This is a genomic window from Ensifer sp. B1-9 (assembly GCF_050474445.1).
Lineage (GTDB): Bacteria > Pseudomonadota > Alphaproteobacteria > Rhizobiales > Rhizobiaceae > Ensifer.
In genome coordinates, this window is sequence record NZ_JBCHVG010000022.1 from 1 (window position 1) to 56,524 (window position 56,524).

Consider the following 56,524-nt stretch of genomic DNA (forward strand, 5'->3'; position numbering starts at 1 on the left):
GGCTAACTTGCGGCCGCTTCTCTATCGTTAAATCCACGGTTCTCACACTGTCTATATTGACGTCCATATAGACAGAACATCCAGTTCGCCTCACTTCTCAGCAAGGCGGCCCACCTCGGATGCGTACACTTGCTTTGACCGGGTGAGGTTTTTGGAGGGAAGCAGATCGTCACCCGGTGAGTGCTTGACATGGCGTTCGGCATTAGTGCAGTGGGTTGGAACGATACAACTGAGATGATGGCGACCATGAAACAAATGGTCGAATTCTGCGGACCCATGAATAAGCGGCGTTTAGGTCCCAAACTCTCCAAATGGCAATTGATCGGGATTGCGATCATTTGTGCCCTTGGGCTTGGGCAAATCCTGGGCAGCATTGTCTGGTATGTAGCTCATAAATGACGGTCCCGCACGCCGCGGCGAATGTTGCCGGGATGCCTTCATTGCTTGAACATCAGCGTGGAAGCTGTTGAGACCGTTGTTCGCGCTCGTCCTTGTGCAATTCGCCAAAGGACGGAGGCTCTTTCTGGCGCTCCGTTGAGGCAACCCCACTCGAGCTAGACGTCTTTCCCTCTCCGGGGTCATGCTGCCCTAGCAGCTTGGCCATAAGCATGGGGAGGGCAATCGCGAACACGAGGATTGCTACGAACGGCACAAAGTTCAGGATATGGCGGGTGATAGTTGCGGGAGGCCTGACCGCCAGTTCTGGAGAAACGCCGGAGGCCGCGCATATCCGGGTAAGAAGTTCGAACATCTTTGTCCTCCATCATCGACGATCCCAATGCAAGGGAGCCCGCAAACGTTAGGCGAGATCGACGATAAGGCGAACGGAGGGTCGGACGAACTGAAGCCATTCAGCACGGCCATGCATCACCCGCACACATGCAAAAATCTGACATGGGCGGAACACGCGCTCTGACTGCCGGCGTTAAAGATAATGGAAGCCCAAGGGCCCCAACGAAAGGCCCCAAGCAAGAACAGTGAAGCCAAAGCCTATTATCGTCCCAATGCGCCGCGCGATGGGAAATTGCTCACCATCTTCCATTCGTTCTCTCTCTCTCTCTCTCTCTCTCTCTCTCCCGTTGATCGAATATCCCACTCTACTTCTTTTTCCGATAAATGACGTTACTTTTTCGGGGACAACCGCTCTTGAAACGGTTGGAATGCCTGGATGCTGGACGCTTGGACATAATGGAACATTGTCGGCGCTGAACATGAAGACGGATTTCCGGGTGGCAAGGAGTGAGATTGCTCGTGCCGACCGGCTGCGGTAGCCCTGCGCCGCCGAGCGCATTTTCAACGCGCCGCCCTGAGCATTTGCGATAAGCACCCACCGTCACTGGACCACAGATGAACGAGGGCACGAGCCACTATTCAGGCAAGAATCCGCCGGAAGAAGATCGAGGACAGCGGAAACTTGCCCAAATTTGCGTGCGGCAGCGAGGAGTTTCCGGGGAATCGAAGGTAATGTGGTTGGCCCGGATCTTGCTACAGTCGAGAGGGACGCAAACGGAGAGGTTGCGTCCCCGAATACAAAGGGAGGAATTTGAATGAAAAATCTCATGACGCGCGCAGTCATTGCGGCCATCACAACCATTTCCATCGCCCTGCCAATGTCGTCCGCGAGGGCTGACGAGTTCGTCAACGTTTTGACGGGTGGCACGTCGGGTGTCTATTATCCGCTTGGGGTCGCACTATCGAAAATCTATGGCGACAAGATCGAGGGGGTTCGCACCCAGGTCCAGGCGACCAAGGCTTCGGTAGAGAACCTGAACCTGTTGCAGCAGGGGCGTGGCGAGATTGCCTTTGCGCTTGGCGATTCCGTCAAGCTTGCCTGGGAGGGCAACGCCGAGGCGGGCTTCAAGGCGCCTCTCGACAAGTTGCGCGGTATCGCTGCGATCTATCCCAACTACATCCAGATCATGGCGTCCAAGGAATCCGGTATCGCAACGCTCGCCGATTTCAAGGGCAAGAGCCTTTCCGTGGGCGCCCCGAAATCCGGAACGGAACTCAACGCTCGTGCCATCCTGGCAGCCGCCGGCATGAGTTATGAGGATCTTGGGAAGACGGAGTATTTGCCGTTTGCCGAGTCCGTCGAATTGATGAAGAATCGCCAGCTCGACGCGACACTCCAATCGGCAGGCCTCGGTGTCTCGTCCTTCAAGGACCTCGCGACATCGCTCGACGTGCAGATGGTGTCGGTGCCTGAGGCGATCGCCGCCAAGCTCGGAGCGCCCTACATCGCCGCAACGGTTCCGGCAGGGACCTATCAGGGACAGGAAAGGGACGTTCCGACCGTCGCGGTCGTCAACTTCCTCGTGACCCATTCCGAGGTTTCCGACGAAACTGCCTATCAAATGACCAAACAGCTTTTTGAGAACCTGCCGGCCATGGCGGCCGCTCACAAAGCGGCCGAGAAGATCAAACTCGAGGACGCAGTGAAGGGCATGCCGATCCCTCTGCATCCGGGTGCGGAGCGCTACTACAAGGAAAAGGGTCTGCTCTGAAGAGTTGAGGCCGTCCATGCGACGATGGGGGGCGCCGCATGGACATCCTTTTCCAGCGCATACCTCGGGAGGAACTAATGCGCCACAACGATGTACCGATCGGTAGCACGACCGTCGATCTCAACCAGCACGATGCGCTCGCAGGCGGCTTTCCCGCGACCGTTGAGGGGCGCCTGCTCTTTGCGATCGCATTCCTGTTTGCCATCTTTCAGATCGCCACGGCAGCTCACCTTATCGACCCGCCGAGCCAACTCGTGCGCGCAATTCATGTCGGTTTCGTTACCGTGCTGATTTTCCCGCTGCTGGCAGCGATGGCCGGCACGGGCAAGGCTGCGCGCGCAGCTGCCTGGGGTTTGTCGGCGGTGGGAATGGCCGTTGCTTTCTATCAATGCTACGAATATGCGGATCTTCTGGTTCGGGCCGGTGATCCGTTGCCGATCGACATCGTTTTCGGCGTGCTCGGCATTGGAGTCGTCTTTGCCGCCGCCTGGGCCCTGATGGGCCCGGCGCTGCCCGTCATTTCCGGGTTGTTTCTTGCCTACTGCCTGTTCGGGGAATATCTGCCCTCGCCGCTCAATCATCGAGGCTACGATTTCTCGCAGGTCATCGACCACATGGCCTATGGCACCGAGGGAATCTACGGAATCCCGACCCTGGTCTCCTCGAGCTACATCTTCCTTTTCATCCTGTTCGGCGCCTTTCTGGAAAAGGCGGGTATGATTCAGCTCTTCAACGACGTCTCGCTTAGCCTTGTCGGGGCCCGGCGGGGCGGGCCGGCGAAGGTGTCGATTATCTCCTCGGGGCTCATGGGGACGATTTCCGGCTCAGGGGTAGCCAATGTGGTCACGACCGGACAATTCACGATCCCCTTGATGAAGCGCTTTGGCTATCGCCCCGCTTTTGCCGGCGGCGTAGAGGCGACCGCATCGATGGGCGGCCAGATCATGCCCCCGGTCATGGGCGCCGTAGCCTTCATCATGGCCGAAACGCTTGGCGTGGAGTATCACGAAATCGTCAAGGCAGCGCTCATCCCGGCGATCCTTTATTTCGCGTCCGCGTTCTGGATGGTGCATCTGGAGGCTGGCAAACAGGGACTGCTCGGACTTCCAAAAGCCGAGCTTCCCTCGGCCCGCGCGGCAATCGCCCAAGGCTGGTACCTGATCTTGCCGCTTGCCGCACTCGTTTGGCTACTGTTTTCCGGCTATACGCCGCTGTTTGCCGGCACGGTCGGCCTTGGCTTCACGCTATTGTTGATCCTCGGCAGTTCCATCGCGCTCGGGATCAATTCGACAATCATCCGCGCCATTTTTTGGATCGGCCTCGGTCTTGTCGCCGCCGCTTTTTTCCAATTCGGCATCAAGGTCATCATGGTTGCGCTGGCCGCACTTGTGATTGCCAACGCCATTGATAAAGGCGGGCGGCAAACACTTCTTGTTTGCCGTGACGCGCTTGCGGAGGGTGCAAAAACAGCGCTGCCGGTGGCGATCGCTTGCGCACTCGTCGGCGTTATCATCGGCACAATGACGCTGACGGGTGCGGCCAACACCTTCGGTCAGTTCATCGTGTCTGTTGGCGGCAAGAGCCTCTTTCTATCTCTGCTGCTAACGATGGTCACCTGCCTCGTGCTTGGCATGGGTATCCCGACAATCCCGAACTATATTATCACCTCGTCGATTGCGGGCCCCGCGCTTCTGGAACTCGGCGTGCCGCTGATCGTCAGCCACATGTTCGTGTTCTACTTCGGTATTCTCGCCGATCTGACGCCGCCGGTGGCGCTCGCCTGCTTCGCCGCCGCGCCGATTGCCCGCGAAAGCGGCCTCAAGATTTCGTTCGAGGCCATAAAGGTTGCCGCCGCAGGGTTTGTCATCCCCTTTATGGCCGTCTATTCGCCGGCCCTCATGCTTCAGGACGGCGGCCCGCTTGCCGCGACCCTTGGTTATCCGGCGGCCGTTGCCTACATTGTCTTCAAGACCGGGTTTGCCATCGGGCTTTGGGGGGCTGCCGTGATCGGCTTTGCTGCAGTTCGTCTTTCACCCTTCGAGCGTGCGCTTGCCACCGCTGCTTCCTTCAGCATGCTCGCAGCCCTGCCGGCCACCGACGAGGTAGGCTTCGCGCTCGGGGCGCTTTTCGCACTTCTGAATTGGCGAAAGGCAAAGAGGGCTGCGAGAAGCCCAGCGGCGACCACGACGAGAGCGGCATGAGCGCCTTGCTTTGCATAACCGGCGGCAAGGCCATCACCATTGCAGCCGGCCTCTTCACGCTGGGTTGGACCCATTCCGTGGAAAGGACCGGCTGGCAGGAAAGCTGGGCGATTACCGCGGACGGACTGGTTCTGCAGGAGGCGCGCGCGAAAGGATCAGGCGCTGGGATGGAGCCCGGCGAGGGCGCGCGACTAGAGGATGGATGGTGGGTGTGGCAGCCGCATCTGCCGCCACAGTCCGAACTGGTGCTCGCCGCATCGGGCGCCACCCTTTCCGGCTGGACGCTGTGCGATATTGGAACTTGCACGGAACTTGGCCGGCGCAGCGGCGAGCCAATCGTGCTCCGCCCCTGTAGCCAATGATGAAGCGCCAGCTGCAAACCCATCCGGATCGACAAAACGACATCCGCAGCGGATCGGATGACGACCCGAAGGTACTCCCCTGTTTTCGCGCTGCGGAAGTGACGATAGAGTCAGCGAGCAAAAGGAATCGAAGGCGAATTGATCCGAGAATGACGCGCACCATCGGCCGAATGACGATAGCCATGCTCGTCCTGACGTGCATTGTGCCATTCGTTGCTTACTATCTCGCCAACGGCGTGGCGCTCAATACGTTGGAAAACCAGCTTCAGCGCAGCCTCGTTTTGACCAAACGGGCCATTGCAACGGAAATCGAGCGCTTTCGTTATCTTCCTGTCGTCGTCGGCGAAGACGCGCGCGTGCGTGCGCTCGCCCAAGGTGAGCGTAGCGCGTTGGCGCTTGCGGCCGCTAATAACTACCTGGAAACGATCGTTCGGCAGGCGGGACCGGCTGAACTCTATATTCTCGACGAGAACGGCACCACGTTGGCTGCGAGCAATCACGCGACGCCGGAGAGCTTCGTCGGCCACGACTATAGTTTCCGCCCATATTTTAGAGAAGCGATGCGGGCGGGAGACGGCCGTTTCTACGCTATCGGCGTGACGACTAAGAGGCCGGGCTACTTTCTCGCCTCGCGCATTGATGTCGCCGAGCAACCGCCGATCGTCGTCGTGGTCAAGGCCGATCTCTCCCCGCTCGAACTTGCCTGGGAAGCCGCGGGCGTTCAAACGGCGATCGCGGACCGGTTTGGCGTCGTCTTTCTTTCCGGCAATCCACAGTGGAAGTACCGACCATTGGTGCCGCTTGGCGAGGCGGCCGCAACGAGACTGGCCCAGGAACGCACATACAATGGTGCCGATCTCGCGAGAGCGAACCCCATCCTGGCGACCGGCAGCGACTTGCCCCCGGGCGGACCCGAAGAGCCGGCGTTTCGCATCAGTGACGTGGACGGTCAATTGCTTGCTCGCTTCTCGACGGTTGAACCCGACGGCTGGCGGGTGCTGGCGGCAACCAGCATGGAAGATACGGCAAAGCTTGCCGGCTTCTGGGCGCTTGCAACGCTGATTGGCTGCCTCTTGACGACGGGCGCTCTCTATTTCCTGCACCATCGCGCCCAGATCATCCGCATGCGGCTGCGTCAGGGAGAAACACTCGAGCGGATGGTGGCGGAACGCACAGAGGATCTGGCCTGCGAGATCGAAATGCGCCGGAAAACCGAAGAGGAACTGCGCCGAATGCAGGAGGGGATCATCCATTCGGAAAAGATGGCTGCGCTCGGCCGTATGTCGACGGCCATCGTGCATGAGGTAAGCCAGCCGCTCGCGGCACTCGACGCCACGCTCGCGACCGCCGGCGTCTTGGCGGACAAGGACGAGGTTACTGCCGTCGCCACACGAATCGTCGATGCGCGCGCGCTCGTCAAACGCATGCAACGCACGATCAAGCACCTAAAGACTTTTGCGCGCAAAGATGCCTCCGAACTGGAGGGGGTTGCAATCGATACCGTCATACACAACGTCGTGGATCTTGCCGCACCGCGGGCAAAGGTCCTTGGATTGGTCCCTGCCATCGAGGCAACCGCTCCTTCGCCGGTAGTCACCGCCGTCGCGCTCAAATTGGAACAGGCGATGCTGAACCTCTTGCTCAACGCGCTAGATGCCGTCGAGGCGCGTTCCGATCCATCGATCGTCATCCGGCGCACTCAGGACGACAAGCGCGTCGAGGTGGCGATCATCGACAACGGAACGGGAATAGCCTCCGAGTATCGCGAGCGCATCCTCGAGCCCTTCTTCACAACCAAACTGACAGGCGAAGGCCTAGGGCTTGGACTGTCGATTGCTACCACGATTGTTAGGGAATGCGGCGGGGAAATCCGCTTCGAAGCGGTTAATGGCGGTGGAACCTGCGCGACGATTTCCGTGCCCCTTGGTCACGCGAGATGCAATGATCTGGAAGCCGCGCAATGAGCCGAGGGCGCGTATTCCTGGTTGATGACGACCGCGATCTTCTCAAAGCCGCGGCGGACTGGCTTACTATCAGTGGCTTTTCCGTCGACACTTTCCATCGGCCGGAGGAAGCCTTTCAGCTCCTCGCGCGACAGGAGCCGGATGTGGTGGTGACAGACGTTCGGATGCCAGGCATCGACGGTATGACATTGCTGAACTCGATTGTCCGTCAGAGAAGCGATGTCCCGGTCGTTCTTATCACCGCACACGGCGACGTGAGCCTGGCAGTGCAAGCTATGAAACAGGGGGCGGAGGACTTCCTAGAGAAGCCCTATGATGCAGAACGCCTTCTCTCGGTTCTCGATAAGGCCGTCGAAAAACGGCGGCTGAAGGAAGAGATCGGACGCCTGCAGGGACTTGTGGGCGAGCGGCGGGAGATCGGCGGCATCGTTGGTGACAGCGCGGCGATTCGCGCATTGCGCGAGCGCGTCGCCATGCTCGCAGATGTCGACATCGACGTATTGATCGTTGGAGAAACCGGTACGGGCAAGGAACTCGTTGCGCGAGCTCTGCATCAACAGAGCCGACGGTCTGTCGGTCCCTTTGTCGCGATCAATTGCGCCGCCTTGCCCGAGAGCATATTTGAAAGCGAGATCTTCGGACACGCGAAAGGCGCCTTCACAGGGGCAATCACGGAGCGGGAAGGCAAATTCGAGCATGCCGGCGGTGGAACTCTCTTTCTCGACGAAATCGAATCGATGCCATCGGGATTGCAGGCTAAGATCCTGCGAGTGCTACAGGAACGAGCGGTGGAACGGCTCGGAGAAAATCGGCTGCGACCGGTCGACGTGCGCGTGGTGGCCGCCGCCAAAAGCGATCTTTCGGCCGACATCGCCGAGGGGCGCTTTCGTGAGGATCTCTTCTATCGGCTGGCTACCGCCGACGTCTATATTCCTGCCCTTCGGGAACGTCGGGATGATATCGGCCTGCTGTTCGTGCATTTCGTGAACTTAGCCGCCCGTCGATACGGCCGGGCCGAGCGATCTGTCTCGACCGAAATCACCAGCGTGCTCCAGCAGAGGGACTGGCGCGGTAACGTTCGTGAGCTCAAGGCGCTTGCTGAACGCTTTGCCCTTGGCCTCGATGAACCTGTGTCGTCTGCCGAAGCCAATCCGCCAGTGCTGTCGTTGCCGCAGCGGATGGCGGCCTATGAAGTCCGACTGATTTCCGAAGCGTTCAATCTGAGCGCCGGTAACGCCGCACGGGCTGCGTCAAGGCTTGGCATTCCGCTACGCACATTCAACGAAAAAATGAGCCGCCTCGGTATCAGTGGGCTTCGAAAGAGACGCCTGGACAACCTCGAACACTAACAGTCCAGCAAAGACGGTGGCCAGGTTCGCCGCGCATGGAATGGATAAGGACGTTGACAACCTAGGACAATTGACCTAATCGTTGCACTAGGACAGTTGACCTAATTCGATTTGAGGAAAGAATTGATGGCCGCAGATCTCTTCAGCGCCTTTCAGCTTAACGACTTGACGCTTTCCAGCCGCATGGTCATGGCGCCGATGACGCGCAACCGTGCCGATCGCAGCGGCAACGTGACGCCGATGATGATTACGCACTACCAGCAGCGTGCCACTGCGGGACTGATCATCTCGGAGTCTACCCCTGTTTCTGCACAAGCTGTCGGCTATCCCCACACTCCTGGCCTTTTCGCCGATACGCATATGACCAACTGGCTCCGACTGACCAACGCGGTGCACTCCTCCGGGGGCCGCATTTTCGTGCAATTGCAACATTGCGGCCGGATTTCCCATCCGAGCCTCCAGCCGGGAGACGCCGTCCCAGTCGCGCCATCGCCGGTTCGTCCATCCGGCAAGGCAGTCACATACACCGGGATGCAGGATTTTGTGACGCCGCGCGAACTTACGGTCGAGGAAATTCCAGGCCTCGTCGCTCAGTTTCGACATGCCGCGGAGTTGGCAAAGCGTGCGGGATTCGATGGAATCGAGATTCACGGAGCGAATGGATACCTGATCGACCAGTTCCTGCGCGACGGCAGCAACCGGCGAGGTGACGCCTACGGCGGCAGTGTCGGCAATCGCATGCGACTGCTGAATGAGATCCTCGACGCCGTCAGTGAGGTTTGGCCTGCAGGAAGGATTGGTGTGCGTCTGACACCGGAAAATAGCTTCAACGCCATGGCGGATTCCGACCCGCAAGCTCATTTCGAGTACATCATCCGGGAGCTTGGCACGCGAGGCCTTGCGTATGTCCACGTGCTTCAGGGGGACATGTCGAAAAAACCGTCCGCGGTTGACTACCGTGCTCTGCGGTCGTGTTTCTCTGGCACATACATCGCGAACAACGGCTATGACTTGGACCTTGCCAAACAGGCAATCGTAAGTGGCGATGCCGATCTCGTGGCATTCGGCCTGCCCTTCGTCGCCAATCCCGACCTCGTCCGGCGCTATCGACAGGGATTGCCGCTAAATACGGCTGATCCGGCGACTTTCTATGGTGGGGACGACGCCGGATATACTGATTATCCGTTCTTCACGGGCGAAGAGGCCTCCGCTGCCTAAGGCATCCGAAGACCAACAGGAGGCACTACGATGGCAAATCGAGCGACACGCGAGGAGATTGTCGGCGTAGCGGACGATCTGTTCTACCGCAGGGGATTTGAGCACACATCCTTTGCAGACATCGCCGAGCTCGTGAAGATATCACGAGGCAACTTCTATCACCATTTCAAGACGAAGGACGACATTCTCGAAGCGGTAATCCAGAAACGCCTTGCTGATCGCGATGCGATGCTGAAGCGATGGGAGATGGAGGCCAAGACACCGATCGAGCGGATCGCCAGCTTTATCGATATCCTGACCGTGAATGGGGAGAAGATCAAACGGTATGGATGCCCGATCGGAACCTTAACAAGCGAGTTGGCGAAGCTGAACCACGCGGCGCAGCCTGACGCGGGCAGATTGTTCACGCTATTCCGGACATGGCTTCGCCGTCAGTTCGTCGCACTCGGCCGAGAAGCGGATGCGGATGTGCTTGCCATGCATCTTCTCTCCCGAAGCCAGGGCGCAGCGACCCTATTCAATGCCTTTAAGGATCAAAACTTCGTTCAGCGCGAGGTCGATCAGATGAAGGACTGGTTGAAGGATATCGCGGCCAAGGCTTCAACTTGACCGAGGATAAACCGCCTCGAACAAAACCGCTCGATGCGTCGTAGCGCAGCGAGGCCTCTCTCATTCCACCATAGATCAAAAAGCAGGACAGTCCATGTTTATCGTATTTCTCAGATTTTCGGACAACAGATCGCAGGCCGCCCAATTCCTTGAAGATCACAATGCCTGGATCAAAAGAGGCTTCGACAGTGAGACTTTTCTTCTTGCAGGCAGCCTCCAGCCGAACGCGGGCGGGACGATTCTCGCCCACAATATTGATCGGAAAAGCCTTGAGGCGTTGGTTCAGGAGGACCCTTTCGTGACAGAGCGCGTCGTCAGCGCCGACATCCACGAAGTCACGCCGGGCCGCGTTGATGAAAGGCTCATTTTTCTCAAGGATAATTGAGCGATACGCTGACACTGACTTGGAGTCGTAACGCTGGAGAAGCATGGCTGCGGACCCGCATCTTAACGGGGGCCAAGCCCCGTCTGGGTGCCAAATCGCCGGACGCCGTCCGACGACACAGGAACTTTCCCCGTTAATTAATCGCGACACGTGTTCAAGGTCCGTATCTGACTATCTGCAACGAACAAGCGAAAAACTGATCTTAACCTGGGTTACTGTTGTCTTCGAACGATATCCAGGTTACCAGAACCCATCCACAAGGACCCGGTGAAACTCCGGGTGGCTCTTCTGGCCGCCGATCCGCCAGACAACACAGCAACGCAACTTCTGTACCCACAGGACCGAGCCCCCTCGGCCCGTTGCATTCAACTGTGAAATTTTCCCCATGCGCGCTTTTTCAAACTACCGTCATGAGTGGTTCTCCAACATCCGTGGCGACATTCTCTCCGGCATCGTCGTCGCCCTCGCCCTCATTCCGGAAGCGATCGGCTTCTCGGTGATCGCCGGGGTCGACCCCAAGGTCGGGCTCTACGCCTCCTTTGCCATCGCCTGCGTCGCCGCCATCACCGGCGGCCGTCCGGGCATGATTTCGGCGGCGACCGCCGCAACCGCAGTCGTGATGGTCACGCTCGTCAAGGAACACGGGCTCCAGTATCTCTTTGCCGCCACGATCCTGATGGGCATCATCCAGATCGCAGCCGGCTTCCTGAAGCTCGGCCGGGTGATGCGCTTCGTATCGCGCTCGGTCATCACCGGCTTCGTCAATGCGCTAGCGATCCTCATCTTCATGGCACAGCTGCCGGAGCTGATCGGCGTCCCGGTCGAGACCTATGTCATGATCGCCGGCGGGCTGGCGATCATCTATCTCTTCCCATACGTCACCCGGGCGGTGCCCTCGCCGCTGGTCTCCATCGCCGTGCTCACCCTCATCGCCTGGTGGACGGGCATGGACCTGCGCACGGTCGGCGACCTCGGCGAGCTTCCCTCGTCGCTGCCCTTCTTCATGCTGCCGCAGGTGCCGCTCACCTTTGAAACCCTTCAGATCATTCTGCCCTATTCGGTGACACTCGCGGCCGTCGGCCTGCTGGAATCGCTGCTGACCGCCCAGATCGTCGACGACATGACGGACACGCCGAGCAACAAGAGCCAGGAATGCATTGGTCAGGGTGCCGGAAACATCGCTTCCGCTCTGATCGGCGGCATGGGCGGCTGCGCCATGATCGGCCAGTCCGTCATCAACGTGACGTCAGGCGGCCGCGGCCGGCTGTCGACCTTCGTGGCCGGAGCGTTCCTGTTGTTCCTGATCGTCGTTCTCAACGATCTCGTGCGCATCATTCCGATGGCGGCCCTGGTCGCAGTCATGATCATGGTCTCGATCGGCACCTTCTCCTGGCGCTCGATCCTCGATCTCGGGCGCAATCCACTACCCTCCTCCGTCGTCATGCTGGCAACGGTCGCAACGGTCGTCGCGACGCACGATCTCGCCAAGGGCGTCATCACAGGCGTGCTTCTCTCCGGCATCTTCTTCGCCGGCAAGGTCGCAAAACTCTTCAGCGTGACCAAGAGCGGGGAAACCGCCGGCACCACGACCTACGGCGTGAAGGGACAAGTCTTCTTCGCCTCGGCCGAAAGCTTCGTGCAGGCATTCGACTTCGCGGACGTGGCCCAGAAGGTGGTGATCGATCTGAATGCGGCCCATCTCTGGGACATCACCGCCGTCGGCGCGCTCGACAAGGTCGTGATCAAGTTCCGCCGCCTCGGCGTCGAGGTCGAGGTGCTGGGCTTCAACGAGGCGAGCGCCGACATGGTCGATCGCTTTGCGTTGCACGACAAGGAGGAGCGGCGCGCCGCCAGCGCTGCGCTGCATTGATCAAGGAGCGGGGCTTAATTTTGCCACCCCGCTGACCCGGCATGTCAACGCTTTTTTCCTCATCGTACGAAGACGTTTCAATCTCGATGGAACGCTCGCACTCGGCGCAGAACTCGTCGTGGTAGCGGGAACCAATAGGCGTCTCAGCGATTGAAGTAGATCTGACACAGCCGCGGGGAGCGTTCGAGAGTTGTCGGCGAACGGGCATCTCACGCCGGCTCAAATCAAACTAGCAGCTAAACAAGAAACTCGACTCGTCGAAACGACAGGACGTACCCATTGGGCAAGCGTTTGCTCTTCACCCCTCAATGCGAGCTTCACCGCAATTAGCAATACTGAACCCCTTACCCGCGGATAGGTCAGCCGCGTGCCGCGTGACTGTCAGGTCACCACCAAGATCAAAACGCGAAGCCGGAGAAGATGCCCTGACTCTGGTTCACAAGATACTAGATGTTGAGTTACGCAATTTTCGAAGACAGGGCGCCTTTCTACAACCTGCTTGCCCGCTAACAGAAGGAAGCGGACGGTGACTGCCCTGTTGCCTCGGTGCAGCGCGTGCAATGTCATGCCGATTGAACTCGCCCCTTGCGGCGGTGGCGTTGGGACCTGCTCGGGCTCTAATACGATGCCGTAATGCTCACCACACCGCTTTCGATGAGATCATGCGCGTCCCATTTGGAGCTTGTCGGGGCGCCGTGGCCTGACCAATGGACCAATGAACGGGATGGTCGTTTCGGTAAGTGGCAGGAGGCAAATTTTGAACTCAAATGTTGCCGCGGCATTTGATCCGTCACCGCCGATGGGTACTATGCTGACGCTACAAACCGAAAACAGGAAGTTGATTCGCATGGCCAATGAACACGATCACCTATTGGACGCGGCAGTGGCTCTTGATGCGGGAATTGGCAGGAGATCTGCGAGAATTGGCGAAGCGGGCGAACTGCCGGAGGATGTGACGGAAGTTCCACACGAACGCGATGTCACGGCAAGCCGTGGTGGCGGAACCGAAGCAGATGGCGACAGGTGAACGGGTCGATACTGACCTCATCATACGCTTCGTGTTCGACACGAACGAGCAGCGCGGGTTTCACATCGTGCGCCTGGAACTCGCGGCATGGATATAGGAAGCGATTGTGCTGCGCCCTCGACTTCGGTCATCACCGATTGGCGGCTTGATTCAAAACCCAAACCAAACCCTGTTGCGGCAGGCACTCTGGAAGCTAATTTTAGCGGCTCGAATGCTGCATCAATGACATCTGCCGCGTAAAAGCGGTCACCGGAACGTTGATCAAGAGGAACCTCACGCCCCACTTGCTAGACAGACCAGCCGCCATCGGCGTCTATCCCACATCGAACCTTACAACGGCCAGAAGATTGGAATGACGAGCGTCGCCGTCGCCCACATGAGCACATTGAGCGGAAGACCGATTTTTATGAAATCCGTAAAGCGATAGCCGCCGGCATTGTACACGAAGGTGTTGGTCTGATAGCCGATGGGCGAGGCGAAGCTGGCGCTGGCTGCGAACATCACAGCCACAACGAATGGTCTCGGATCGACGCCGAGCGCGTTCGCAAGCCCCGCCGCTATCGGAGTGAGCAGGATGGCGGCAGCATTGTTGCTCATCACCTCGGTGAGAAGTGACGTGATCAGGTAGACCGCTGAAAGAACGGCGAGTGGTCCCATGGAACTAACGAGGCTTGCAAATGCTTCAATGATGAGGCGCGCAGCGCCGGTCCTGTCCATGGCGATACCGAGCGCCAGCATGCCAAAAATCAGGAACAGGATGTTCCACCTGATGGATGTGTATGCTTCCTCCGCCTCAAGACACCCCAACGCAATCACCGCTACCGCTGCCATCAGGGCCAAGGCGACGATGGGGAGCACCTCGAATGCGGCCAGCCCGATCACCAGAAGGACGACGCCGATCGCTATTGGGGCTTTATTGCGCCTCAAGGGTTTCTCGCTCGGTTGTACCAGGTTGATCAGTTCTCGATAGTTGAACATTCGGCGCATGCTCTCAGCCGGACCTTCAAGCAGGATCGTATCGCCCATCCGCAAGCGGACGTCACTGAAATTGCCGCCGATGCTCTCGCCTTGGCGATGTATAGCCAGCATGTAAGCCCCATACAGGCGCCTCGGGGCGAGATCCGCCGCATGTCGGCCGATGAACCGGGATTGCGGCCCTACTATACCTTCCATCACAACAGTCTCACGGGTCCCGATCGGTTCGACCGCGTGCGTCTCGCCGGTGCCAAACGCAACGGCGCTGGCCTCACGGAGGGCCAGCATGTCTCCAACTTTGCTGCGGACTACGACCCGGTCACCGGCCCTCAATGCCAGATTGTCCAGGCTCCACCGATGGGAAACGTCGTCACGCAAAACGTCGACAACCCTGAAACCGCGCTCCTCGGTAAAACCGGCGTTCTTGAGCGTCTTGCCGATGAGAGTGGAGTCCACAGGGATCAGCACCTCTGCCAGGAACTTGCGATCTTCCGATTTGGGCAGCAAGGCGGCCAGGCTATCGCGATCGGGCAGAAGCCATCGTCCGGCAATCGCCAAATAGGCCGTGCCGACGGCGGCCATGATTGCGCCGGCAGCCGTTATCTCGAACATGGCGAAGGGTGCGATCCCTTGCCGCTGCGCGACGCCGTCCACCAGAATGTTGGTCGACGTGCCGATAAGCGTCGTCGTCCCGCCAAAGATGCTGGCAAAAGACAGCGGTATCAGAAATTTGGAGGCGGGCTGCTTCAATGTGGCAGCAAGACTGATCACTACCGGTGTAAGGATGACAACCACCGGCGTATTGTTGATGAATGCCGACATCACGATCACGCCGACCATCATCGTGACCAGCGCAACCAGCGGTGACCATTTCGCCGCACGGGAAACCACTCGACCGATCCCGTCAATGACACCAGTGCGTTCCAGGGCTGCGCTAAGGACGAACATCGCGCCGACTGTCACCGGGGCGCTGTTGCTGAACACGCTCAAAACATCGTCCGTATGGAGGATCCCGAATGCGACCAAAAGAGCTACAGCGCTCATGGCAACCACGTCAGGGGAAATCAGTTCCCGGATGAAGCCGAAGAAGACGACGACCACGAGGACCAGAACGATGGCAATTTGTATCGAATTCCAATCCATATGCGCTTTCTCAAAGGGGAGGTTTGTGGGAGGGACGTAGCCCTATGCTTAGCTTACGTATGCTGCTACCGGGCCGAGAAAAAAGCGCGGATGTGAGACTTACTTTACCGTTTCATACGGGCATTGACGAGGCTGTTGGCGGCGCTTTCAGCCGGCGAACTGGATATCGGCTGATCGGACCAGTATCGCCGACAGTCGTTGACGATCGAAGCAGCGTTCTGCCCCGTTCAGCCTGGCGATCGTGATCGTACATTCCACCGCCATCGTCGCCTCCTTCATTGAGGCAACCAAGATGGCCATCCGGCACTAACAGTTCGTGCGTACCCCAGAAAAGTTACCAGTCTCCCTAACAACAGACCATTCGCGCCCTACATCAGAGAGTGCGCATATGATCTCCGACCTCTCAGCGGCTTCATCAATTGGTGGAGCCATTTTGGCCTCTTCATTTCCTCCGGCGAGGCCATTCCTTTTGATGCTTCCGAGCCCTTTTCTTTGTGCTCCCCCTAGCAAGGAAAGATTTGCACCCTAAATAAGGAGATGCGCATGTATGTCCCCGCCCTCCGGTGGCTGAATGCGAGCAGGCTTCATCATTAATGGAGCCATTTTGGCCTCGTCGCTTCCCCCACGGCGAGGCCTTTGACTTACAAGAGTCTATTGCGTCAAGCCTGTCAGAGGCCGATCATTCTCAGACACGAACGTGACATCGGACTTAAGTCTTATGCTCCCGCGAAAAGGCCCCATTCCGTTGTCCTTCCGAAATTTTTCGATCACGTCCCGGCAGGTGGTGTAGGTGGCGGGAGGTAGCAAAGCCGAACGCACGCGCGCTTCTCGTTGCGCTGTAGCGGGTGATCGGGTTTGCGGGCGGCCATCAGTGTTTTCCGCCGAGGTCGGGTTGTTCAAGACCAGCCTGATGGAAAGATCACCAATGACCGACGAGATGATGAACCTGCGCTCGCTTGTTGAGAAGAGTGCGGACGCGGATTTGCTGCGGGAGATGATCGGCTTTGCCGCCGAGAAGCTGATGGAGCTGGAGGTCGGGGCGAAGACAGGCGCGGCCTATGGGGAGAAGAACGCTTTTCGGCTTGCCCAACGCAACGGCTACGCGAGCGTGGCAAGCAAGTCGCGCGGCTATCTCACCGGCGCACACGCGTACCATACGGCTCACCTGTGGGAGATAGGAACTGACGCAGTTCCAGACGGATCAAGCCGCCCAGCGAGATCGGAAGTGCCAAGACTGTAACCGTCGTAGCTCGGTGCATGATAGTAGGTCAGCCGATATCCAGTTCACCGGCTGAAAGTGCCGCCAACAGCCTCGTCAATGCCCGTATGAATAAGAAGCGCAAATGCGATGGACGCCGATCGGCACTCATCGGGTTCTTCAAACCCGAGCCAACGTGGCGGACGGCCGTCTCAAACAGGCAAAGCTCGACCTCGCAGCCTAACCCCTAGCTTTTCCCGCTCCCTTCATCGTTTTACTCTGGCACTTGAGGTGAAGCTTCATCAGCCTGATATCATGGAGGTAATCCTGCTCCGGCCAAAACTCACAATCCGGATCGATGTGGTATTGGTTGCGAGTAAAGCACTCGAACAGATTGATGCCGTCCCAGCTGCTGCTCAAGGCTTTTCGCTATATGATGGAACGGCGAACCGGGCCCGTCCTTGTCCCTCATTTTATGAAGGCACAAATGGATGTGTTGCAACATGTCAGTCCGCACGTAGCTGTTCAAAAGCCTGAGCGAGTGGGCCGGTATCTTACTGCAAAGCCCATCTTGTCCTCCAGTGGCAGGTCCGACAAATCATGTCGGCGGAATTCTTCCGGCATCGGCCTAGCCTTCAAAAAGTATGGCGGCATAATCGATTGCACCATGCAAAACATGGACAATGATCACTTGTTCTGCTTCCACACGGTAGAAAATCAGATAGTTGCCATGCACTTGGCGGCGAATGCCGTAGCCTTCATATCGAGGCACCAAAGGGAAAGCCCGCGGGGAGGTTGCGAGAGACAGGCATTTCTGTTCCAGCTCATCAACAAACGACAAGGCTCGGGATGGATTTTCCTTCGCGATGTAGTCACCGATCTGCTGCAAATCCAACTTGGCTTCAGTCGTGAAGCAGACTTTCATTTGGCCGAGCCCGGCAACATGGCCTTGTAGCGCGCCCGCAGTTCGCTGAAGACTTCTTCAGAAGGATGTGTACGACCAGCATCAGCATCGGCAACTCCGCGCATGATGGAAGCATCGAGCGCAGCAAGGCGCGTCTCGCGGTCTTGAACGAGCCGCACGCCTTCACGCAGAACCTCACTCTTCGAACCATATCGGCCCGTTTCAACGAGTTGCTGGATGTAGCTTTCAAGCTGCTTACCAAGATCAGCACTGATCATGTGAATTTCTCCATCGGTCACGATGCCATCGTAGCTCGCTTATCAACTATTATCAAGTACAGGCAACCTCCTCCACGCGGCGAACAAATGTGACGCCGGTGAATGTCACAAAATGATGGACTTTGGGCCAATGTGACTGCCCAGGAACGGAACCACCCAAATGTGGATTGTGTATCCGTTAATATGCCGGCCTTTTTATGCGCGGCGATCAGGATGAGGTGCGCCAGGACAAGCTGGCGCGTTCCAGCCGGTGAAAGTCCGGCTCGGGTAAGGGGTAGCTCCCGCCCGATAGTAAGTGTTGCGGCGTGGGCGGTGACGACCACGGCGAAGCGTACACAGCAATCATGCGGGGTATGGGAGTGAGCCACGATAATGATCAGATCGCAGGGGCCGAGACTTTCTCATCCGTCGAAGGCAACATGGGCGGAGCCGATACGCGAGGCGCCGTCGCCCTGCCGGGGTCTAGGGCCATGCCACGCATGAAAGGAACGCGTCGGAACCTGGGAGTCTCCTGTCTGGCCGGGTGGCGTCAGCCACGCCGGTCCGCATCGGAAAGGCGAGGAGCCGTAGCCGATGATGGACGGACAGAAGTCAGACTCCGGCATAGTAGCTGGCGCGCCATCGCGCGCCCGGCGGCTCGTTCATTTGCCCGAAGACGAGTGCCGTGCGCGCCAGTACGCCCGACTCCTTGAGTTCTAGCAACAGTTCATGCCCTTCGCGCGAGCGCTCGCCGACGCCCGCGAACACGGAAATCCCAGCGTGCTTCTCGACTGTCGTGCGGATCAACTCCATGATGAGCACGGTCTTGCCGACACCGGCGCCTCCGAACATCGCCGCCTTGGCGCCTTGGACAAGCGGGGCGAGAAGGTCGATGACCTTGATGCCCGTCTGAAAGATTTCCTAGGCTGCGCCGAGACGGTCCAGCCCCCGGGCTGTGGCATGAATGGACCGATAAGCCGTCCCTGCTGGCAGAACTGGACCACGGTCGGCGGGGTTCCCGACGGCGTCGAGCAGTCGCCCGAGCACCACCTCACCCGCGGGCACGCTGATCGGCGCGCCCATGGCGCGTCCGACTACACCGCGACTAAACCCGCGGTGTCATCCAGCGCGACCGCACGGATTGTCGTGGAATCGAGATGCTGTTGGACCTCGGCTACGAGCGGCTTGCCTTCCTGGCGCACGATGGCGATGCCCTCATTGATCGCGGGCAGCACGCCATCCGCAAATCGAATGTCGACGACCGAACCATGGATCGCCGTCAGGTATCCCGAGAGTGCCACGTCATGGGAGGGGTCTGCCATCACGCACCCGCTCCTCCGTGGGTGCAATCCAGTCCTTCGCGGCAGCCAGTTCGGAGACTTTGAATAACCTGACTGCGCTGGGGAAGAACGGGGAGAACATGGTGACCGCCGCCCGCAGCCAGGTGCTATCCGTAACAACCGCAACGTGCGTGAATTGACGCCAGTGCTTGAAGCCGAACGTGGCATCATCCCATAGGGCTTCGAGTTCATAGCCGCCGAAATCAGTACCGGCGACATAGAGCATCTTGATCGGCCCCTGGACCATCTTCGCCTCGGCGGCTGGGATCAGGACTTTGTGATAATCCTCGTGTGTCACCTTGCCTGTCGCTTCGACGCCCAGCACGTCCGGCGGCAAGCCTTTGATCAGCTTCAGCATGACAAGCCTCCAGCCTAGAGTGGGGACCACATCTCACCGATTCCCGAAGCCGCTATAGTCTCACGCCAGCCCTTGGCGACATTGATGCGGGTCAAACGCCTGCACTTACGGTCAGGAGGCCGGCCTCGTTCAGGTGCCGCTGCCATACGCCTTGCGATGGCGACCAGCAAAAACCGTTCGCCTCGAGCAGGCGGCGGGTGCCCCTCCGCCGCCCAATAGCGAGGCGTTAGATCGATCGATATGCACCCTGCGCGATCTCGCCCAGCGCCTCAACAAATACCGCGAAGTCATTCAATCGCGCAGCCAGCTCGTCCAACTCGATATTCGCGCGCCGGTCAGAAAAGTGGGTGAGGGCGTCGAGCTGGTGTTCGATCGCCTTCGCCGCGATACTCGCGGCGAAGGTTCCGACCGCGATGACAAGCGCCCGGTTATCGACAATGGCGACACTTATGGCCGTGGTCAAGGGTGATGGATGAACTTTTCCGCCCCATGTCCTTTGTCACAGGTTTGTCCTTCGTTGATTGGAGACAGCACGTGGACGGGATGGGCCTTCAGACGACGGTTGATCCAGCTCTTATCCGCGGATTGGTTACCGCACTTCCGTAATTCGTCTTGGGCTATCCCTGTTTAGTTGTAGGGCGTTGGGGACGATGGAACGCCAGCCACATAGTACCAAACGGGAATTCCCCACCGTGGCCACATCCCGTCGCCGTGCTGCCCGGTTTTTTCCGCCGGGGGATCCGACGCGGACAGAGCCCTCAATCCGGCGGCGCCCGCGCCGGTGTGGGTTTTACTTTACCGTTTCAAACCGAAAATCGCCATATCGCCGCTGGGTTTAGACCCTAAACGTCGGACGATTTTCCGCTAACGATTTCAGCGCGTCACTTTTTGCAAGGCCATTGCAATACCGAACATCAACAGCAACTTAGGCACTTGCGAGCAGCGATCGTCGATAAGCGTTCGTTCTGGAACTTGGGCGTGCCAGCGCGGCTCAAACCACCGCGCCAGCGCGACCGCTCCGGGTCAATCTCACCAAGGTATCCGGGCTTTGAAGGGCCCCTCGCCCGTACCTCGCTGAAACCGCAAGATAAAAATCGAGAGGCGAAATTTCAGCTTAGCGCTGCAATTTAAATCCTTAAATAAAAGCCACACACCAAATCTGCCCCGGTTACGCCTTGTACAGCATCTTTGCCGTCTTCAGTGATCATTAACCATATGAATTAGCGCTTCAAATTTCACAAACGGAAACCAATTTACTACTTACTTCCGTCAGCCGGACGTGAGTTTTCGCAGCTATCACTGTCGATAGGTATCAAGTATCGATAGTGATGTGGTCTACTGGTTGACCAACTCGTAAATGGGCCCTATCTTCGAGCAGAACGTCAAATTCGCCATCGTCGACCATCTGCCCATTTGCCGACGAGAGACCGATTTCAACGGAGTTCCCCATGAGCGTCACCGTCAAGGTCGCCGAGGCCAAAGCCCATCTCTCCGAACTGCTGGTGCGCGTCGAAGCCGGCGAGGAGGTGATCATTTCCCGCGGCAACGATCCGGTCGCCCGGCTTTCGCGGATCAACAAGGACAACGAGCTCACGGCGCTGATCGCCGAGGTGCGTGCGGCCAGGATGCGGGCAAAACCGGTCAGCAACGACGAGATCCTCGACTGGAAACGCGAGGGACAAAAGTTTTGACCATCTTTGTTCTCGACGCATCGACCGCTGCTGCCTGGCTGTTACCGGAGGAATACAGCGAGGCGGCCGAGCGGCTCATCGCCAGCATCTCCAGCCATTGCCCGGTACCCAACCTGTTCTGGCACGAGACGCGCAGCATTTTGATCAGCGCTGAGCGGCGACAGCGGATTGCCCCCGGCCAGGCGCTGAACGCGATGGCCCGGCTCCGCCGGCTTCCTCTTGAGGACACGGGCGCCGGTCAAGACGGTTCGGTGCTCGAACTCGCAAGCGCGCATGGCCTGAGCGCCTACGACGCCGCCTATCTCGACGTCGCAGTCCGTCAATCCCTGCCGCTCGCCACCCTTGACCGCAAGCTCGCCGGCGCGGCCCGCGCCGAGAGGATTCAGGTGCTGGGGCCGTTTGAGAATGAGCATTGACCTTACAGCGTCGCAAGCAGAGCGGCGCGCCGAAGAACTCGACGCGCTCGACGCCATCCTGCCTTTCGATCGACGCGATCAGCTCGCCACTCTTCTGACCGACGAAGACGTCGCGACGCTCAAGCATCTCGCCAGCGAAGGCATGGGCGACAATACGCTGCGCGCACTCGCTTCCGACCTCGGCTACCTCGAGGCTTGGTGCCAGCTGGCCACGGAAAACCCCCTCCCCTGGCCGGCGCCAGAAAGCCTGCTGCTCAAATTTGTCGCCCATCACCTGTGGGACCCGATCAGACGCGCCGAGGATCCCAGCCATGGCATGCCGGCGGAGGTGGAAGAGGGCCTGCGCGCCCGCGATCTGCTGAAGGTCAACGGACCGCACGCGCCAGACACGGTACGGCGCCGGCTGACGAGCTGGTCAATCCTGACCCGTTGGCGCGGCCTCACCGGCTGCTTTGATGGGCCGTCGCTGAAAGCCGCGCTGCGTCTCGCCGTCCGCGCCAGCGCCCGACCGCGACAGCGCAAGAGCAAAAAAGCGGTCACAGCCGACGTTCTGGCGCAATTGCTGCTGGCCTGCGCCGGCGAAAGCCTGGTGAACGTGCGCGATCGCGCACTGCTGTTGATCGCCTTCGCCTCCGGCGGTCGCCGCCGCTCGGAAGTGGCGGCATTGCGGGTCGAGGATCTCACCGAGGAAGAGCCGGTGCGTGTTGATCCCACCGACAAGAACTCCCCTCCCCTCCCCTGCCTGTCGATCCGACTCGGCCGCACGAAGACGACGACGAGCAATGACCACGAGCAAGTGTTCCTGATCGGTCGGCCGGTGATGGCGTTGCGACGCTGGCTTGAGGAAGCCAATATCCAGTATGGCCCGGTGTTTCGACGCATTGACCAATGGAGGAATATTGATCGCCGGGCTTTGACGCCGCAGTCGGTCAATCTGATCCTGAAGAGCCGCTGCAACCAGGCGGGGCTCGATCCGGCTTTGTTTTCAGCGCATGGCTTAAGATCGGGCTACCTGACTGAGGCCGCAAACCGCGGGATTCCGTTGCCCGAGGCGATGCAGCAGTCACGGCACAAATCGGTTACCCAGGCGGCGAGCTACTACAACAACGCGGAACGCAAACACGGAAGGGCAGCACGGTTGATCATTTAATGCCATTTAATGCCCGTTTGAGCAGGTATTAATCCAGTGAGCGCATAGGTTCGACCGAGGACGGCGGGCCCCCAGGGTCGTTTGATTTCAGCCGAACGAGAACCTTGAGATCGCCTCTTCGCCGGAAGACTTGCCAGACTTGAGCAATTAATGATCAACAGCGCACTATTCAATTGGTCGAGCGGTAAAACAGAACCCGGCCAGTCGGCATCAGTTGCAGTAGGTAATCGAAGTCGCTGACGTTGGCGGTAAGAACGGTAAGGCCCAGTTTTTGGGCCTGGAGAAACAAGACGCAGTCGTGAAGAGCTCGTAGCCGAGCGTCGCGGTGGTAGCCCTGCAGCCGACACAACTTGCCGGACAGCAAAGCGGCCCGGCCCAGAACGTCCGCATCAGGCGTGAACACGCGATGGGCCGGCATCGCCTTAACCGTGGCTCTGATTTGTTGAATAGCTGTCTTCGTTCCTTTGTGTGCCCGGTCGAGCACGCCGACGGTTTGCATCAACTCCTGGATGGCGATTGTAGAGTGATTGCTGGGGCGAATATCAAGCAAGTCCGCCACAAGCTCTGGGGCTCGCCCTTGCAGTCCATCGATGTAGACGCAAGTATCAAGTAGCAGTTCCAGCCCGGCTTCAGCGGGCTCGTCGAGGAAGGGCAGCTCTTTGTCGCTGCGCCTTGAAAGGGGCCGCCCGGGATCGAGCCTTCCCCAGCGAACCGCGGCGTCGAAATCAAAATCCGACAAGTCAGAAGCCGAGTTTCAGATCAGGGTCGACCGTTCCGCGGGTCTTGCGAAAAGCCGATCCAAAATCGTCGTCCAGGGCGAAGCGTCGAAGAGCGCGGTGAGCTCACCAATGAACGGCGTGCGTGGAATGCGGCCAACGAGCAGCTGTCAGTAGAGTAATCGCGTTCGTATCGTTCCAGGAATTTCGCGTAGGGACTGAAGAATCTCTTCGGCATTTGCGGAAATTCCTTCGGCCTCGATCACAACATAGCCCGTGTCGCTATGCGTCTGAAGGAACTCAGCCATGATGTTTAGCCCGCGCGACGAGAAGATCTCGTTGAGTTGGATGAGCATGCCGGGGCGGTTTTCATGCACGTGAATGAAACGCGTGCCGTTCGGGCGTTCGGGCAGCTGTACCTGCGGAAAGTTGACGGCGCCCATCGTTGAGCCGATGTCGGAATACTCGACCAGCTTCCTTGAAACCTCCCCGCCGATGCGCTCTTGGGCTTCCTCAGTGGAGCCGCCGATATGCGGGGTCAGAATGACGTTGTTCAAGCCTTGCAACGGCGTCTCAAAACGCTCGTTGTTCGATGCCGGCTCCTTGGGGAAGACGTCGACGGCCGCACCCGCTAGATGCCCGTCTTTCAGGACTTTCGCAAGCGCATCGAGGTCGACCACCGTGCCGCGAGAATTATTGATGAACATGGCGCCCTTCTTCATGCGGCGCAATTCGGTCTCGGTGATCATGTTATGAGTCGATGGTGTTTCGGGAACGTGCATTGTCACATAGTCAGAAATTTCGAGAAGGTCGCCGAGCGAAGCCATCGACTCCGAATTGCCCCGGCGCAGCCGATCGGAAAGATCGAAGTAGCGCACGACCATGCCCATGCTTTCGGCAAGCGAGCTGAGCTGCGATCCGATATTGCCGTAGCCGACAATGCCGAGCGTTTTGCCGCGGACCTCCCGGCTGCCGACAGCGGACTTCTCCCACCCACCTTGATGCGCCGAAGCCGAGCGCGGAAAGATCTGCCTTGTCAGCATGATAATCTCGCCGATCACAAGCTCGGCCACCGATCGCGTATTTGAGTAAGGTGCATTGAACACCGGAATGCCGCGCCGCCGCGCCGCATCCAGATCGACTTGGTTCGTACCCACGGAAAAACAGCCAACGGCGATCAGTTTCTTGGCGGATTCGAAGATCTCGTCCGTCAGCTGCGTGCGGGAACGAATGCCGATGATATGAGCGTCGGCGATGTGGCGCCTAAGATCGTTGTCGTCGAGCGCCTTCGGCAAATGAATGAGGTTGGTGTAGCCGGACGACGAAAAGTAGTCCACCGCGGTCTGGCTAATGCCTTCCAGTAGAAGCACGGAAATTCGGTCGCGTGGGAGAGAAAGTTGGCGGCTCATAAATGTTGCTCCGATTTCCGAAAGACCGATGTGGCTTCGGCGCCTATGAAGGTTTAAGCGGCCAGACAGGCTAATATCAACGCCTTGGTACCGCGAACAGATCTCAACGTACCGCAGTTTTCCATACTCTCTACCCAAAGGTTGGCAACAAAGGATGACCTAGGATTCGCCAGCTCGCCACTGGCACTCCCCTCCCTTGGTTCGCGCCCGAGCCTGCTGCTCAAATTCGTCGGCTACCAACTCTGGGATCCGGTGAAGCGCGCCGAGGATCCGACCCCACGGCATGCCGGCGGAGGTGGAAGAGCGCCTGGTGGACGTGCGCGATCGGGGTCTGCTTCTGGTCGCATTCGCCTCCGGCGGCATCGACGGTCCGAATTGGCAGCACTGCACATCGAGGACCTCACCGACGAAGAGCCCGTCCGTCCCGATCCTGCCGATCAAGACTCCCCTCTCCTCCCCTGCCTCTCCATCCGCCTGGGCCGAACGAAGACGACCGCCAGCGACGACGACGAACATGCGCTCCTGATCGGCCGGCCGGTATCGCTGCTGAAACGCTGGCTCGGTGAAGCCAATATCCAGGACGGCGCGGTGTTTCGGCGCATTGGTCAATGGGGAAACATCGATCGGCGCCCGCTGACGCCGCAATCGGTCAACCTGATCCTGAAAGGCCGCGCAAGCAAGCCGGTCTCGATCCGGCATTGTTTTTCGGCACATGGCTTGCGGTCGGGCTACCTGACCGAAGCTGCCAACCGCGGCATCCCCCTCCTTGAGGCCATGCAGCAGTCTCGCTGCACAAATCGATCGGGCAGGCGGCGAGCTACTACAACAACGCGGAGCGCAAACAGGGACGAGCGGCAAGGCTCATCGTCTAGCAGGGTTGAACGCGGACGAATTCAACAAAGGACAGGTCAGTCCGGATCATGCGGCGAACACAGTCGCGAACATCACCACCGCAGCGGAAAATACGGCTAGGCTTACGGCTTCACAAATGAGCTTCATGGTGGTCTTTCGAGTGTCCAGTTAGAATTTTGACGCGTAGTCGGGGCTTAGTGTGCCGGATCAAACGATCGGCTGACGTGCTCGGGCTTCGCTCCGCAGTTGTTTAACTGTTGCAAACAGCATGACAAAAAACATCAGAGCCGAAAACAGAACCACTTCTAGATCCAATTCATTTGAACGTTTAGAACTGACACTCAATTAGCATTCGTCTTTAGCGGGAACTGTTTCCCAGGAAACAAGTCGGGTTCGGAATATGTTCCCCCTCGTTCGCGGCTACGCCGGGCTTCGCGAACCTATGACGACACGCTGCGATCAGCGGAAGTGGATCGCATGCTGGTGGCTGATTTGATGAAGGACGCCAGCGTGCGGCGAACATGGAACATATTTGTCGCCGCTGGCGTGCTTTGCGGTGTCGCTCATCAAGCGGGGCGTTGGGCGTCGGAGCTACCGATTGTGCAGCTACAGCTGCGTCACTTCAGGGGGAAACACCTCGGCCTCGGTCAGAAAGTCTGACCTTACGCCGTGTGCAGCAAACACGGCCGGCGCGAGCCCGCCTCTCATCCCAAGCACGGCGAACTCCAACAGCCACAACAACACGGAGCGAAAGGCTGGACGATCAGCTTGTCTGTACGTCTCAGCGACTACGCGCCGAAGAACGAATCGGCTCGCTTCTCGAACGACTGCCATTCTTCCGGTTCTACTTTCGCGTCCGATCTGACGCGTTGGTCGGCGGCGGACGCTGTCTTCCACCAGGCTTCAGCACGTTGCATCAACGACACCATCTCTGCCTTCAAACGATGCGAGCGCTCCAAGTCAGCGGCGTGCTCGGCGTTTTCGCGGAGATCGTAGAACACGTCGATCGCCTCGCTGCGCGCCTGTCGTGCCGCTTCCAATTGCCCTTTCAAGCTCTCCAGCTCAGCTTTCGCCGTAAAATACTGTTTCATAATCGCGATAAGCTCGCGGTCACTGACGCTCTTTTCCACGATCCGTCCTCCTCCCAATTCCGCGGGCAAAGCCTAGCCTATCGGAAACCTTATCGTTTCTCGATGCAAAAGGCATAACCTCCGCTCTAGTAACGTCGTCAGGTTGAGGTAGTGTAACGGCACGATCCGTGAGCGGGGGCGCATCAAGTGCAGGTTCGGTCATTAGCGTCGCATTTCGTGCCGGTGCTTTATGCGCTTTTGCTTGTCTTGCTGTCATCGGCGATCACGCCGGCGCAGCAAGCCGATGTGGTGCTGGCGGTCGGCACAATCACCGATGACAACTATCCCGGCCGAGAGTTTGCCGGCAATGGTCTGGCAGAAGCTATCCTGCACCACACCGTCACCATGCTGGGCGACGGCGGGGAAGCTGAATGGTGCGCGGGCAAGGTCGTCGAATGGCGGCGGATCGACGAGGTGATCAAGGAACAGAAGTTTCAGCAGTCGAAATATGCTGACCCGACCACGGCGATAAAGAAGCTGGGCACCGAGGCCCCGGACTATCTGATTGGCGGCCGCATCACATTCGGCGCCGGGAAAGCCAACTGGACCATAGAAACAAGAACCAACCCCGGCGGCGACCTTGTTGACAGCTTCTCCGGCTTCTCGGACGACGATGCGTTTCTCGACGAGGCTGCCCGGATTGCCGAACACGTGCTTGACAAGCTTTGCCCCGGTCCGTGGACGGTCACGGGCGGCGGCGCCCGGATCAAGGTGAGCGGAACCGTGGCGAAGTTGAGCGAGCCGTTCGAGGTCGTCGGCAAGTTCCCCGGTGGCACTGCGGATTTCGTCTACACGCCAACGTCGCGCTCCGGCGGGACTGTGAAATATGTGCTTGCGGGCGGCGGTTTTTCAGGCGCCGGCAGCGGCACCTATACCATCGGTCCGTCGGGCGACGGCTCTACGCTGACGATCAAGCAAACCACGAAGGGCTGCATCAACCGCGTACCGGGTTCGTGCAAGACCAACAGCGAGATGCTGACCCTGACCCCGGTTTCGCGCTGATGGTCCGCTGTGGGCGAGGCGCCTTTCAACAGGCCCCCGGATATCGACTGTCTTTCGTTCGATATCCCGACCGTAAGCAGCCTCAGCCTTCGCGAGCGCGTAATCTGGATGTTGCCGTACTCCATTGTGAGGCAACCGAGATCGATCGCAGACAAGGTTTCACCAAGAGCCTAGCCGCAAGACATTGGCGTGACCCGAAAACTCCGAACTCTTGCTAGACCCCATCTGGTCAGCATCTCCACGCTGCGTTCCCGATAGAAACGCGGAGGACAGGCCGCAAACCGCGGCATTCCACTGCCCGAGGCCATGTAGCAGTCGCTGCACAAATCGGTCAGCCAGGCTGCGCGTTACTATGACTATGCGAAGCGAAAACAGGAGCGAGCGGCGCGCTTGCTTGTTTAAGAGCCGCCGAACCCGGCGGCGCTACAGTCAAACGCCGAACAGACTCTTATCGCAGCAGACGGTTGGTGAAGGCTAACGCCGATCGCCGAATACTCGGGATGAGCAGGATTGATGAGAATATTGTTGTCGAGCCTTGCGACGGCGCCTGGCATAATCAGAACCGCACTCCGCTTTTGTAAGCGCCATTCCTCGCCAAACTGCTTGCAGACGACTGCCTGCATGGTGTCCCAGCCCGCATCGCGGTAGGGCTGACCGAAGCCGTCAATCGCGGCATTCCCTCCCGAGGCCATGCAGTGGTCACGGCATAAGCTCAGAAACCCATCAGTCTGGCAGCTCCCGAACTGGGGGGCTCTGGCGAACATCCCGTCGCAGAGCTGTGGGAGCCCAACATCGAAAACTTATGCTAGATATCAAACGAGAACCACTTGCTTTTCACGGAGGTTCCTAATGCCCTCCAATCTCATCAGGCGGGCCGACTACGATCCGCAGACGCGAACACTTTCAGTCTGGCTAGTAACGACACAGAACCGATACGACTATGAAAACGTGCCGCCAGAGACATACGAGGCTTTCCAACGCGCCTTCTCTAAAGGCCGGTTCTTCAACCGTCATATTCGCGATCGTTTTCGCTATCACGTGACGCCGCTCGGATAAGCAGTCCAATCGGCTCAATCCGCGCAAGAGCAAAACCGAGAACAAAAGAACGAACGAGCAGCCCGGATAATCGGCTAACAACGCCGTTTCCGATGAGAGGGCATAGCGCTGGCTTCCCACCGCGACGCACCTCAAATGGCGAAGAACTCCATTGCCCGGCAATTCTAGACAAGATCGCGCCGGTATATGCGAGGCTGTCGCACCATTGCGAGGCGCCGAGGTTTCATGAAGCGCTGACTTGCGCAAGCGAGGCGAGGAGTTAGGTCGCGGCCGCTGCTCGATCCAGTTCAGTCAGCCGCTCCGCGCAGATCGTTTCCACAAGTCGATGGAGATGCTCTGTCCGTTCGAGAAGCCAGGCGAGCGCTTCTTCGGTGACCTCGAAGTGCTTTGAATAGCGTGCCTTCACATAAGCTTCGTTGAGAATATTGTACCAGGCGGTAAAACGATGCTGGTCGCGCGGCCAGGCTTCGACGAGCCGCTGATCCCGATCCTCGGCGAGACCGCGGAGAAATTTGAGGTTGTGCGACGGTGGGCTGTAGTTGGTAAGGGTGAGGAGCAGACAGGAATAAGCCGTTTCTATCGATTGATGCAACTCAAAGGCCGAATGCCTCAACTGATTCTTCCCAACGAGATATTGGGCTGTGTCCAGAAAGCTAAGCGCTGACGGAAACTTGTCGTCGAAATGCTCCTTCGCCACCCTGAGCGCATCGCCGGGCGAGAGCCGTTTCGGCTCGGCCAGTGATCGGTCGTCGAGCTCGTAGAGCACGATGCCCTCGCGCAGGATATCGACGAAGAAATACTGTCCGTCCGCAAGGAAGTTGTTCACCTCCCGGGCGCCATGGACGATCAGTCCAACCGGCGTCGAGACCCCCTTGTCCCACATCAACCGGTCGGTCGCCTTGTCCCAATATTCCGGTTCTGCGAGCTTCTTCGAATTGACGATGACGAGGATATCGTAATCGGAGCGATAGCCCTTCATCGTATGCGGTTCGTCAACAAAGGTGCCGCGGGCGTAGGAGCCGAACAGGATGATCTTCAAAATCCGCCCGCGCTTCTTGAAGTCGGCCGAGCCACCCTCGAGCGCATCGGCAAACTCCTCGTGGATGATCTCCACGACGCGGGCAAGCTCGCGCTGCTTCTTCTCGGGAAGGTGTTCGAGGCTCGTTTTCATACTCAACCGATAGGATAAAGACGACTCCTCGTCTACTACTGGAATCATGAGTGAGCCGGCGCCTCTGACGCACGTCCAAGATCCTGCGTCGCTTGCTTCCGGCGAGCTCGGGATCCGATCCGACCGTTCGCACTCAGGCTCTGGGAATGGAGCTCATTACTCTCCGAACCCAGAAATCAGCGTGTCGGCTCCGCGCAAGATGATGGTAACCACTGGGCCTAGGACGCCCAGCGGATCGACAGTCGAATAAGTCGCCACTTAAGTCCCGCTAAGACCTGCGGTAGCGAGCAAATTCGACTGGATGCGGCATTGAGGTCACCAGAGCGCGCTGCCCGCAGGTTATCGTCTGGATGTAGAGACTAAGGGGCGTCTCCGCCTGGTCGGCGTGAAGCTGACAAAACTCGGCGCGGATCCCCGCTTGAATTGAAATGAGCCTTGAATGGGTGGAAATCCACCCGTGCGATCGGCCGCATGTTTCCAAATCCACCCAAATCAAAGCCAGCGCCCGACAAATGCGTTCCCTCGCCCGGCTAAACCGTTGTCTGTGCTAGGATTGCGTTTGCAAATGGGGCACCCAGAACCGGCGCGGGAGGAAACCTTGCCGGCTGGCCGATATTTCATCCGGGAGGAAGAGATGAAGACCCTGAATGCCCTGCTCGGCGCTGTTGCCGCCCTTTCGCTTTTCGCCGTTTCCGCCAACGCGCAGACCTACCCCGAACGTTCGATCACCATGGTCGTGCCTTTCTCTGCCGGCGGCCCGACGGATACCGTCGCGCGTCTCGTCGCCGAATCCATGTCCAAGGATCTCGGTCAGCAGATCATCGTCGAGAACGTCGGCGGCGCGGGCGGCACCCTTGGCGCCGGGCGCGTCGCCCAGGCCGATCCGGATGGTTACACGGTGCTGCTGCACCATATCGGCATGGCGACCAGCGCCACGCTCTACCGCAAGCTCGCCTACGACACGCTGAATTCCTTTGAGTACGTCGGCCTCGTCACCGAAGTGCCGATGACCATCGTCGCGCGCAAGGATCTCGAGCCGACCGACCTCAAGGGTCTCGTCGACTACGTCAAGGCGAACAAGGATACGGTGACGGTCGCCAATGCCGGTATCGGCGCTGCCTCGCATCTTTGCGGCATGATGTTCATGAGCGCCATCGAGACACAGCTCACCACCGTGCCTTACAAGGGTACGGGCCCGGCAATGACCGATCTTCTCGGCGGCCAGGTCGACATCATGTGCGACCAGACAACCAACACCACCAAGCAGATCCAAGGCGGCACGATCAAAGCCTATGCGGTCACCTCGCCGCAGCGCCTCAAGGTCTTCCCCGATCTGCCGACGACGACGGAAGCCGGCCTGCCGAACCTTCAGGTGGGGATCTGGCACGGCATCTACGCCCCGAAGGGCACGCCAGCCGAAGTGACCGAACGCCTGTCGAAGTCGCTGCAGGTCGCGCTCAAGGATCCGAACGTTGTCGCTCGTTTCGGCGAACTCGGCACAGAACCCTCGTCGGACGCTGATGCGACACCGGCCGCGCTGAAGGCGAAGCTTGAGAGCGAAATCGCCCGCTGGAAGCCGGTGATCGAAGCAGCCGGCCAATACGCCGACTGATCCACCGCTCGTCTCGCCGCGCTCCGGCTCGCCCGGAAGCGCGGCGCTTCTGACATTGGGACGCCGCGACGGTGCCCGGAAAGGGTTAAACGCCGTCAACCGCCGTTGACAGCTGTCAACCTTCCGCCGCCCAATACGCGAACCCGGCATTAGGCCGGCAATGCCAATGCGGGAGGCCGTAAGGAAAGCCTCGGCCGGCTGCCCCGCTAGTACAAATGGGGACACGATGAAATCACTCTCCTTCGATACCACCAATGCGCTCTGCGGCGGGATATTAACGGCGGTCGGGCTGTTCTTCGCCTGGCAGGCCTTCAACCTCGAGCTTGGCACCGCCTTCCGCATGGGTCCCGGCTACTTCCCGCTCATGCTCGCGATCATTCTGACGCTGCTCGGCATCGTGATCCTCGTGCAGTCAACCCGCGTCCAAGGCGAACCCATCGGCCCGATCGCGCTGCGCGGCATGGCCTTCATTCTGCCGGCCCCCATCTTCTTCGGCCTGACGGTCCGGGGCCTTGGCTTCGTGCCGGCGCTGTTCTTCACGGCGTTGATCGCCTGCTTCGCTTCAGGGCGGATGAAGCCACTCATGGCACTGGCGCTTTCGCTGGCACTGACGGCCTTCTCCGTGGCGGTGTTCAGCTATGGCCTCGGCCTGCCCTTCCAGCGCTTCGGCCCCTGGGTTCAGTTCTAGGAGACGCGCAATGGAACTCTTCAGCAATCTTGCGCTCGGCTTCGTAACCGCCGCCTCTCCTGCCAATCTGCTCTTCTGCCTGATCGGCGTTTTGCTCGGCACCTTGATTGGCGTACTTCCCGGTATCGGGGCCACGGCGACCATCGCCATGCTGCTGCCGATCACCTTCCAGCTCGAACCGGTCTCGTCGCTGATCATGCTCGCCGGCATCTACTACGGCGCCCAATATGGCGGCTCGACCACGGCGATCCTCATCAACATGCCTGGCGAATCCTCCTCGGCGGTCACGGCTATCGACGGCTACCAGATGGCCCGCAAGGGGCGCGCCGGCGCAGCGCTTGCAATTGCCGCTCTCGGTTCGTTCTTCGCCGGCACTGTCTCGACCTTCCTCGTTGCGGTCTTCGCACCGCCTTTGACCGAGATCGCGCTGCAATTCGGCGCCGCCGAGTATTTCTCACTGATGATCGTCGGCCTCGTCTCTTCGATCGCGCTTGCCCACGGGTCGATCGTCAAGGCCTTGGCAATGGTGGCACTTGGCCTGCTGCTCGGGCTGGTCGGTACCGACATCTATTCCGGCACGCCGCGCTTCACCCTCGGTATCCGCGAATATGCCGATGGCCTGAATTTCGTGGCGCTTGCCGTCGGCGTCTTCGGCATCGCCGAGATCCTGCGCAACCTGGAGAATGAACGTACCCGGGAAGTGCTGATGGCCAAGGTCACGGACCTGATGCCGACGCGAGATGATTTCAAGCGCATGTTTGCACCAGTCGTGCGTGGCACGATCATTGGCTCGGCGCTCGGGATTCTACCCGGCGGCGGTGCGATCCTTGCGGCCTTCGCCTCCTATACGGTGGAAAAGCGCGTCTCGGACCGACCCGAAGAATTCGGGCATGGGGCGATTGCCGGTGTCGCCGGTCCGGAAAGTGCCAACAATGCTGGCGCACAGACCTCGTTCATCCCGCTCCTGACCCTCGGTATTCCCGCCAACCCCGTCATGGCGCTAATGATCGGCGCGATGATCATCCAGGGTATCGTACCCGGCCCGAACGTCGCCACCGAGCAGCCCGCACTCTTCTGGGGCATCATCGCCTCGATGTGGATCGGCAATCTGATGCTGGTGGTCCTGAACCTGCCGTTGATCGGGCTTTGGGTGAAGCTGCTCAAGATTCCCTATTATGTCCTGTTCCCGATTATCATGGCGTTCTGCTCGATCGGGGTCTACAGCGTCAACTCCAACGTCTACGACCTCTATGCTGTCGCCTTCTTCGGCCTGGTCGGCTACCTGCTGTTGAAGCTACGTTGCGAGCCGGCGCCGCTGTTGCTCGGCTTCGTGCTTGGACCGTTGCTGGAGGAGAACCTTCGCCGCGCCATGATCCTGTCGCGCGGTGATCCCACGACCTTCGTGACCCGCCCGATCAGCGCCATCCTGCTCCTGATCGCTGCACTCGTGCTTGTCGTCGTGTTCCTTCCGAGCGTAAAGGCCAAGCGCCAGGAGGTTTTTGTCGAGGAGGACTGATCTCTGCCGTCCATTTTTGCGGAATTAACAATATTAATCAATGACTTAACGTGCCGTGCGCCCACTCGATCGCGCGGCACTTCGCTGCCATGCGGCATTCTGCCCCTGCGCGGTTTGCCACATTGAGCTTTGTCAATCCCCTCGCCTATTTCTGTCTCATCGAAGATGACGCGAGGACGAGCCTGAGCGATGACGTGTCGCACGAAATCAAGATGGGACAGAGCCTTGCGCATCCTGTGCGCCATGGCCCTTTTCCTGCTCGGTTTCGCTCATCTTCGCCCGGCCCTCGCCGCTTCGCTGCCTGCGGCCGAATATGCGCGCTATGCCCTTCCTGATGGCTCATTACCGGATTTTTGCCAAGCCGGCAGTAATGAGAACGGGAAGGAAAAGCCGGCCCCCGAACATGTCTGCAGCGCCTGCCGGTTCTTTTGGGCCTTATTGGCGCCGCCAGGCGACTGTGTCGGGGAGCGCCTGCAAGGAAGCCTCTCGTCCGCCGTTGCGGTGACGGCCGCGCCCCCAGCGATCCAGGTGCATTTTCCAAACTCCAGCCCGCGTGGACCACCCGGAGCCGTTACCCGGCTTTGAAACTGCGTTGACAGCTGTCAACGCTCTCCTCCTTCGACGTCGGATGTCAGCGAGGCGCCGTGCCTCCTTGCATCCGCAATGCGGACATCTCCCATGCCAGAAACCCAATCCGCCGCAGCTTCTGCTGCGGCTCCTCCCCTCGCGTCCTTCGCGAGACCGGCGCGTTTGCCTCCCCGCAGCCGTGTGGTCGATGAACATTTCACACTGCTTTTCGAGGGTGGCCGCAACCGCTCGCTCTTTCGCGTGCTCGACGGTTGCATCGTGCTCTCTCAACTGCTCGACGACGGGCGCAGACAGATCACCGACGTGCTCGGCCCGGGTCGGCTCTTCGGCTTTACCATCGATGGACGCAACATTGCCACGGCCGAGACTCTAAGCATTGCGCGCATCGAAGCCCTGGGAGATGCCGAACTTCTCGCGAACAGTTCGGCGATCGACAGTGAGTTGAAGATGACACTGCACCGACTGCAGGCGCATGCCACCCTGCTTGGTCGCAAGACCGCAAGCGAGAAGGTGGCAAGTGCATTGGTCGAACTGTCGCGCATCTTCAGTCACAGCGGTCGCCACGGCTATCCTGCCCGACTGGGCTTTCACCTGCACCTCACTCGGGCAGATCTTGCCGACTGGCTCGGCCTCACGGTCGAGACCGTCAGTCGCTGTCTCAATCGCTTCAAGCGGGAAGGGCTGATTGATTTCAGCCATCCGAAAACCATGCGCTTGCTCGATCCCGAACGCCTCGAAGCCGCCGCCGGTTTTACGCGCCAGCGGCTAGGAGAAAGTGGACGTCCCCGGACCTGAACCCCTCTCAACAGTCCACGCCCACCCGGACTGCCCCCATGAAAGGAAGAAGAATGATTGCAAGACTGGTTTACAACGTGCCGATATTTGGCTGGATGCTGAAGGAAGCGGTGCAGGGTTCGCAGACGGCAAAAGTGCTGTTTCTGATCAACTGCGCACTGATTTGGCTGCTCGCGATCTTCGCCTTCGGCTACCCGGCGATTATCATTCCAGCGCTGGCTCTCGTGCCCGCGGTCTTCGTCGTGTTGATCCTGATCACCATGGGCTGACATCAAGGCAATCTCACCTTAGCGTTCCGCCTTGGCGACGCGAGCGCCGCCCTGAAACTAAAGCACCCCCCAGCCGCGGTAGCGTCCGCGGCCGGTCATTTCACGGACGCCGAGTTCCCGTATGAGGTTCAACGCACCACGAGGCGTCACTCCAGCATGTTGAGCGACGAGCGCAGCAGAAACGATCGGACGGGACAGGAGGAGCTCGATCAACGCGGGCAGGCTACTGTTGGAACGGCGATCGCGGATACGCATCTCCATCTGGGTCTTAGCGAGCGACAGTCGGTCGAGCTCTTTCAGGCCCAGATCTGCGGTTGCAGTCATTACTTCGAGGAATGCGCTCCACCGTGTCACCGGATCCTGCGCGCGCCGCCGCTCATGGCGAACCGCTTTCTGTCCGGTGTTGAAGGTGAGAAGATGCGAGGTAACCTTGCCGCGCGATCTCAGATAAGCGCTAACGAGCAACGAGCCCAACCAGTGTTGACGACGCAGCGGCTCGATCCGTTCCCAGGCGTCGAAAAGAAGCGCGGCGCCGAGAGTGGCCGGTAGCTGATCCGCGGTCGTAACGGCATGGCGCCATTCGTTAATACGTGCATCTTCGTCCCATTCCTCGTCAAAGAGCAGGCCTAGCTGCCCGACAGGCTCCTGTGTGGTCACACGGGCCGCTCGTTCGGCTATTTCAAGGGTGTCCTTGTCGTGCGCCTCGAGCAGCTGCTGCGAACGGGCAATAGCCGCATCGATGGCCGCAAACTCGGCGGCCATGGGATATGCCTCCTCTTCCTCCTCAAGCTGAGCACTATCATCTGAAGTCGATGGTGACTCAGATCGAGCAGCGGCGACCACATCGCCGGCGTTGGCGACGTTCCCCTGTTCGCCTCGAAGGGCAGCTAGGCCCGACGGCGAAAGCGCCCAGACCGGCTCGGCCAGCCAGATACGCCGCCGCGCCCGAAGAATCGAATGCGCTATCGTCAGTTCGTGCGTGGGAGCACGCGCATCCATATGGGCATCGTGTAGCACCAGGTCTTCGACATGGACGAGTTCGCCGGCCACCCAAAGAGCCGCCGCTGCGTCGAAGAAGTGACCACGCTCACGAAAGCCGTCTTCGACCGCATGGCGGCTTGCACGTTCGTCCAGTCGCGCCAAGGCGTCTTCCGCCGAAATCAGGAGTGGAAGCAGCGCCGGATGATATGGATCGGGGATCTGGTATCTCATTTCAAACTAAGGATGTTGCCGTCGATACGGAACGTAACACGATAATCATTTCCGTCACAGAGGCGACGCCTTCGGGGTCAGGTCGTCCAAACGCGCCACCGCCAAAGGTGTCGATCGAGGGAATAGGATCCGGCAACGCGCAGGGAAAATCCTCGGATCTCAGTCCAACAGCCTGAGAATTCGATGCGCATCGATTGTTGACAGCTGTCAACGCGTGTCACCGCGAGCAAGGTCGCGAGTTGGAGACGCGCCACGAACACGTCTTGCGGGCCGGGACGATAGGCCATCAGACACGTTCGTTTCCCCGGGCCGGACGCGGCCAGATATTTGCAGGATTGGCAATTGCTTCGCTGATCGTCTGGGCGGTCAACTCCGGCGTCTCTGTATTTGGAACGACCTGCCCAAGCAGATGCAGGTTTCGTTCGATCGCCTGGTATGTCCGCAACACCATACCCCCCAACCGCTCGCGCTCAACGCGGTTTGCTTCCCGATCAATGACTCGATCGATCGGTGCCCAGAGCGTGAAAACAGAGACGGGCGTCTTATCGGGTAATCCGCTGCAGAACAGGTCAAGCTTTTCGGCGTCGTCGAAAATGTATTCGAAGAGAACCTTGGTAGCTCCCATCGTCAGATAGGCAGTGGTGAGTGCCGCGCCGGCCCTGTAGGTCGAACCAGGCCACAAGGTATGTCGAACGTCTTCAGGGGCAAAATGGCGCAAAGCATCGCCGGCGATGTTGATCGCACCGGGATGGCGTCTTGCCAGAATCCGACTCACCGTTGTCTTCCCGACCCCGGCCGGTCCGTTGATAACGATAACATGTGACATCGACTGAAGGCCTCTGCTGTTTGGTGCATCAACACTATTGTCGGAAGCTCATCGGTGTTGATGGCATGCACGTTTCGCTAAGGGGAAGGGCTAGTTTTATAGTTGGGTTTCGGACAGGTGCGTTGCTGGGGCGGGACTTGGGTGCTAGCCGTTTGGCTCAGAATAAAACCTATTCGCCTCATGCTGTTGACAGCTGTCAACATAAGAGCCGCGCTTCAGTCCGAAGCCAGACCATCTGCGCCGTTCCCGGACCCGACTAGCGTGCGAAACCTAGGCAATAGAACTGATCTTACCCTGGGCTCTCCGCTTCGCTGAGAGCCAGCCGTTCTCACCTTCGCACGCGTCCAACAGAGCTTACCGCACGGCCGTCCGAGCGACGGAAAAAATCAGCCAATTTCCTTCCGTAACGGGTGAAAACATCAATCTTTTCTTGGAGATGGTGGGAGGCTGATTTGAATCCCGAGCGTTAGATTATCCCAAAGATATCAACGAATCCCTTCACAGCAGTTTCCCGCATTTACGCGCCTTACACAAGATCACGCTGCCGACAATCGAAGAAGCATCTTCTGCCGGAAGATCGGTTTCAGTTCCCAGCGTGGCAATCATCCATCCATTGCAGCAACCGACGTCTGGGCCCGTAGGCGCGCCGCCAACATCGCGGAGACAGCAAACGATTGGGTCTTCGCGCGGCGCGTCAGATCCCTCAGATAGGCGCCCGCTGAATGAATGTGCTCTGCTCGCTCTAGAAGGCAGGCAAGCACGGTCGCGGTCGTTTCTGGGCCGAGTGTGGCGCAGGCTTCGTCATAAGCATCAGGGCTGATCGCAAGCATGTTTTTGACCACAGTTGCAGCCGTCAGAAGATCGCGCCAATTGTCGATACGACCGGATGGGCCGTAGTCACGGATCTGCGGGCAAGCCTTCAAAACGAGCGGCAGAGGCACTGTGCGGTTCAGGGAAGGGGCTTCCCCGCGATGCTGATGGAGCTTTTGCACCGCAGATGTTTCGATCTTTGCGGCTTTACCCATATCCTGGCTGAGTTCCGGCATTCCTGTTGAAGGCTTGCGCGACGATTCCACCCCAACTTGCTCATCAGCCGGTTCAGATTCAGAAAGATAATCGGATTCTGAATTCTGTATGTGCCGCTCATTTTGGCGTTCATTGGCAGCCGTATTTTGTGTTTTCAGTAGGTTTTCCAGACGATTAGTGAGTTCGTCCTGCAGTTGGGCAAGAACGGGAAGGACGCGCTCGATTTCAGCGATGGAAGGCTTGCGCGACAGCGACATATAAACGGCCTGGCAGCGGGCTTCCGCCTGCTCTGCATAGGCGAGGTCGGAGGAGCGCAGCAGATCGACCAGCTTCGCAACGTCGCGGCGGCTGAGGCTCATGCGTTCACGCATCACCTGAAGATAGCGCCGTTCCGCTTCGAGACGCGCAGCCTCCGCTTCGAACTCGGCCATACGGGCAAGCAACGGAGCAAGGTCGAACCCGAATGCCTGGCCGATTGCGCCTTGACGGTCGCGCCGAGCGTAGCGTTTGCCGTTGGGGCTGTCGCGCCGAAGAATAAGGCCGGCCTCGATCAGGGTAGCGAGATGCCGCCTGAGCGTTGTCTCAGCCATACCGTGCGTTCTCAGCGAAAGCTGAGCGTTGGAGGGAAACACGACGAGGCCGTTGGCCGCCGCAAGTTCCGTCTTCGGGTAGAACGACAGCAAGGCGTTCAAGACGGCAAGTGAGCGATCAGAAACCCCAAGGCTCGACTTGGCGGCGCAGACCGTTCGAAACAATTTCCATTTGTCGACCTTGCCTTCGTCGACGGCCGAAGTGCTGGAAAGTTGGTGTGCCAACATTCCAAGCGACATCGCCCGCCGCCCAAAGGGCGTCGTGACAATCCCACAATCCATTCGTCTTCACCTTTTTCAAGGCAAAAGAAATCCGTTCGCCGAAACGACGTTGAAAACTCTTGACACCGATTCGCGGAAATGGGATTCTCTAGTTGCTACACGAGAGAAGGGTTTCCGCAGCGCTAGTCGTTCGGAAGCCTTTTTCTTTTGCTCTGTTTAGTCTCCTGTTTCCTCTTGGTATTCGAGGTACAGAGATTTGAGCCTCTGCCTCACGAAATCTGCAAAGCCCGGCGCCTGTCTCCTGTTGAAAGACAGCGTGGTTTCGCCGTCCGTTTCACGGATCCGGACCGGGGTTGTATCATCGGGCGCTACCCACGAGATGGCTTTGGCGCGCGCCTTGGGAGTGTTCAGGAAGGCACAAAGCGCATCAAAGCGCTGATCGCTTGCTGCCGCCTGGAATTGTTTGTCCTGCACGAAGACGTTGGCAGCCTCGCTCTTTCCACCTTGTGCCAGCAACTCGGCGAGCTCGAGCCAACGACGCCGGCCGACCGACGGTGCCGGCCCGACTGCCTCGATCAGTGCGATCGGTAGCCGACGAATGATGGAAATCATCTTTGACAGTGCCGCCTTGTCGACACCAAGCGAAGACATGATGGTCTCACGGGAGAAACCGCGATCCTCAAGCCGCGCGGCAAATAGCGCCCGTTCGATGAAGGACAGATCCGTGCGAGTGTTGTTCTCCTGCCCTTGCGAGACGACCAGTTGTTCGTCGCTGAGATCGCGGACAACCGCGCGAACCTTGTTCCCAAGCGCGCGAGCGGCTTCTAGCCGGCGATGGCCATAGGCAACCTGGTATCGCCCATCGGCGTCAGGATGCGGCCGCACGAGGATCGGAACCTGTTGTCCGTGTTCCCGGATTTGCTCCGCGAGCGCGGATTGTGCATCCGCAGTGATCTCAAGGCGGTCGACGATGAAGGAAGCATCGATAAGCGTCGGGTCTAAATCGACGACGACAAGTCCTTCGGCAAGTTGGCGCTCCAATTCCTGGGCGCGCTCAACTTTCTGAGTGATGTTCGACAGCGAACGGGTGATGCCGCCGACAGCGCTTGCAGGCCGGGTGCCGACGCTCAGGCCGGCGATCGGTCGCGCTGTGGTCAGACGTTCCAGAGCCGCTTCGGTGCCGTTTTCGAGTTGGTCAGCGGTAATTCCGATCAGATTTTTGCGGGCCACGGCTTACTTCCTCCCCCAAACCTGGCGGATCAGTTCTTCGATCTCGCCATTGACCTGGTTCAGCGAATCCATGGCGCGGTCGTAGGTGCCGCGGACGAATTGCGAGCGCTCGACTTCGTACAGTGTCTGCTTCGTCACGCCGGCATCGGAAATGGCCGTCGACTTCACCATCGCGTTCTGCAGCATGCGATTGCCGAAAATGGCGCGCATGAAACCGGTCATCTGGCTTTGTGGACCGTCATTCGGCTCGAAACGCGTGCCGAGATAGCGCATCCAGTCGTAACTGGTGCGACCGCCGGCCTTTTCGACGACGCTCATCAACTCGCTCGTCATCGACAGGAACTGCGACATCGACATGACGTCGAGCATCTGTGGATGCACCGTTATCAGTACTGATGTCGCGGCGCAGAGCGCCGACATGGTCAAAAAGCCGAGTTGCGGCGGGCAATCGATGACGACGATATCGTAGAAACTCTCGATTTCCGACAATACGTCGCCGATGCGTGCGAAGAAAAGGGTCTCGGCAGCCCCACCCATCATCATCGCCTTCGGGGTCTCGTGCTCGAATTCCATGAGCTCGAGATTGCCCGGAATGAGGTGAAGATTGGTCGTATAGGTCGAACGCACGATGTCGGCGATCGGCCGCGGCTCGTCGTAGCGGATCGCACCGTAAAGCGTCTCGCCTTCGCCAACGTCCAGTTCCGGCTGGTGGCCGAAGAGGGCGGAGAGAGAGGCCTGTGGATCGAGGTCGATCGCAAGCGTCCGATAGCCGCGCAGCGCCAGATACTGGGCAAGATGGGCAGACGTCGTCGTCTTCGCCGACCCACCCTTGAAATTCATGACCGATAGAACCTGCAGCTTCTCGTCGCCGCGGCGGTGTGGGATGTATTTCCCGGATTTTCCGCCTTCGTCGAGAACGCGGCGGATGCGTTCGATGTCCTCAACGGCGTACATGCGACGACCGTTTGACAAGGGAGCGGGCCCATGGCCCTCTGAGGCAACCTGCCTTAGATAGCCTTCACCGATTCCAATGAAGGCGGCAGCTTCGGCAGGACTAAAGAGGCGCATTGCCTTCTCAGCTTGCGGAGGGAAGATCTTCTTTTGATGCTGCTGCAGCTGATGCGCCAGTTCCAAAGCGTCGGCAGCCAGAAGCGTCGGCAGATGCTCCTGTACGTCGTGACCTTGAATTTTCTGTTGCAACATTGAGTTCCCCAAAAACTGCGCAAAAATCGTCAGATCGCAACAATCTGCGCAGCTGCACTATGCTCCGATTCGGTTCGGTTTTACAAATGCCTAGCGAGTTATACCCAATGCCCCATTTTGCCGGCGAACGAACGCCCGTTCCGGGCCCAGTTGTCCGCGGACAACTGGCGTTTTCAGTTCCCGAGGCGTTAGGGCGGGGATGCGATTTCTCTGCCATCGCGAGAAGATCTAAAAGAGTATAGAATTTATAGACTATTGACAGGTGAGCTGATTGTGTCACCATTGCCTCCATCAGAGACGTGACGCGAGAAGGTTCGCTATGTTCTATCTTGGTGGAATGACCCTTGGCTATCTGGCGCCGCCGCCACCGAAGGCCACACGGCAGTCGAGAGTAGAAGTTGGGCCGGCACCGGTTGAAAAGCCTGACTGCGAAGACTCCGATCGCAATCAGGAATGGGCGCGTGCTTTCCTGACGCCTTGGCATCTCCTCTATTGACGATCAAGTGACAAGCGCTTGGCCGCGCCACGAATGTTGACACCTGTCAACAGTGCGCCGGGAAAATCCGCCGCTATGGTGGAAAAGCGCGAAACAGCGAGAGAAGGGCTGTTTCGCCGCCCGGAAATGATTAAGTTCGGTGTCATGGACACCAAGCAAGACCGAACCGTTTCGAAGGCTCAGCCCGACGATGCCGTCGACAATCAAGGGCAGCCCTTGTCTTTGCATCAGCGTATCCTCGGGGACGTGGAAGGACGCATCCTCTCCGGCGAATGGCCGCCGGGCCATCGCATCCCGTTCGAACACGAGCTGACGGAACAATATGATTGCTCGCGGATGACTGTGAACAAGGCGCTGACCGAACTGGTCAAGCGCGGCCTGATCGAGCGGCGTCGCAAGTCGGGCAGTTACGTCACCTTTCCCCAGGTGCAGTCGGCGGTCATGGAAATCCACGACGTCAAGCTCGAGGTCCAATCCTTGGGCCTCGATTACAGTTTTCGACTGGACGAGCGAAAGATCCGCAAGGTGGAAGGCCGGGACGTCGAACGCCTGGATCTTCCGGCATCGGCGAGACTGCTGGAGGTAACGTGCCGGCACTTTGCCGGCGGTCGTCCTTTTTGTTTCGAAGAACGCCTGATCAGCCTTGCGGCGGTGCCGGAGGCGGAGGCGGAGTTGTTTGAGGCCGCCGCGCCCGGTTCATGGCTGCTCGGCAAGGTGCCGTGGAGTACGGCCGAACACCGCATTCGCGCTGTCGCGGCGAACAAAATGGCAGCGCAAGCGCTCGACATTTCGACCGGCACCGCCTGCCTGGTCATCGAGCGCCGCACCTGGAGCGGGCGCGCGCCGGTCACGCATGTTCGCTTGACCTATCCAGGTGACCGCCACGAACTCGTAGCACAGTTCGCGCCGAGCCAAATCGGATAGCCGGCTAACGCTCCTCTATCCCGCAGGTCTCAGTTGTCCGCGGACAACCACTATTCTCCGACCGCGCGCAGAACCGGTGCCGGGCCATTGCCGGAAAAGGCGAAAACCTCGATCGGCGCGCCAATTCCCCTGACCGGATAGGAACCCAGATGCTCCATGCTGGAGGCGCAGCCTGCCAGTTCCACGAACGCCCGGGACAGAAGCACGGGCCGCTTTGTTTCCTTGGTCAGGCTCTCCAGCCGCGAGGCGATGTTGACGGCGGGGCCGATCACCGTGAAGTCCAGCCTGCGTCGCGAACCGATATTGCCGTACATGACATCACCGACATGGACGCCGATCCCGTAGCCAAGGGGGTCACGACCCTTTTCGAGGTTGTCCTTGTTGAGAAGGGCGATCGCCGCTTCAGCCTCACGGATTGCCTGCAAAAGATTTTCGGCGGCATTGGCATTGCTGAGCGGAAAGATTGCCAGCAGGCCATCGCCCATGAATTTGAGGATCTCGCCCCCGTGCCGCTCGATCGGCTCCGACATCGCGTCGAAATAGGCATTGAGCAGATCGATCACGTCGTCACGCGGCCAGAGATCGGAGAGTTTCGTGAAATTGCGCAGGTCACAAATCAGGATGGCGGCACCGACCGTGACGCCGCTGCCGCGCGTCGTGGCGCCGGCGAGGATCTGTTCGCTGGCATGCGGGCCGACATAGGTTTCAAGCAGCGTGCGCACGAACCGGTTCTTCAGCCGGATCTCGCTGACCAGCGCCAAGGCAGGTAGAAGATCCGACAGAAACGCGACGTGCTCATCCTCAAAGCCGCCCTTTCGGTCGGTGGTGAAGGTCACGACGTGGCGTTTGCCGAGCGTGTGTTCAAGCGGCCAGGCAATGTATTCCGTCAGCCCTTCAGCCTTCAGGTCTACATAAAGGGAGTTCTGAGCGTGCTCTTCCGCGAGCGCTTCCAGGTTCGTGCGAACCTCGGTACCGCCGTTGTTGATCACATAGAGCGGGCTGTTGAGATAGAGCGCGGTGTTTTGGACCCCATAATCGTAGAGATCGATTTCAGCCTCCGCCAGGCCCTTTCGCCACAGAATGCGAGCACCAAGCCACTGCGGATGATTGATCCGGAAATGCAGGGTCGCACGCGCAACCGGCACACCTGCCGCCTGGAGCCGTTCGCACATTTCAACAAGGATGTTGTCGATAAACCGTTCGTTGCGCGTTTCGATGATCAGCCAGTCGAGCACGCTGCGGCGTCGAGTGGGCCAGCTTCCTTCCTCAAGCGAAGGGGAGGGGACCTGCGAGGACATCTGCATTTGCAATTCTCCATTCTGGTCGAACGCGCAGCCGCTCTTCGGTGAACGTTCGCGATGTATTGCTGCAAATGTGGAGCATCAGTGGCGCCTTGATAAGGGGGAGTCGGAAAGCTTTTGAGGAAAGGCGATGGCTAGCGTGTGTTTCCTTTGATCGCCGCTGGCTAAAGAAAAAAACATGCAGCAATTCAAAGTTCTGCGGCGACCTTTGTGCGTGTGATAGACGCGCGGCGCGGTAGGGCTATGGTCAAACGGATACCGGTGCCGATTGCTGCGCCGGGCAGCCTCCGTCGAGAAGCGGCAATTGCAGCCGTACGCGCGCGCCCTGCCACGGGCCGGCAAGAATATCGATGCGGCCGCCATGGAGGCGGGCGATCTCTCGGGCCAGATTGAGCCCCAGGCCGGCACCGGTGGACCGCGGGCGCAAGCGATAGAAAGGTTGGAAAACGCGTTCGCGCTCCTCGACAGGAATGCCGGGCCCCTCGTCCTGGATTTCGAGGCCGCCCTCGGTATTGACCAGCACGGTGATCGTACCGATGCCACCCCCATGTTCGATGGCATTGCGTAGGAGATTGGCGACGGCCTGTTCGATCTGGCGTGGCCGGGCGCTGACACGCGCCGTCGGCACCTCGGTTTCGAACGCCAGTTCGTAACCGGCTTCGAACGCTAAAGGCGCAAAGTCTGCAGCGATGGTTCTTGCCAGAGCAACGAGGTCCACCACCTCGAGCGCGCCACCGGCATGCTCGAGCACCTGTCGGTCGAGGAGCTGTTGGGCGAGGTGAGACAAACGTTCGATATCCAGCCGCAGACGGGTGTTTTCCGGAGCATCCTGGAGAAGTTCGGCCCGGGTCCTCAGGATCGCAATCGGGGTGCGCAATTCGTGCGCCGCGTCGGTGAGGAAACGGTTGCGCTGGTCGTATCCCTCGCCCAGCCGCGCCAGTGCCTTGTTGAAGGCGCGCACCAAAGGTGCGATCTCGGTCGGTACCTGTTCGGTCTCGAGCTGGACCGCTCGATTGTCGATATCGATGCGGCCGGCCTGATCAGCCGTCGATATGAGGCTCGCCAGGGAACGCCGAACGACCGCTGGCGCCGTGACCAGCGTCGTCACGCCCATGACCAGAACGATCGGTAGCAGAAAGCACAGGATAAGCAGTGCGATCATTGGAACGACTTCGGTCCAGGTCGTCGTGCCGTCGAGGTCGCGCGCCATGTCGACATTGATGCTGATCTGCACATCCAGCGGTCCGTTGTCGCGTCGGGACGAAACGGTCGAGGCGATGATCTGGACGCGGCCGGCGTCGGTGTCAGCGTTGTGGAGGACCGCGTCCGGCAGCGTTCCGCCCTCACCGAAAAGCAGCTTGGCGCCCTCCACGCGTCGCAGCAGGTCGCCACCGCTTTCGTCATAGGGAGGGGGAACGTTTCCCTCGCGCAGAACCTGACCGGCGTCGTCGCGGATGATGAACCAGAGATTGGGGTAGGACTGGCGCAGCTCACGAAGGTCTTCGGTCTCGCGGACGATCAACGCGCCGCTCGCATCGCGCCCGATGGCGCGGTCGAGAACATCCACCGCCGCTTCGTTGTCGACGAGAAGGCGCGGCTGGACGATGAACATGGCCAGAAATAGCAGCCCGATAAAGACAAACAATGTCGCGGCCTGCAGCAGGATGAGGCGGCGCACGAGCACCCATTGCAGCGAGCGGGGCCGAGCCTTCGTCATGTCGTTGCGCGCAGGAGATAGCCGAGGTTGCGGATGGCCCTGATCTCGACCTCGGCACCGACATCATCGAGCTTTCGACGCAGGCGCGACAGATGCGAATCGAGCGCATTGGATCCGATCTCGTCTTCCATGGCGTAGACCGATTCTTCGAGCGTCGCCCTGAGCACCGTACGACCCGGCCGACGCATCAAGGCTTCGAGCGCAAGGCGCTCTCGGCGCAAGAGATCGAGCGGTTTGTCGTCGACGGCCGCTTCGCGGTGGTGGAAGTCGTAGATCAGGCGTCCAACCTTGGTTTGCTCGGCTTTCAGTGAGACCGGGCGGCGGGCGAGCGCCCGCAAGCGGGCCATGAGTTCTTCAACGGCAAACGGCTTGGAAAGATAGTCGTCGGCGCCGGCATCGAGCCCGGCGACCCGATCGTTGATCGACCCCAATGCGGTCAGCATCAATATGGGTGCCGCGACCCCGAGGTTGCGCAGTTTCGGAATGAGGTTCAGCCCCTCGCCATCCGGCAACCGGCGATCGAGCACAACGACGTCATAAGGCCAGAGCTCGGCGACGGCCTCGGCATCGGCCATCGTCGAGACGTGATCGACGATCACCTGACGCCGCTCCAGCGCCGCCTTCAGGGCCGAGGCCATTTCCGGCTCGTCTTCCAGCAGCAGGATGCGCATGCAATTTCTCCCGATTAAAGGTATTTCTGAACATATCAGTCAATAAAACACGCATAAATTCAAATACTTAAGGAAGTTCCGTGTAGTCCTGTGTGCCTTGCCGAAAGGGGCGAAAGCCGTCACTCGCATTCCAGCTTCGGTTGGCGGAAATTGGTGATGTACCAACGGCCCTGCTGCATCCGGGCATAGAAAGTGTAGAAGCATTCCTGTTCCTCGACATAGCCCGGCGTCGTGTACTCCTCGTAGCGCATTCCGCGCCGGGTGTCTCTGATTTCACCGCTCGACGTGCCGGAGACGACATTCGTCGAGATCTTGCGCCATTGATAGGCTCGCTCGTTCCAGCCGAGATCGAGAATGTTCGTCGGCGGGCCGTAGTCGATGATGACGGATTCGACCGGCTGGCCGATGTAGGTTTTCATCGTGTCGGAAGCGCAACCGGTCAGGAAAATGGCGGCGGCGAGGCATGCGAGGGCGCGACGCCCATTGCTGAAGAACATGACGGATCCCACTTTACCCGCGGCGTGCCGCGCCACCCGGACGCACAAGGCCTGCGGTCGTTCATTGACCTGCCGCTTCCTCTGATCGATCGCGAGTCCGAAGTGGTGCAGCGCGAGACCGGGTGCTAAAGGCGCAAGATTACAGGGACATTGCGGGATCCGTGGCCGCAGCGCAGGACGTAGGCACGCTGCCAGCGAACCAGGACCGAATCGGAGAAGATGCGGCGGCTGGCGACGGGTAAGGCGATGCATAAGAGTTGCAGACCTGCGAACCGATATTGCGCGTGCTCGGCGTCGTTCTGATCGAGATCAGGGCTAACGAAAGCCTACTGGAGGCGCAGTTGCTTGCGAACGGCTTCCGTTCCGGCCGATAACTCCAGTGGATTCACTGCAGAGGTGATCGAGGCCAAAGACATCGCACGGGCGGAGAGACTCAACTGCCGACGGCAAACAGCCGCAATGTTCTGCGAGACGAAAATCGCCGAGACATTGAACCAGTCGGCGCCTCGTATCGTGCGCTATGGACCGGAACCCGGTAGGCCGCTGTCAGGCTGCGCGGTCCGCTTCGTTCGGTGTGGCACTCTCTTTCGCATCCGCCGCGTAGACGAGACCGGGCAACACGATCCATTCGCCGGAGCGAAGTGCCAGCACGTCGAAACCGCCGCCAGGCAGCCGTGGCGCCACGCCGACGAAACGGTAGCGCAGGCCGTCGCGATCGGTCACGGCTTCGCGGATGGGGCGACCGGCGAGGTAACCGATGACGCCGCCTTCGAACGCGATATCTGCGAGCACGAAGTATTCCGTCGGCAAGCGGCGGCTTGCCTTGGAGGTGAGTTTGAACCCATTCCTGAATTTCATTGTCTTGCTCGTTGCGAGGCGCCTCGCGAAACCGGGGGAGGGCCGGCGGTGGCGGAGGCTGCGCTCTTTTTTGCTTTCGCGGCCCGCGGCTACGGCAGATACCTGCCAACCGAAACCAGGCCGGTTTCTGTAAAGGTGGAACGTGCCGAGTGCTCCAAGGGTTCCGGGCGGCACCGCGCGTCTGAAGCCATCGAAAAGCGGCGTCATAAAGGCGAAGCCATTCATGACACCGTTGGCATTTGCTCGCGATCTCCTGTTAGCGCGAATGGAGGTAGGAAATCGCTTGGGAAGATTGGCCAGGCGAATAAGGAAAACGTAAGGGCTGGTGCACCGGGCGACGCTTGGGGGTACAAGATCGCTGGCATTTGTGAGGGCGCACCTTGGGCCAACCGCGTCAAAAAATTCTGTTCCCACCGTTGGATCGTATCACTCGGCCATATTCTCGACACCGAGATTGTTGACCTCTCCGGCAGGCTGGGACCACCCGGCGCTCACCGAGCGCCCGCTCCCGCTTCCTATCGGGGAAGCAGGAGCGGGCGTTTTGCGCCTATTGAAAGATCATCCACTTGTCATTCGACAGACCCTCCGGGCACGTCACGAAACGAATCGTGCTGCACTTTCCGGGCTTTGAGCCCTTGGACGCCGTCAAACATCAAGCGCGCTACAAGCGATCGGCGGTGAAGACCGCCACTCTTCACGATATCGAGGTCCAGGTGGGACCGGTGCAGATCGAAGGGCCCAGCCGCTACTTCGATGTGAACAGTCAAGGCGACGATTGGCGAACGATGAGCCGCGTCTACGTCTTCGATCACGACGAAATCGTCAAAAGGCTGAACGGCCGGTCGACGCTGCACAGAATGGTTTCGGGGTATTTGAGTGCTGCGCGGGTCGTCTGGGAAGGTGGCGCCTTGTCCTACTTCAAACATGCGTGGCGCTTTGGTCTGTTCTTCCTGTTCCCGTTCCTGCTGGTGGCAATCGGCCTCGCTCTGAGCGTGCTGACCGGCACGGCGCCCTATTGGCTCGGACTTGACACATCGCTTCTGATCTTAGGCGCAATCGTCGCATATGTGGTCTTCTTCCGGCTCTTTCTTCCCTGGTCGGACAGATGGCACACGCTGCATCTCTTTTCCGATTGGGAGCTGGCGGTCGCTGTCGCCAGGCTGGAGAAACCCTATTTCAAGCAATGGGTTGAAGATAGCTTGGCGTCCGTACGCGCTGCGCTTGCCGAGCCCGCCGACGAATATGTCATCAGCTCCCACAGCATGGGCTCCAGCATCGCCACTCAGGTCATCGGCACTTTGGTGGAAAGAGAGCCCGGCCTGTTTGCGGGAAAACGCATCACCTTCGTCACCCTCGGCGGCGCGATTCTGCAATGTGCGCTGCTTCGCTCGGCCGAGGTCTTGCGGGCACGCGTTGGCGCCATCGCCCGTATGAAGGAGATTTTCTGGTTTGACGTTCAATGCCTGACCGATGCGATCAATTTTTACAGATGCCAGGTCGTGGCGCTCGCCGGACATCATGATGCACCCCAGCCGCCGATCGTCTTCATCCGGCTAAAGCACATGCTTTCACCGGAGCGCTATCGCAGGATCAAGCGGGATTTCCTTCGGGTTCACCGGCAATATGTGCTCGACGCTGACGTCCGAGCGCCCTTCGATTTCACGCTGATGACGGCCGGACCGCGCCCGGCCGCCTCGTTCGCCAATCCGAGCTGATAGAGACATCTCAGGATTTCAGCAGGGAGATGCCGCTTTCCCGGTCAAAGAGATGCAGCCCTTCGGGTTCGACCGCGAAAGCGACGGCGTCACCCGGCTTTGGGCAGGCGCTGGCCTTGACCAGCGCGCCGATTTCCTTGCCGGCAAAAAGGAAGGTCACCAGCGCGTCATTGCCGTGAAATTCGACGAGATCGGCGATGCCCGAGATAAGATTGGTTCCTGTCTCAGCCATCTTCAGATCGGCCGGCCGGATCCCGAGCACCAGCGACTGGCCATGGCGCAGGGCGAATTTTCCATCCGAAATAGAGAAGCTGCCATCGGCGCTGCGCAGCAACCATCCGCCTTCGGTCTTCTCGGCGGTGACATCGATGAAGTTCATGTTCGGCGTACCGATGAAGCCGGCGACGAAAAGGGTGCGTGGCCGCTCGTAGATCTCGGCGGGCGTGCCGACCTGCTCAATCGCGCCGCCTTTCATGAGCACGATCCGGTCGGCAAGCGTCATTGCTTCCAGCTGGTCGTGCGTCACATAGATCGTCGTGGTCTTCAGCTTCTGGTGCAGCCGCGCGATCTCGACGCGCATGTGGTTGCGGAGCTTGGCATCGAGATTGGAAAGCGGCTCGTCGAAGAGGAAGACCCGCGGCGTCTTGATCATGGCGCGAGCGATCGCCACCCGTTGCTGTTGACCGCCCGACAACTCGGTTGGCTTGCGCGTAAGATAGGGCTCGAGCCCGAGCGTTGCGGATACGGCGCGAATGCGCGTGTCGATTTCGGCCTTCGGCACCTTCATGCGTTTCAGCCCGAAGGCGATATTGTCGTAGATCGTCATATGCGGATAGAGCGCATAGTTCTGGAAGACCATGGCGACGCCGCGCTCGCGCGGCGGCAGGTCGTTGACCGTCCGGCCGCCGATCGACACGGTGCCGCCGGAGATGTCCTCAAGACCGGCGATCATGCGCAGCAACGTGGATTTGCCACAGCCGGAAGGCCCGAGAAACACGATGAATTCGTGATCGGCCACATCGAGGTTGAAACCCTTGATGACGTCGACGGCACCGTATTGCTTGTCGACGTCGGAGCAGACGATGTTCGCCATGGATCAATCCTTCCCGCTGTCCATGAGGATCTGCAGCTTGATATCGGTCGGCCGCGCCGAAGCGGCGCGTTCGAAGGCATTGATGCTGTCTTCGAACCGGAACGTGTCCGTGATCAGTGGTTTCAGGTCGACCTTGCCGGAGGCGATCAGTTGTAGAGCCCGATCGAAGATGTTGGCGTAGCGAAACACCGTCTCGATGCGGACCTCCTTCGAGATCGCCCCCGGCACGTCGAATTGCACTGTTTCTACCGGCAAGCCCACCAACACGATGGCACCGCCCGGTCGGACCAGATCGAAGATCCCTGAGAACGCCTTGGCGCTGCCGCTCGCTTCGAAGACGACATCGGCACCCCAGCCGCCGGTCTCGGCGGCAATCACATCGGCAAACGAGCCCTCGGCGATATTGACCGGTGTGATTCCCGGATATTGCGCGGCAATCGCCAGTTTCTCGGCGCTGAAATCGGAGATGAAAACGCGACTGCAGCCGCCGGCAAGGGCGGCCAGCGCCACCATAATGCCGATCGGGCCGCAACCGATGACGGCGGCGACGTCGCCGGGCGCAATGCGCGCCCGGGCGGCCGCCTGCATGCCGATCGCGAAGGGTTCGACCATGGCACCCTCGGCAAAGGAGACGTTGTCAGGGAGCTTGTAGGTGAAGGCGGCGGGGTGCACGGCGAACGGGGCGAGTACGCCATGGACCGGCGGCGTCGCCCAGAAGCGTACCTTCGGATCGACGTTGTAGATGCCGAGCTTGGCGGCGCGTGACGCCAGATCGGGAATGCCCGGTTCCATGCAGACCCGATCGCCGACTTCGAGCGTTTCGACATTGCTGCCGACGGCGACGACAGTGCCGGCCGCCTCATGGCCGAGTACCATCGGCTCGCGCACCACATAAGGGCCGATGGCACCGTGGGTGTAATAATGCACGTCGCTGCCGCACACGCCGACTGTGTGGATGGCGATCTTGACGTCATCGGGGCCGAGCTCCAGGGGGAGATCGATCTCCCTGATCGCGAGCTTGCCTTTTTGCTCGAGGACCAATGCTTGCATGTGGGATTTCCTTGTTTTTACTTAGGTCTCGGTCTTCATTGGGTCTTGCGCTTGAAGGCGCTGTTGAGCATGCCGCTGAGAACCCCGATGAAGAGCAGGGGCGGGATGGAGAGCAGCACGACGGAAGCATTGAGGATGCCCCAGGGCACGTCGCGGCCGAGCTGCGTCAGTTCCGAGGCGACGATCGGCAGTGTCTTGGCGTCGGACGTCGTCAGCATCAGCGCGATCAGGAACTCGTTCCAGACGAGCACAAAGGCAAAGGCGACAGCACCGATCAGCGAGCGGAGCGCGATCGGCAGCGCGACCAGGAAGAAGACCGCGTAGGGGCCATAGCCGTCGACGCGCGCGGCCTCCTCGACCTCCTTCGGCACGCGGGCAAAGGCCGGGACGCTCAGCCAGATGATGGTCGCTAGCGTCAGCAGCGAATAGGTGACAATCATCGACAGACGCGTGTCGTAAAGCCCGAAGTCGAGCCAGATCACCATCAGGGGAATGGCGATCGCCACCGGCGGCAGGAAGCGCAGCGACAGAACAAAGAACTGGATGTCGCGCGACCAGCGGTTCGGATAGCGTGCGATCGCATAGGCCGCCGGAAGCCCGAGGATCGCGCCGATCAGTACCGAAGCGCCCGATATCAGCAGCGAATTGACGAGCCCCGCAAAGACGCTTTCGCGCCCGAGCACGTAGGCGAAGTTGTCAAGTGTCGGCTCGAAGATGAAGAGCGGCGTCGGTGTGACGATGTCGACGCGGTTCTTGAAGGCGTTGAGCGTCGTCCAGAACATTGGAAACACGGCAGAGAAGGCGGCGATGCCGAGGATCAGCCGGCCAATGAAGCGGCCAAGAGTGTGGGCGGTCATCACTGAACCCTCTTCCAGATGAAGGTGAAGGCGATCGAGGTCGCGATCATCATCAAAACAGCCATGCTGGAGGCATAGGAGATGCGGCCGGACTCGATGAAACCTTGCGAGAAGGCGTACATGTCGAGCGTTTCCGTCGCGATGCCGGGGCCGCCGCGGGTCATGACATAAATCAGATCGAAGGCGCGCAACGACTCGATCATCTTGACGAAGGCGAGCGAGATCAGCGGCGCCTTCAGCATCGGCAGCGCGATGAAGGCGTAAATTTCGAAGGTGCGGGCATGGTCGAGCCGCGCTGCCTCGAACGGCTGCGGCGGCAAGGTTTCCAGGAGCTTCAGCACGATGACGGCGAAGAACAGGCCCCATTGCCACACGTCCACCAGCGCCACGGTCGCAAGCGCCGTCGTCGGATTGGAGAGCAGATCGAGCGGCTCGCCGGTTATCACCTTGTAGGGGTAGGTGGCGATGCCGTAGAGCGGATGGAAGGCAAACTTCCAGACGAAGGCGGCGGAAACGCGCGGCAGGATCACCGGTACCAGAAACAACAGCGCCAGCAGGTTGCGCATGCGCGGCGAGACGCATTCGAAGAGCAGGATGCCGAGGCCGACGGCGATGAGGAGAGTCATGCCAACCGTGACCGCTTCCCAGGTCAACGAGACGCCGATCGCGTTGATGAAGCGCCGATCCGAGAAGAGGTCGACGTAGTTGGCGAAGCCGACAAAGCTGCCATCAGGACGGCTGAGCTCCCGGTTCTGGAAGGATATGTAGATCGCATAGGCCGTCGGCACGAGAGCCAGAACGGCAAGGATCCCCATGGCCGGGGTGAGGAATACCGCCGGCAGGCTGTTTTTCTGCTTCATGTGATTATGTCCTACGGCTAAGCGCGACGCGCTCCCGATGGTGCGGGGCCACCGGCGCAAAATACGCCCGCCGGTGGCCCCTTGGGAGGAAGCAGCTTATTGGCTGCGGGCGACCAAGTCCTTGGCAAAGCCGTCGAGTTCGTCGAGACCTTCCTTGATGTCGGTGCGCGTGCCGGTGATCAGCTCTTCGAGGATGATGCCCCAGCGGTCGCCGAGATCAGGCCATTGCGGGCTCTGCCAGAAGTTGACGGCGGTGACCTTGCCGGTGTCGGCAAGTGCCTGGCCGAGATCGGGACCATAGAGCTCAGCGAATTTTGGGCTGGTCATGATGCTGGTGCGGTTGAGTTCGCTGAACTGGTTGGCTTCGAGCCGGCGCGTCTCGTTTTCCTTCGAAGTCGCCCAGGCGATGAAGAGACCGGCACAAGCCTTGGAGGCCTCATCCTTATTGGCTTTGGTGCCGATTGCCAGACCATGACCATAACCACCGCCCGTCAGCGGTGCCGGGGGCGGCAGGTAGCCGACCTTGCCGGCGACCTTCGAGGACTTCGGATCGATCGCCATGCCCACGAGCGGGGTGGATTCGATCAGCATCGCCACCTGTCCCGAAGTGAAGGCGCCCACCGCCTCGTCCCAGCCACCGGTCTGGCTGCCCGGTGCCGAATACTTGAACAGTTCGAGATAGGTTTCGGTCGCCTTCACCGCCTGCTCGCCATCGAAGACGGGCGTCTTGCCGTCGAACCAGTTGCCGCCAAACCCTTTGAAGAGCGGCATCCAGCGCCAGACATTGGCACCCAAGCCACGCTGACCGCGAAGGGCGGTGCCATAGATGCCCTGGTCGGGCTGGTTGAGCTTCTTTACGGCCGCGATGTATTCGTCGAGCGTCTTTGGCGGCGCGATGCCGGCTGCTTCGAGCAGGTCCTTGCGATAGACCATGAGGTCGCCGCCGCCGGTGATCGGTGCAAACCAGACCTTGCCGTCATAGGTCGCGACCTTCTGCCGGCCGGGATCAAAATCGGCGTAGTCGTACTCTGCAGGATAGTAGTCCATCAGCGGCGCGACCCAGCCGGCGGACGCAAAGAGCGCCACATTGGCTTCGTCGATGTAATAGACGTTGTATTTGCCGATGGTCGAGGCGTCGGCCTTGGTCTTGGCACGCCGGTCGTTTTCGTTGAGATAATCGATCTCGAAGGATGCGCCGCCGGAGAGTTTCTCGAATTCGGACTTGTAATCTTCGAGCAGCGTCAGGCCGTCACGCGGCTGGGCGAGCACCTTGATCGTGCCGGAGCATTCGGCAGCAGCTGCCAGCGTCGTGAGCCCGGTGGAAAGAAGGCATGCGAAGGCGATGCTCGAAACGAGCGTCTTGGCTTTTGTCATGTGAAGGACCTCCCCAGGTCTGCGATGCGCGCTGGAAACTCCTCAGATCCGGCGCGTTTTCCCGATAGCGAACCGTTTCGCTGATCCCGATGATAGGCGCAATGACGTGTCGAACTAGCGCGCGCGATGCGGCGATTCTATACTTTCATGCGCTATTGCAAGCTCGATCGATCTATTTGCGGTGCAGCAAATGCAAGGATTCATTGTTTTGCTATCGCGAAAAGGATCTAGAGGCGTGCCGGTCGACGTTGTCCCGTCAGCCGCCGATAGGCCGACGGCGTCATCTTGTGCTGACGCAGGAAGGTGCGGTTGAAGTTGGAGATGTTGAGGTAGCCGACTTCGAAGCAGATGTCGGTGATCGGCATGTCGGTTTCGGCAAGCAGCTTGCAGGCCTGCCAGATGCGCAGCTTGTTGACGTGGTCGGTAAAGGTGTTGCCGGTGTTCTTCTTGAAGAAGCGGGAAAATGCCGTCTCGCTCATCCCGGCGCGTTTGGCGAGGTGGGCAAGGTGGATGTCGGTGGCGATGTTCTCGTAGATGAAGGCGAGTGCGCCGCGCAGTACGTCGAGCGATTGCGCCTCTAACTCCGGCGCGAATTCCGGCGAAGAAAGCAGCTCGAACTCGTCGGTGTTGACGAGAAGATCGAGGAGCTGGATGAACAGCGAGAAGCGTGAGAGCCCCTTGAGATCGCCCATGCGCTCGATCAGCTCGGCACCTTTTGCGCGGGTCTCACCATGAAAAACCAGACCGCGTTCAGCGCGGGAGAAGAAGGCCTCGAGTTCGGCAAACTCCGGCAGGGCATCGATGATCGCGCGCATGCGATCCGGATGAAACTGGATGACGATGTCACGCCCTTCGATGATCTCGTCAGGTTCGGTGGCCGTTACCCAGTCGTGCGGCAGGTTGCTGCCGATGACCGTGAGATAACCCGGGCCGAACTCTCCGATGTGATCGCCGACGAAAGCAAGGCCCGAGGCCTTCCGGATGAGATGGATCTCGATCTCCGGATGGAAATTCCAGACGTTTCGCTCCCAAGGATAGTCGTCGAGACGCCAGAGAAACGTCTCGTTGACGTTGGTG

51 protein-coding genes, 5 pseudogenes and 1 other annotated feature (1 of these 57 cut by a window edge) are annotated in these 56,524 nt (G+C 59.5%); of the genes and pseudogenes, 28 read left to right on the top strand and 28 right to left on the bottom strand.

Features of this window, described 5'->3' with window-relative positions:
• Positions 1 to 189: 189 nt before the first annotated feature.
• On the top strand, positions 190 to 399 hold the full coding sequence (locus ACQ5BM_RS30655) for a hypothetical protein (RefSeq protein WP_429819395.1): 210 nt from the start codon (positions 190 to 192) through the stop codon (positions 397 to 399).
• A 52-nt stretch (positions 400 to 451) separates the two neighbouring features.
• Here the strand turns inward: ACQ5BM_RS30655 and ACQ5BM_RS30660 are convergent, their stop codons facing one another.
• Entirely contained in the window at positions 452 to 751 is a 300-nt protein-coding gene (locus tag ACQ5BM_RS30660) for a hypothetical protein (protein WP_429819397.1), read from the bottom strand.
• Between the two features lie 808 nt (positions 752 to 1,559).
• Between ACQ5BM_RS30660 and ACQ5BM_RS30665 the strand changes: the two genes are divergently transcribed.
• From ACQ5BM_RS30665 to ACQ5BM_RS30710, 10 genes are all read left to right on the top strand, one after another.
• Positions 1,560 to 2,504: a TAXI family TRAP transporter solute-binding subunit gene (locus ACQ5BM_RS30665; protein ID WP_429819525.1), complete on the top strand. Its 945-nt coding sequence runs from the start codon at positions 1,560 to 1,562 to the stop codon at positions 2,502 to 2,504.
• Positions 2,505 to 2,581: 77 nt separating this feature from the next.
• Entirely contained in the window at positions 2,582 to 4,705 is a 2,124-nt protein-coding gene (locus ACQ5BM_RS30670) for a TRAP transporter permease (protein ID WP_429819399.1), read from the top strand.
• Complete coding sequence (locus tag ACQ5BM_RS30675) at positions 4,702 to 5,067, top strand: DUF1850 domain-containing protein (RefSeq protein ID WP_429819401.1); 366 nt, start codon at positions 4,702 to 4,704, stop codon at positions 5,065 to 5,067. The genes ACQ5BM_RS30670 and ACQ5BM_RS30675 overlap by 4 nt, the downstream gene beginning before the upstream one ends.
• Before the next feature lie 149 nt (positions 5,068 to 5,216).
• Positions 5,217 to 7,031: an ATP-binding protein gene (locus ACQ5BM_RS30680; RefSeq protein WP_429819403.1), complete on the top strand. Its 1,815-nt coding sequence runs from the start codon at positions 5,217 to 5,219 to the stop codon at positions 7,029 to 7,031.
• Positions 7,028 to 8,380, top strand: a complete 1,353-nt coding sequence (locus ACQ5BM_RS30685) for a sigma-54-dependent transcriptional regulator (protein ID WP_429819405.1) — start codon at positions 7,028 to 7,030, stop codon at positions 8,378 to 8,380. Before ACQ5BM_RS30680 ends, ACQ5BM_RS30685 begins: the two co-directional genes overlap by 4 nt.
• Positions 8,381 to 8,506: 126 nt before the next feature.
• Entirely contained in the window at positions 8,507 to 9,598 is a 1,092-nt protein-coding gene (locus ACQ5BM_RS30690; RefSeq protein ID WP_429819407.1) for an alkene reductase, read from the top strand.
• Positions 9,599 to 9,628: 30 nt separating this feature from the next.
• A complete protein-coding gene (locus ACQ5BM_RS30695; protein WP_429819409.1) occupies positions 9,629 to 10,207 on the top strand; it encodes a TetR/AcrR family transcriptional regulator in 579 nt (192 codons plus the stop codon).
• A 94-nt stretch (positions 10,208 to 10,301) separates the two neighbouring features.
• Positions 10,302 to 10,592: a YciI family protein gene (locus tag ACQ5BM_RS30700; RefSeq protein WP_429819411.1), complete on the top strand. Its 291-nt coding sequence runs from the start codon at positions 10,302 to 10,304 to the stop codon at positions 10,590 to 10,592.
• Between the two features lie 257 nt (positions 10,593 to 10,849).
• Positions 10,850 to 10,905 (top strand) — a sequence feature (sul1 is cis-regulatory element that is thought to sense ions involved in sulfur or methionine metabolism; They are found in Alphaproteobacteria).
• Between the two features lie 72 nt (positions 10,906 to 10,977).
• Positions 10,978 to 12,462 carry a SulP family inorganic anion transporter gene (locus ACQ5BM_RS30705; RefSeq protein ID WP_429819412.1) on the top strand — a complete coding sequence of 495 codons (1,485 nt, stop codon included), beginning with the start codon at positions 10,978 to 10,980 and terminating at the stop codon, positions 12,460 to 12,462.
• A 757-nt stretch (positions 12,463 to 13,219) separates the two neighbouring features.
• Positions 13,220 to 13,489, top strand: coding sequence for a hypothetical protein (locus ACQ5BM_RS30710; protein WP_429819414.1), 270 nt, complete (start codon positions 13,220 to 13,222; stop codon positions 13,487 to 13,489).
• Between the two features lie 330 nt (positions 13,490 to 13,819).
• On the opposite strand, the gene ACQ5BM_RS30715 is transcribed toward ACQ5BM_RS30710, so the two are convergent.
• Positions 13,820 to 15,607, bottom strand: a complete 1,788-nt coding sequence (locus tag ACQ5BM_RS30715) for an SLC13 family permease (protein WP_429819416.1) — start codon at positions 15,605 to 15,607, stop codon at positions 13,820 to 13,822.
• Between the two features lie 925 nt (positions 15,608 to 16,532).
• Here ACQ5BM_RS30715 and ACQ5BM_RS30720 point away from each other — a divergent pair.
• A pseudogene (locus tag ACQ5BM_RS30720) lies at positions 16,533 to 16,709 on the top strand (transposase); the annotation flags it as partial.
• A 164-nt stretch (positions 16,710 to 16,873) separates the two neighbouring features.
• A pseudogene (locus tag ACQ5BM_RS30725) lies at positions 16,874 to 17,049 on the top strand (ISKra4 family transposase); the annotation flags it as partial.
• A 384-nt stretch (positions 17,050 to 17,433) separates the two neighbouring features.
• Here the strand turns inward: ACQ5BM_RS30725 and ACQ5BM_RS30730 are convergent.
• The 5 genes from ACQ5BM_RS30730 to ACQ5BM_RS30750 all read right to left on the bottom strand — a co-directional run bounded on the left by ACQ5BM_RS30730 (position 17,434) and on the right by ACQ5BM_RS30750 (position 19,664).
• Positions 17,434 to 17,730, bottom strand: coding sequence for a type II toxin-antitoxin system RelE/ParE family toxin (locus ACQ5BM_RS30730; RefSeq protein WP_429819418.1), 297 nt, complete (start codon positions 17,728 to 17,730; stop codon positions 17,434 to 17,436).
• A complete protein-coding gene (locus tag ACQ5BM_RS30735) occupies positions 17,727 to 17,987 on the bottom strand; it encodes a type II toxin-antitoxin system ParD family antitoxin (protein WP_429819420.1) in 261 nt (86 codons plus the stop codon). The genes ACQ5BM_RS30730 and ACQ5BM_RS30735 overlap by 4 nt, the downstream gene beginning before the upstream one ends.
• Before the next feature lie 591 nt (positions 17,988 to 18,578).
• A complete protein-coding gene (locus ACQ5BM_RS30740) occupies positions 18,579 to 18,818 on the bottom strand; it encodes a hypothetical protein (RefSeq protein ID WP_429819423.1) in 240 nt (79 codons plus the stop codon).
• Positions 18,819 to 19,060: 242 nt separating this feature from the next.
• Positions 19,061 to 19,288: a hypothetical protein gene (locus ACQ5BM_RS30745; protein ID WP_429819425.1), complete on the bottom strand. Its 228-nt coding sequence runs from the start codon at positions 19,286 to 19,288 to the stop codon at positions 19,061 to 19,063.
• Positions 19,269 to 19,664 (bottom strand): STAS/SEC14 domain-containing protein, encoded by a 396-nt coding sequence (locus tag ACQ5BM_RS30750; protein ID WP_429819427.1) that lies wholly within the window; start codon positions 19,662 to 19,664, stop codon positions 19,269 to 19,271. The genes ACQ5BM_RS30745 and ACQ5BM_RS30750 overlap by 20 nt, the downstream gene beginning before the upstream one ends.
• A gap of 133 nt (positions 19,665 to 19,797) precedes the next feature.
• On the opposite strand from ACQ5BM_RS30750, the gene ACQ5BM_RS30755 reads away from it, so the two are divergent.
• The 4 genes from ACQ5BM_RS30755 to ACQ5BM_RS30770 all read left to right on the top strand — a co-directional run bounded on the left by ACQ5BM_RS30755 (position 19,798) and on the right by ACQ5BM_RS30770 (position 22,921).
• On the top strand, positions 19,798 to 20,133 hold the full coding sequence (locus ACQ5BM_RS30755; RefSeq protein ID WP_429819429.1) for a hypothetical protein: 336 nt from the start codon (positions 19,798 to 19,800) through the stop codon (positions 20,131 to 20,133).
• A 979-nt stretch (positions 20,134 to 21,112) separates the two neighbouring features.
• The gene (locus ACQ5BM_RS30760; RefSeq protein ID WP_429819431.1) at positions 21,113 to 21,355 is read left to right on the top strand and encodes a type II toxin-antitoxin system Phd/YefM family antitoxin; all 243 of its coding nucleotides are present in this window, start codon (positions 21,113 to 21,115) and stop codon (positions 21,353 to 21,355) included.
• On the top strand, positions 21,352 to 21,771 hold the full coding sequence (locus ACQ5BM_RS30765; protein WP_429819433.1) for a type II toxin-antitoxin system VapC family toxin: 420 nt from the start codon (positions 21,352 to 21,354) through the stop codon (positions 21,769 to 21,771). The genes ACQ5BM_RS30760 and ACQ5BM_RS30765 overlap by 4 nt, the downstream gene beginning before the upstream one ends.
• Complete coding sequence (locus ACQ5BM_RS30770) at positions 21,761 to 22,921, top strand: site-specific integrase (protein ID WP_429819528.1); 1,161 nt, start codon at positions 21,761 to 21,763, stop codon at positions 22,919 to 22,921. The genes ACQ5BM_RS30765 and ACQ5BM_RS30770 overlap by 11 nt, the downstream gene beginning before the upstream one ends.
• A 169-nt stretch (positions 22,922 to 23,090) precedes the next feature.
• On the opposite strand, the gene ACQ5BM_RS30775 is transcribed toward ACQ5BM_RS30770, so the two are convergent.
• Together ACQ5BM_RS30775 and serA are read right to left on the bottom strand one after the other, a co-directional pair.
• Complete coding sequence (locus ACQ5BM_RS30775) at positions 23,091 to 23,660, bottom strand: type II toxin-antitoxin system VapC family toxin (protein ID WP_429819435.1); 570 nt, start codon at positions 23,658 to 23,660, stop codon at positions 23,091 to 23,093.
• A gap of 147 nt (positions 23,661 to 23,807) precedes the next feature.
• The gene (gene serA, locus ACQ5BM_RS30780; RefSeq protein ID WP_429819437.1) at positions 23,808 to 25,046 is read right to left on the bottom strand and encodes a phosphoglycerate dehydrogenase; all 1,239 of its coding nucleotides are present in this window, start codon (positions 25,044 to 25,046) and stop codon (positions 23,808 to 23,810) included.
• Positions 25,047 to 25,216: 170 nt separating this feature from the next.
• Here serA and ACQ5BM_RS30785 point away from each other — a divergent pair.
• Positions 25,217 to 25,918 (top strand): annotated as a pseudogene (locus tag ACQ5BM_RS30785) (site-specific integrase); the annotation flags it as partial.
• Between the two features lie 768 nt (positions 25,919 to 26,686).
• On the opposite strand, the gene ACQ5BM_RS30790 reads toward ACQ5BM_RS30785, so the two are convergent.
• Positions 26,687 to 27,028 carry a hypothetical protein gene (locus ACQ5BM_RS30790; protein ID WP_429819439.1) on the bottom strand — a complete coding sequence of 114 codons (342 nt, stop codon included), beginning with the start codon at positions 27,026 to 27,028 and terminating at the stop codon, positions 26,687 to 26,689.
• Between the two features lie 246 nt (positions 27,029 to 27,274).
• On the opposite strand from ACQ5BM_RS30790, the gene ACQ5BM_RS30795 reads away from it, so the two are divergent.
• Entirely contained in the window at positions 27,275 to 28,030 is a 756-nt protein-coding gene (locus ACQ5BM_RS30795; RefSeq protein ID WP_429819441.1) for a hypothetical protein, read from the top strand.
• A 270-nt stretch (positions 28,031 to 28,300) separates the two neighbouring features.
• Positions 28,301 to 28,432: pseudogene (locus ACQ5BM_RS30800) on the top strand (integrase); the annotation flags it as partial.
• Between the two features lie 27 nt (positions 28,433 to 28,459).
• Here ACQ5BM_RS30800 and ACQ5BM_RS30805 read toward each other — a convergent pair.
• A pseudogene (locus ACQ5BM_RS30805) lies at positions 28,460 to 28,665 on the bottom strand (hypothetical protein); the annotation flags it as partial.
• Positions 28,666 to 28,879: 214 nt separating this feature from the next.
• Here ACQ5BM_RS30805 and ACQ5BM_RS30810 point away from each other — a divergent pair.
• Complete coding sequence (locus tag ACQ5BM_RS30810) at positions 28,880 to 29,086, top strand: KTSC domain-containing protein (protein WP_429819443.1); 207 nt, start codon at positions 28,880 to 28,882, stop codon at positions 29,084 to 29,086.
• A gap of 259 nt (positions 29,087 to 29,345) precedes the next feature.
• On the opposite strand, the gene ACQ5BM_RS30815 is transcribed toward ACQ5BM_RS30810, so the two are convergent.
• Positions 29,346 to 30,257 carry a nucleotidyltransferase and HEPN domain-containing protein gene (locus ACQ5BM_RS30815; RefSeq protein WP_429819445.1) on the bottom strand — a complete coding sequence of 304 codons (912 nt, stop codon included), beginning with the start codon at positions 30,255 to 30,257 and terminating at the stop codon, positions 29,346 to 29,348.
• Positions 30,258 to 30,891: 634 nt separating this feature from the next.
• Here ACQ5BM_RS30815 and ACQ5BM_RS30820 point away from each other — a divergent pair.
• From ACQ5BM_RS30820 to ACQ5BM_RS30840, 5 genes are all read left to right on the top strand, one after another.
• Positions 30,892 to 31,869 carry a tripartite tricarboxylate transporter substrate-binding protein gene (locus ACQ5BM_RS30820; RefSeq protein WP_247959271.1) on the top strand — a complete coding sequence of 326 codons (978 nt, stop codon included), beginning with the start codon at positions 30,892 to 30,894 and terminating at the stop codon, positions 31,867 to 31,869.
• A gap of 226 nt (positions 31,870 to 32,095) precedes the next feature.
• Positions 32,096 to 32,557 carry a tripartite tricarboxylate transporter TctB family protein gene (locus tag ACQ5BM_RS30825; protein ID WP_429819447.1) on the top strand — a complete coding sequence of 154 codons (462 nt, stop codon included), beginning with the start codon at positions 32,096 to 32,098 and terminating at the stop codon, positions 32,555 to 32,557.
• 10 nt (positions 32,558 to 32,567) lie between these two features.
• Complete coding sequence (locus ACQ5BM_RS30830; protein ID WP_429819449.1) at positions 32,568 to 34,073, top strand: tripartite tricarboxylate transporter permease; 1,506 nt, start codon at positions 32,568 to 32,570, stop codon at positions 34,071 to 34,073.
• Positions 34,074 to 34,751: 678 nt separating this feature from the next.
• Positions 34,752 to 35,456 (top strand): helix-turn-helix domain-containing protein, encoded by a 705-nt coding sequence (locus ACQ5BM_RS30835; RefSeq protein ID WP_429819451.1) that lies wholly within the window; start codon positions 34,752 to 34,754, stop codon positions 35,454 to 35,456.
• A 53-nt stretch (positions 35,457 to 35,509) separates the two neighbouring features.
• On the top strand, positions 35,510 to 35,725 hold the full coding sequence (locus ACQ5BM_RS30840) for a hypothetical protein (protein WP_429819453.1): 216 nt from the start codon (positions 35,510 to 35,512) through the stop codon (positions 35,723 to 35,725).
• Positions 35,726 to 35,782: 57 nt separating this feature from the next.
• Here the strand turns inward: ACQ5BM_RS30840 and ACQ5BM_RS30845 are convergent, their stop codons facing one another.
• The 5 genes from ACQ5BM_RS30845 to repA all read right to left on the bottom strand — a co-directional run bounded on the left by ACQ5BM_RS30845 (position 35,783) and on the right by repA (position 42,031).
• The gene (locus tag ACQ5BM_RS30845) at positions 35,783 to 36,937 is read right to left on the bottom strand and encodes an RHE_PE00001 family protein (RefSeq protein WP_429819455.1); all 1,155 of its coding nucleotides are present in this window, start codon (positions 36,935 to 36,937) and stop codon (positions 35,783 to 35,785) included.
• Between the two features lie 286 nt (positions 36,938 to 37,223).
• On the bottom strand, positions 37,224 to 37,763 hold the full coding sequence (locus tag ACQ5BM_RS30850; RefSeq protein WP_429819457.1) for an AAA family ATPase: 540 nt from the start codon (positions 37,761 to 37,763) through the stop codon (positions 37,224 to 37,226).
• 602 nt (positions 37,764 to 38,365) lie between these two features.
• Positions 38,366 to 39,661 carry a plasmid replication protein RepC gene (repC, locus tag ACQ5BM_RS30855; RefSeq protein WP_429819459.1) on the bottom strand — a complete coding sequence of 432 codons (1,296 nt, stop codon included), beginning with the start codon at positions 39,659 to 39,661 and terminating at the stop codon, positions 38,366 to 38,368.
• A 156-nt stretch (positions 39,662 to 39,817) separates the two neighbouring features.
• Positions 39,818 to 40,831 (bottom strand): plasmid partitioning protein RepB, encoded by a 1,014-nt coding sequence (gene repB, locus ACQ5BM_RS30860; RefSeq protein WP_429819462.1) that lies wholly within the window; start codon positions 40,829 to 40,831, stop codon positions 39,818 to 39,820.
• Positions 40,832 to 40,834: 3 nt separating this feature from the next.
• Positions 40,835 to 42,031, bottom strand: a complete 1,197-nt coding sequence (gene repA / locus ACQ5BM_RS30865) for a plasmid partitioning protein RepA (protein ID WP_429819530.1) — start codon at positions 42,029 to 42,031, stop codon at positions 40,835 to 40,837.
• A gap of 643 nt (positions 42,032 to 42,674) precedes the next feature.
• Here repA and hutC point away from each other — a divergent pair.
• Complete coding sequence (gene hutC / locus ACQ5BM_RS30870; protein WP_429819532.1) at positions 42,675 to 43,454, top strand: histidine utilization repressor; 780 nt, start codon at positions 42,675 to 42,677, stop codon at positions 43,452 to 43,454.
• Between the two features lie 50 nt (positions 43,455 to 43,504).
• On the opposite strand, the gene ACQ5BM_RS30875 is transcribed toward hutC, so the two are convergent.
• The 5 genes from ACQ5BM_RS30875 to ACQ5BM_RS30895 all read right to left on the bottom strand — a co-directional run bounded on the left by ACQ5BM_RS30875 (position 43,505) and on the right by ACQ5BM_RS30895 (position 48,498).
• Positions 43,505 to 44,758 (bottom strand): adenylate/guanylate cyclase domain-containing protein, encoded by a 1,254-nt coding sequence (locus ACQ5BM_RS30875; protein ID WP_429819464.1) that lies wholly within the window; start codon positions 44,756 to 44,758, stop codon positions 43,505 to 43,507.
• Positions 44,759 to 45,002: 244 nt separating this feature from the next.
• The gene (locus ACQ5BM_RS30880) at positions 45,003 to 46,472 is read right to left on the bottom strand and encodes a sensor histidine kinase (RefSeq protein WP_429819466.1); all 1,470 of its coding nucleotides are present in this window, start codon (positions 46,470 to 46,472) and stop codon (positions 45,003 to 45,005) included.
• Positions 46,469 to 47,143 (bottom strand): response regulator transcription factor, encoded by a 675-nt coding sequence (locus ACQ5BM_RS30885; protein WP_429819468.1) that lies wholly within the window; start codon positions 47,141 to 47,143, stop codon positions 46,469 to 46,471. Before ACQ5BM_RS30885 ends, ACQ5BM_RS30880 begins: the two co-directional genes overlap by 4 nt.
• A gap of 119 nt (positions 47,144 to 47,262) precedes the next feature.
• Positions 47,263 to 47,640, bottom strand: a complete 378-nt coding sequence (locus ACQ5BM_RS30890) for a hypothetical protein (protein ID WP_429819471.1) — start codon at positions 47,638 to 47,640, stop codon at positions 47,263 to 47,265.
• Between the two features lie 546 nt (positions 47,641 to 48,186).
• Positions 48,187 to 48,498 carry a hypothetical protein gene (locus ACQ5BM_RS30895; protein WP_429819473.1) on the bottom strand — a complete coding sequence of 104 codons (312 nt, stop codon included), beginning with the start codon at positions 48,496 to 48,498 and terminating at the stop codon, positions 48,187 to 48,189.
• Between the two features lie 608 nt (positions 48,499 to 49,106).
• Between ACQ5BM_RS30895 and ACQ5BM_RS30900 the strand changes: the two genes are divergently transcribed.
• On the top strand, positions 49,107 to 50,213 hold the full coding sequence (locus ACQ5BM_RS30900; protein WP_429819475.1) for a hypothetical protein: 1,107 nt from the start codon (positions 49,107 to 49,109) through the stop codon (positions 50,211 to 50,213).
• Positions 50,214 to 50,223: 10 nt separating this feature from the next.
• Here ACQ5BM_RS30900 and ACQ5BM_RS30905 read toward each other — a convergent pair whose 3' ends face one another.
• The 6 genes from ACQ5BM_RS30905 to ACQ5BM_RS30930 form a co-directional block, all read right to left on the bottom strand.
• Positions 50,224 to 51,306: an ABC transporter ATP-binding protein gene (locus ACQ5BM_RS30905; protein WP_429819476.1), complete on the bottom strand. Its 1,083-nt coding sequence runs from the start codon at positions 51,304 to 51,306 to the stop codon at positions 50,224 to 50,226.
• 3 nt (positions 51,307 to 51,309) lie between these two features.
• Entirely contained in the window at positions 51,310 to 52,356 is a 1,047-nt protein-coding gene (locus tag ACQ5BM_RS30910; RefSeq protein ID WP_429819478.1) for an NAD(P)-dependent alcohol dehydrogenase, read from the bottom strand.
• Between the two features lie 35 nt (positions 52,357 to 52,391).
• Positions 52,392 to 53,213, bottom strand: a complete 822-nt coding sequence (locus ACQ5BM_RS30915; protein WP_429819480.1) for a carbohydrate ABC transporter permease — start codon at positions 53,211 to 53,213, stop codon at positions 52,392 to 52,394.
• A complete protein-coding gene (locus ACQ5BM_RS30920) occupies positions 53,213 to 54,073 on the bottom strand; it encodes a carbohydrate ABC transporter permease (protein ID WP_429819482.1) in 861 nt (286 codons plus the stop codon). Before ACQ5BM_RS30920 ends, ACQ5BM_RS30915 begins: the two co-directional genes overlap by 1 nt.
• A gap of 96 nt (positions 54,074 to 54,169) precedes the next feature.
• Positions 54,170 to 55,447: an ABC transporter substrate-binding protein gene (locus ACQ5BM_RS30925; RefSeq protein WP_429819484.1), complete on the bottom strand. Its 1,278-nt coding sequence runs from the start codon at positions 55,445 to 55,447 to the stop codon at positions 54,170 to 54,172.
• A gap of 227 nt (positions 55,448 to 55,674) precedes the next feature.
• Positions 55,675 to 56,524: the 3' portion of a helix-turn-helix domain-containing protein gene (locus tag ACQ5BM_RS30930; protein ID WP_429819486.1), read on the bottom strand. 83 nt of this gene lie beyond the right edge of the window; only the last 850 of its 933 coding nucleotides appear in the window; the start codon falls outside the window, past its right edge; the stop codon is at positions 55,675 to 55,677.

Bases quoted from the DNA above. Each gene is read 5' to 3' on its own strand.
- ACQ5BM_RS30670 (WP_429819399.1), top strand. From the start codon at position 2,582: ATGCGCCACAACGATGTACCGATCGGTAGCACGACCGTCGATCTCAAC.
- ACQ5BM_RS30715 (WP_429819416.1), bottom strand. From the start codon at position 15,607: ATGGATTGGAATTCGATACAAATTGCCATCGTTCTGGTCCTCGTGGTC.
- ACQ5BM_RS30905 (WP_429819476.1), bottom strand. From the start codon at position 51,306: ATGGCGAACATCGTCTGCTCCGACGTCGACAAGCAATACGGTGCCGTC.
- ACQ5BM_RS30885 (WP_429819468.1), bottom strand. From the start codon at position 47,143: ATGCGCATCCTGCTGCTGGAAGACGAGCCGGAAATGGCCTCGGCCCTG.
- hutC (WP_429819532.1), top strand. From the start codon at position 42,675: ATGGACACCAAGCAAGACCGAACCGTTTCGAAGGCTCAGCCCGACGAT.
- ACQ5BM_RS30750 (WP_429819427.1), bottom strand. From the start codon at position 19,664: ATGCTGAAGCTGATCAAAGGCTTGCCGCCGGACGTGCTGGGCGTCGAA.
- ACQ5BM_RS30735 (WP_429819420.1), bottom strand. From the start codon at position 17,987: ATGATCAGTGCTGATCTTGGTAAGCAGCTTGAAAGCTACATCCAGCAA.
- ACQ5BM_RS30685 (WP_429819405.1), top strand. From the start codon at position 7,028: ATGAGCCGAGGGCGCGTATTCCTGGTTGATGACGACCGCGATCTTCTC.
- ACQ5BM_RS30730 (WP_429819418.1), bottom strand. From the start codon at position 17,730: ATGAAAGTCTGCTTCACGACTGAAGCCAAGTTGGATTTGCAGCAGATC.
- ACQ5BM_RS30660 (WP_429819397.1), bottom strand. From the start codon at position 751: ATGTTCGAACTTCTTACCCGGATATGCGCGGCCTCCGGCGTTTCTCCA.
- ACQ5BM_RS30675 (WP_429819401.1), top strand. From the start codon at position 4,702: ATGAGCGCCTTGCTTTGCATAACCGGCGGCAAGGCCATCACCATTGCA.
- ACQ5BM_RS30925 (WP_429819484.1), bottom strand. From the start codon at position 55,447: ATGACAAAAGCCAAGACGCTCGTTTCGAGCATCGCCTTCGCATGCCTT.
- ACQ5BM_RS30705 (WP_429819412.1), top strand. From the start codon at position 10,978: ATGCGCGCTTTTTCAAACTACCGTCATGAGTGGTTCTCCAACATCCGT.
- ACQ5BM_RS30875 (WP_429819464.1), bottom strand. From the start codon at position 44,758: ATGCAGATGTCCTCGCAGGTCCCCTCCCCTTCGCTTGAGGAAGGAAGC.
- ACQ5BM_RS30740 (WP_429819423.1), bottom strand. From the start codon at position 18,818: ATGTTCGGAGGCGCCGGTGTCGGCAAGACCGTGCTCATCATGGAGTTG.
- ACQ5BM_RS30665 (WP_429819525.1), top strand. From the start codon at position 1,560: ATGACGCGCGCAGTCATTGCGGCCATCACAACCATTTCCATCGCCCTG.
- ACQ5BM_RS30680 (WP_429819403.1), top strand. From the start codon at position 5,217: ATGACGCGCACCATCGGCCGAATGACGATAGCCATGCTCGTCCTGACG.
- ACQ5BM_RS30700 (WP_429819411.1), top strand. From the start codon at position 10,302: ATGTTTATCGTATTTCTCAGATTTTCGGACAACAGATCGCAGGCCGCC.
- ACQ5BM_RS30745 (WP_429819425.1), bottom strand. From the start codon at position 19,288: ATGGCAGACCCCTCCCATGACGTGGCACTCTCGGGATACCTGACGGCG.
- ACQ5BM_RS30845 (WP_429819455.1), bottom strand. From the start codon at position 36,937: ATGAGATACCAGATCCCCGATCCATATCATCCGGCGCTGCTTCCACTC.
- ACQ5BM_RS30890 (WP_429819471.1), bottom strand. From the start codon at position 47,640: ATGTTCTTCAGCAATGGGCGTCGCGCCCTCGCATGCCTCGCCGCCGCC.
- serA (WP_429819437.1), bottom strand. From the start codon at position 25,046: ATGAGCCGCCAACTTTCTCTCCCACGCGACCGAATTTCCGTGCTTCTA.
- ACQ5BM_RS30830 (WP_429819449.1), top strand. From the start codon at position 32,568: ATGGAACTCTTCAGCAATCTTGCGCTCGGCTTCGTAACCGCCGCCTCT.
- ACQ5BM_RS30770 (WP_429819528.1), top strand. From the start codon at position 21,761: ATGAGCATTGACCTTACAGCGTCGCAAGCAGAGCGGCGCGCCGAAGAA.
- repC (WP_429819459.1), bottom strand. From the start codon at position 39,661: ATGGATTGTGGGATTGTCACGACGCCCTTTGGGCGGCGGGCGATGTCG.
- ACQ5BM_RS30840 (WP_429819453.1), top strand. From the start codon at position 35,510: ATGATTGCAAGACTGGTTTACAACGTGCCGATATTTGGCTGGATGCTG.
- ACQ5BM_RS30810 (WP_429819443.1), top strand. From the start codon at position 28,880: ATGCCCTCCAATCTCATCAGGCGGGCCGACTACGATCCGCAGACGCGA.
- ACQ5BM_RS30690 (WP_429819407.1), top strand. From the start codon at position 8,507: ATGGCCGCAGATCTCTTCAGCGCCTTTCAGCTTAACGACTTGACGCTT.
- ACQ5BM_RS30920 (WP_429819482.1), bottom strand. From the start codon at position 54,073: ATGAAGCAGAAAAACAGCCTGCCGGCGGTATTCCTCACCCCGGCCATG.
- ACQ5BM_RS30850 (WP_429819457.1), bottom strand. From the start codon at position 37,763: ATGTCACATGTTATCGTTATCAACGGACCGGCCGGGGTCGGGAAGACA.
- ACQ5BM_RS30695 (WP_429819409.1), top strand. From the start codon at position 9,629: ATGGCAAATCGAGCGACACGCGAGGAGATTGTCGGCGTAGCGGACGAT.
- ACQ5BM_RS30835 (WP_429819451.1), top strand. From the start codon at position 34,752: ATGCCAGAAACCCAATCCGCCGCAGCTTCTGCTGCGGCTCCTCCCCTC.
- ACQ5BM_RS30895 (WP_429819473.1), bottom strand. From the start codon at position 48,498: ATGAAATTCAGGAATGGGTTCAAACTCACCTCCAAGGCAAGCCGCCGC.
- ACQ5BM_RS30880 (WP_429819466.1), bottom strand. From the start codon at position 46,472: ATGACGAAGGCTCGGCCCCGCTCGCTGCAATGGGTGCTCGTGCGCCGC.
- ACQ5BM_RS30915 (WP_429819480.1), bottom strand. From the start codon at position 53,213: ATGACCGCCCACACTCTTGGCCGCTTCATTGGCCGGCTGATCCTCGGC.
- ACQ5BM_RS30825 (WP_429819447.1), top strand. From the start codon at position 32,096: ATGAAATCACTCTCCTTCGATACCACCAATGCGCTCTGCGGCGGGATA.
- ACQ5BM_RS30760 (WP_429819431.1), top strand. From the start codon at position 21,113: ATGAGCGTCACCGTCAAGGTCGCCGAGGCCAAAGCCCATCTCTCCGAA.
- ACQ5BM_RS30815 (WP_429819445.1), bottom strand. From the start codon at position 30,257: ATGAAAACGAGCCTCGAACACCTTCCCGAGAAGAAGCAGCGCGAGCTT.
- ACQ5BM_RS30655 (WP_429819395.1), top strand. From the start codon at position 190: ATGGCGTTCGGCATTAGTGCAGTGGGTTGGAACGATACAACTGAGATG.
- ACQ5BM_RS30910 (WP_429819478.1), bottom strand. From the start codon at position 52,356: ATGCAAGCATTGGTCCTCGAGCAAAAAGGCAAGCTCGCGATCAGGGAG.
- ACQ5BM_RS30820 (WP_247959271.1), top strand. From the start codon at position 30,892: ATGAAGACCCTGAATGCCCTGCTCGGCGCTGTTGCCGCCCTTTCGCTT.